Genomic DNA, 54,205 nt, shown 5'->3' on the forward strand with positions numbered 1-54,205 from the left:
GGGGTTGCAGAGCGGATGAATCACATGAATCACATGAATCACGTGAAAGGCGCGGAAGAAGTGATCTGGTCGGGGCAGTGGGTCGCGGACCGGCTGGGTGTGGCGCTGGAAGGCGACGCCCGGCTGCCGGAGTTGCTGGGGCTGGCCCTGCGGCGCAACCCCAAGCGGGCGCATCTGCTGGTCTCCAACGTGCTGGGCAAGCACGTCCCGGCGTCGCCGGCCGCGGTGTACGAGGCGGGGGCCGGCCTCGGCCGCCGGGTCCGGGCCCTGCTGGGCGACGCGGACGCCGCCCGGGCCGTCGTCCTCGGCTACGCCGAGACGGCCACGGGCCTGGGCCACGCTGTCGCGGACGGCCTCGGCCTCGCCCCGTACCTCCACTCGACCCGGCGCGCCGTGCCCGGGGTCGCCTCCGTGGGCGGCTTCGAGGAGGAGCACAGCCACGCCACGTCGCATCTGCTGCTGCCGGAGGACCCGGCGTTCTTCGCGGGCGACGGCCCGCTCGTCCTCGTCGACGACGAGTTCTCGACGGGCCGCACGGTGCTGAACACCGTGGCGGCTTTGCACGCGCGGTTTCCACGTGAGCGGTACGTGGTGGTGGCGCTGGTCGACATGCGGTCGGGCGACGACCGGGCGCGGCTGGACGCCTTCGCGGCGGAACTCGGCGCGCGGGTGGAGCTTGTCGCGCTGGCGTCGGGCACGGTGTCCCTCCCGGAGGGCGTGCTGGAGCGGGGGAGGGAGCTGGTGGCGCGGTACGAGGGGGAGGCCTGTACGGCACCGCCGGGCCCCTCGGCCGGGGCTGAGCTCCCCCGGCTACCGCTGGGAGGTACCCCCGATTTCCCGGGGGCGAGCCCCCGGAACCCCGCACCGGCCCGCGTCGAGCTCCGCTGGCCCGCCGGCCTGCCCGACGGCGGCCGGCACGGCTTCACGCCCGCGCACCGGGCGTGTCTGGACGCGGCGCTGCCCGGCATGGCGGCGCGCATCGGTGAAGCCATCCCGCGGGGAGCGCGGCGCGTGCTCGTCCTCGGCACCGAGGAGCTGATGTACGCACCCCTGCGCCTCGCACAGGCGCTGGAGAACGAGGGCGCCTTCGAAGAGGTCCGGTTCTCGACCACCACCCGCTCACCCGTCCTCCCCGTCGACGACCCCGGCTACGCGATCCGGTCGCGCATCGCCTTCCCGGCGCACGACGCGCCCACCGACGGTCCCGGCGGCCGCTACGCCTACAACGTCGCGGGCGGCGGCTTCGATGCCGTCGTCGCCGTCGTCGACTCCACCGCCGACACCCCCGCCCTCCACGCCCCCGGCGGTCTCCTGGACCGGCTCGCCGGTCACACCCCGCACGTGGTGCTGGCCGCCATCCCCTCGTACGTACCCGAACGACAGGCTCCCCCCATGCCCGACCCCCTCCGCGGCCCCGCGTTCTCCTCGTACGACCCCGAGGACGTCGGCTGGCTGCTCCAGGACCTCTCCTCCGTACGGCTGGAGGCGCCCACCGAGGAGCGGGAGGAGGCCATCCAGAGCGGCGGCGCGCACTACGCGGAGTCGCTGCCCGTGGAGTACCAGCCCGACGAGCGCTACCAGGCCCTCTACCGCTCCGCCCTCGACGCCTCCGCGCACCGGATCGCGCTCGCCGTCGGCACGGTCACCGAGACCGTGCTGGCCGAACGCTCGCCCCGGCCGGTCCTGGTGTCGCTGGCCCGCGCCGGTACGCCCGTGGGCGTGCTGATGCGCCGCTGGGCCCGGCACGCCCACGGCCTGGACCTGCCGCACTACGCCGTCTCCATCGTGCGCGGCAAGGGCATCGACCCCAACGCCCTGCGCTGGCTGGCCGAGCACCACGACCCGGCCGACGTCGTCTTCGTCGACGGCTGGACCGGCAAGGGCGCCATCACCCGCGAACTCGCCGAAGCCCTGGGCGCCCATGAAAGAGACCAAGGGGGCCCCGGCTTCGACCCGCGCCTCGCCGTGCTCGCCGACCCCGGCCACTGCGTGACCACCTACGGCACCCGCGACGACTTCCTCATCCCCTCCGCCTGCCTCAACTCCACCGTCTCCGGCCTGATATCCCGCACCGTGCTCCGCGACGACCTCGTCGGTCCGGGCGACTACCACGGCGCGAAGTTCTACCGCGAACTCGAAGGCGCCGACGTCTCCCGGGCCTTCGTCGACACCGTCGCCGCGCGCTTCGACGACCCCGGCCTCCTTGACGACGTGACCCGCGCCGCCAAGGAGCTCGCGGCCGCCGACCGCACCGCCACCTGGGCCGGCTGGGCGGCCGTCGAGCGGATCAGCGAGGAGTACGGCATCCACGACGTCAACCTCGTCAAGCCCGGCGTCGGCGAGACCACCCGAGTCCTGCTGCGCCGCGTGCCCTGGAAGGTCCTCGCCGCACGCGGCGCGGGCGCCGACCTGGACCACGTACGGCTCCTGGCCGGACAACGCGGCGTGCCAGTGGAGGAGGTGGACGGCCTGCCGTACCGCTGCGTCGGCCTGATCCACCCCCGCTACACCCGCTGCGCCACCGGCGCCGACGGCAAGTCGGTGGCCGTCTGATGACCGCCGCCACCGCCACCGCCCCCATGCTCGTCGCCAGCGACCTCGACCGCACCCTGATCTACTCCACCTCCGCGCTGAGCCTGTCCATGCCGGACGCCGAGGCCCCGCGCCTGCTGTGCGTGGAGACGTACGAGAGCAGGCCGCTGTCCTATATGACGGAGACGGCCGCCGGGCTCCTCGCCGAGCTGGCCCGTACGGTCACTTTCGTCCCCACCACCACCCGCACCCGCGAGCAGTACGAGCGGATCCGGCTGCCCGGCCCCGCGCCGGAGTTCGCGATCTGCGCCAACGGCGGCGAGCTGCTGGTGGCGGGCGAGCCCGACGCCGGCTGGCGGGCCCGAGTGGGCCGCGCGCTGGCCGCGGAGTGCGCCACGCTCGCCGAGGTCCACGCGCACCTGCTGCGCGTCGCCGACCCCGCGTGGCTGCTCAAGGCGCGTACGGCGGCGGACCTCTTCGCCTACCTCGTGGTCGACCGGCCGCTGCTGCCCGCCGGCTGGCTGGAGGAGCTGACGGACTGGGCCGGTGAGCGGGGCTGGACGGTCTCGCTCCAGGGCCGCAAGGTCTACGCCGTGCCGAAGCCGCTCACCAAGAGCGCGGCCGTCGCGGAGGTGGCCCGGCGCACCGGGGCGGCCGAGGTGCTCGCCGCCGGGGACTCGCTGCTGGACGCCGATCTGCTGCTGGCCGCCGACCGCGCCTGGCGGCCGGGCCACGGTGAGTTGTCCGACGTGGGCTGGACCGCGCCGCACGTCACCGCGCTGGAGACCCGGGGGGTCGCGGCGGGGGAGGAGATCGTCCGGGCGTTCCTGGGAGGGCGGCGGCGGGAGCGCTAGTCTCGGGGGCGCGTCACCAGGTGGTCCAACCACGTTCCACAGCCGAGGAGATCGCGTGCCCGAGACCAAGAGCCCTCCGCTCACCGACGAGCTCTACACGTACGTCCTGGCCCACAATCCGCCGCTCGACCCCGTCCAGCAGGCCCTGGTCGCCTCCACCCGCGCGCTCTTCCCCGACCACGCGATCAAACAGGTGGCCGAGGAGCAGGCGTCGCTGCTGGCGTTCCTCGTGCGGCTCACGGGCGCCCGGCACATCGTGGAAGTCGGCACGTTCACCGGACTGTCGGCCCTCGCCATGGCCCGGGCGCTGCCCGCCGACGGCAGGCTGATCGCCCTGGACATCTCGGAGGAGTGGACGGCCCACGCCCGTACGGCGTGGGCCGAGGCCGGGGTCGCCGACCGGATCGACCTGCGGATCGCCCCCGCGCTGGACTCGCTGCGGGCCCTGCCCGCCGAGCCGCACATCGACCTCGCCTTCCTCGACGCGAACAAGGACGGCTACATCGCCTACTGGGAGGAGCTGGTGCCCCGGCTCCGCCCGGGCGGGCTGATCGCCGTGGACAACGTCCTGTTCTTCGGCTCGGTCGTCGACCCGGCCGTCACCGACGGACCGGGGGCGGCCGTACGGGAGTTCAACGCGCACGCGCTCGCGGACAAGCGGATGGAGTCGGTGATGCTCACGGTCGCGGACGGTCTGACGCTGGCGCGCCGGGTGGGCTGACCGCTTCGTTCATCCGGGCGGTCAGCCGCAGCAGCCGCCCCCGCAGCACCCGCCGCCGCTCGGGCGCGGAGCGGCCGAGGGGGCGGCGGAACCGGTCATGGCGACGGTCGACAGCAGCTTGACGGTGTCCGTGTGCCCGCCGGGGCAGGTGGCCGGGGCGGCGGACTCGGCCATGGGGCGGGTCAGCTCGAAGGTGTCGCCGCAGGACTTGCAGCGGTATTCGTAACGAGGCATGCGGGCAGCATAGGTCAGCGGTTCTCGCCCCGGCCCCGCTCGTCGCGGATCTCCTGGACGACGCGGGCGGCGGTGTCCCGCACGGCCTCCGTCTCGGTCAGGAAGTGCCACCAGTCCGGATGCCGGCCCTCCAGCCCGTCGACCGCCCGCTCCAGCCGGGCCACCGCGTCGTCGAGGGGGCGGGCGTGCCGGGGGTCGGGGGTGCTGCGGCCGTCCATCGCCAGGCGCTGGGCGTCCCGGAGGGCGAAGCGGGTGCGCTCGACCTCCTTGCCGTGGTCGAAGGCCACCTCGTCCAGCCGCCGCAGCCGGTCGCCGGCCGCGGTGATCCCCCCGTCGGTGGTGTTGAGCAGCGCGCGCGTGGTGGCCAGGAGCGCGGTGGCGTCCGCCCAGCGCTGCTCGTCCCGGGCGGTACGGGCGTCCGCGAGCTTCGCCTCGGCCGCGGCGACGGCCTGCCGCGTCTCGTCGGGCACCCGCTGGAGGTCCTGCCAGCAGGCCGCGCTGTAGCGGCGGCGCAGCTCGCTGAGGACCGGGCCGACGGCCTCCGCCCGGGTGGTCAGGGCCTGGGCGCGGGTGCGCAGGGAGACGAGGCGCTTGTCGAGGTCGGCGGCCCGCTGCGGCAGCCGTTCGGCCTCGTCGCGGATGGCTTCGGCCTCCCGCCGTACGTCCTCGGCGCGCTGGACGGTCCCCTGGACACCGTGGCGTCCGGCGCCTTCGTTGAGCTTGGTGAGCTCGGGGCCGAGCGCGGCCAGCCGGGCGGCCAGGTCGTCGGCGCGCAGGCCCGTGGCCCGGGCGCCGTCCAGCGCCTCGCTCGCCGCGCGCAGCCCCTGCCGGGCCCGCTCCACGGCGGGGGCGACCTGCACGAGCTGGCTCTCGGCCCTGGTCAGGACGGGGGCGAGGCTCTGCCCGAACCGCTCCAGGTCGTCCTTGACCCGGACGAGCTCGTCCTTGGCGCGGGTCAGCTCGCCCCGGGCGCGGGAGGCGGCCGAGGACTCCAGGTCGTCGCGGTCGAGGTCGTGGGAGTCGACGGTGGCGATATAGGCGGCCGAGACCTCGTCGATGCGCCGGCCGAACTCCTCGAAGTCGGCGGCCGCCTTGCGGGCGGCGGGGGAGGAGTCGACGGCCGTGATCGTCTCGATGGTGATCCGCAGCTCGCGCTGGGCGGTGTCCAGCTCGTAGAAGGCGGCGGCCGCCGCGTCCTTCGCGGCCTGCGCCTCCTCGCGGCGGCCGTCGCCGCGCCCCCAGCCCCAGCGGCGGGTGCCACCGCCACCGCCACCGCCGGTGAACGCGGCGGGCGCGAACGCCACGGCCGCGGCGATCAGGGGGAGTGGCAGCAGCGCCAGCGCGAGGGCCTCACGGGTCGCAGCCGTCACCGTACGCGAGAACGTCGCCGTCACTTGCCCTCTCCCGATGGATCGCCCCAGGCCCGGGTGCCATTCTCCCACCCGGCCGGAGCGAGCACACGGGCCGGTCAGCCGACGGCGAGGATGTCCACGGCGCCATTGGAGCTGTGCGCGCGGACCGAGTGCCCGGAGGCGTCGTCGCGGGGGACGCCGACCTTGGCGCCACCGGAGTCGCTGCGGGCGTCGACCTTGTAACCGGTACGGGGGAGGGTGACGCGGATGCCGCCGTTGTCGGTCTCGGCGTCGACGCTCTCGGGGGCCTTCGTCGCGCTGATCGATATCCCCCCGTTGGAGGACCTGGCCTTGACCCTCGGCGCGCCGACGCCGTCGGCGTTGATCTCGCCGTTGGAAGTCTCCAGTTCCAGGGCGCCGTTGGAGTCGCGGACGTCGATGCGGCCGTTGCTGCTCGTGAGCGTCAGCGGGGTCTCGAAGCCGCTGGCCTTGATCTCACCGTTGGAGTCGTCGACCTTGACGGAGACGCCGCGCGGCACCTCGATCCGGTGCTTGGCCTCGCAGCCCACGCTGATGCCGCTGCACTTCAGCCGCAGCTTCAGCGTGTCCCCCCGCATCTCCCACGACACCCCGGCCGACCCGCCCAGCGTCCACCCGTCGAACCACCGGGTGACCTTGATGTCCTTGCCGTCCTTGGTGACCGGAACGAGCTCGATCGCGGAGTTGTCGGAGTCGACCGTGAGCTGCTTCCCGCTGATCGAGAACGTCCGGTCCTCGGGCGTGGCGTCGTCCGCGCTGGCCGTACCGCACCCGGTGAGGACCGTCGCGGCGACGAGGGCCCCACCGGCGAGGGCTGATACGCGGACGGCGCGTCGGGCGCGGGCATTCATGGGCTGTCTCCAAGGTCGGTCGGGAAGGCCGGTCGGGAAGGCCGGTGCGGGACGTTCTCGTCGTCGGCTCCTTGATCGTAAGTACGGAGCCCCTGCCCCCGGGATCCCGCTCCCTACCGGATCGGAGGTGGGGTTAACCCCCGTACGCCATGGGTTTGCGAGGACCGGGGTGGGGCAAGGTAGGCTGTCATTTCGTGCCAGGGCGCATAGCTCAGCGGTAGAGCGCCGCTCTTACAAAGCGGATGTCGGCGGTTCAAATCCGTCTGTGCCCACTCTTGACGGAGGCCCCCAGTCGATCATGACTGGGGGCCTTCGGCATCCACGGACGACAACGGCGGGACGGCGCCCGAGCCGCACCGCCCGGTCCGGGCCGAGGGGGAGCGGGCTGCTGCCGCGCTGGGGCTGAGCCCGTCAGGGGCGCATACTGGGGGCGATGACTAAGCCTGCTGCACCGAAGCGTCATTTGCCTACCAGCCCCTTCAAGGAACCGGTCACGCCGGCTCCCAAGCACTTCGCCGTGGGTGACCAGGTCACACACGACATGTACGGACTCGGCCGGGTGACCGGCATCGAGGACGGAATCGCCGCGCTCGTGGATTTCAGCTCGGCGGAGATCCGGATCCTGAGCCCGTACGCGAAGATGACCAAGCTGTAGGTCCGCTGTGCCCGGTCACGGCACGCCAGGCCCCTTCAAGGACCTGCGACGAATCAGAAAGGTCTGTGCCCACCCTCTTGACGAAGGCCTCCAGTCGATCATGACTGGGGGCCTTCGCTGTCGGAGCGGGCCGGGTTCGGAGCGGGGCGAGGACCATGAGGATCTCGTCGCGGGTGGCACGATGAGACCGGACGATCAAGGTCGTAGAGGTCGTACAGGTTGTACAGGGAGGGGTCCGGCATGGCGGACGGACAGGTCCAGAACCCCTGGGGCGACTGGGGAGGTGTCGATGCTCCCGTGCGGCGGAAGCCGGTCGCGTGGGTGCTGGGCGTCGCGGCGATTTTCGCCTGGTTCATCTACTTGACGTGGCTCCTCGCGCCGGTTCTCGCAGTCGCGAGCCTGGTGACCGCCGTCAAGGAGTTCCGCCGGGCCCGGCGCACGGGATACGGGCGGAAGGGCGCGGCCGTGGGACTCGGGGTGGCGTGTCTGGCCGTGGTGGCCAGTGGGTTCGGGTGCTACGGGCTGGCGACGCTGGGCGGCTGAGGCGTATCCGTCCCCCGGTGGCTGCCCGCTCCGTCGACACCGCCCGTCTGTGGAGCCCTGCAGCGCCGGGGACATGCCGGCGGCCATGGTGCCGGCGGCCATGGTGACGATCGATCACGAACGGCAGCCGGTCCCCGGCCCGGGTGCCGGGGGCCGGCTGTCATGCGCCTCGCCGCTACCCCCGGGCCGTCAGCTCCTCGATCCGCTCGGCGAAGCCCGCCGGGGGGAGGGGCAGGTCGAGTTCCTCGACGTATTCGACGGCGTTGGTCACATAGACCGCGACCGCCTCGGCCGTCGCGGGCGGCACCTGGCCCTCCGTCGCCGCCTCCAGGCGGACGCCCCAGACGACGGCCGCGTCGTACGGGTCCACGGCGGGGCGGGCGCCCGGGAGGGGGCGGCGGTCGTCGCCGGGGCCGGTCTGGGCGTGCCACCAGAGGGCTTCGCCGACCTCGGAGAGGGTCAGGTGGTGGAGGTAGAGGCAGTAGGCGGCGGTGGTGTCGCCCGCGCCCGCCGCGTACTGCCACCAGAAGCGGGCGGAGTCCTCGCGGTCGGCGAGTTCGAGTACGCAGGCCAGGACTCGTGCGCCGTCGGGTTCGGGGACGCGGCCGCCGATGAAGGTGGCCATTTGGTGCAGCGCGTCGGGCCGGCCCACCACGAGTCTGCACAGGCGCTGGAGATCCTCCGCGGCCTCGTGCGTCTCCGGCTGCTCCGTCTGGTCCGGCCGTAATCGCTCGGCGGGCTCCGCCCTGACGCCCGTGGCCGCGTGCCGTACCGCGTCGTCGAAGGACAGCGCGCCGTCGCGCATCCGGTCGGCGAGGCGGGCCGCCAGCCGGGTCTCGGCGGCGGCGAGTTCCCTCGCGGTGTACGGGGGCGTGTCCAGGCGGGCCCCGGTCAGCAGCGCGTCCACGGCGGACCGGCGGTGGACGCGCCCCGGGCGGTCCGGTCCCGGACGGTCCGGTCCCGGGTGGTCCGGCCCTGGACGGTCAGTTCGCGGGGTGGTCATCGCCCTCCCCTTCCTCCAGGCCGAAGGTCTGCCTGAGCCGCTTTCGCGCGTAGCGGACGGTCGAGCGGACCCCGGCCTCGGTTATGCCCAGGATGCGGGCGGTTTCCTTCGTGCTGTAGCAGAGGCCGAAACGCAGCACCATGACGTCGCGCTGCCGGTCGGGCAGTGCGTTGATCGCCTGGTAGAGGGCGAGGGATTCGACGAGCGCGTCGATGGGGTCGTCCGCCTGGCGCAGGGTCGTGGTCTCGAACGCGGCGTTGTCGACGAGGACCGGGCGCCGGCCGCGGGCGCGGGCCAGATCGGTGGTGCGATTCTTGACGACCTTCCAGGCGTAGGCCTCGGGCGCCGGCTGCCGCAGCACGTCCGGCCAGGCGACCGCGAGTTGTTCGAAGGCGAGGTCCACGGCCTCCTCGGCGTCCGCCCGGGACTTCAGGTGCAGCTGGGCCCAGCGCACGTACGGGCCGCGGTAGAGCTGGTGAAACGCCTGGAAGTCGGCCGGCATACCGGGCAGGGCGGCCACGCCGGGCGGGCGGGTTCGGTGGTCCTCGCTCAACTGTCGCCCTCCCCGCCCCGCTCGCGGTCGCGCGCGAGCTCGGAGATGCCCGCCCGCACCTGGGCCGCGGCGAGCCGCCGCAGCACTGTCCGTACATCGGCGCCGAATACGCGCCCGACGACCATGGCCATGGCCAGGTCGCGTACGAGTTCCACGTTCACGGACCTCTCTGGTCCTTCCGCTTGTCACCGCGGTGCCTCCCCGCGCAGCACCGGAGAGCTCGGAACGCCCTCTGACCGCAACAGCGTTCAGGAGGGCTCAATCGTGCATTCGAAACACCAGGATTCTTACGTAGTGCTACTCGCCGGTTACATACGGGCGGCCGTACTCCTCAGTGACTGCCCACCGACGGCAGCAACGGGCTGCCGTTGCGGTCCAGCCAGGCGCGGTAGATGGGATTGGCCCCGGCGACGGCCACGTAGGCGTCCATCAAGTCGCCGTAGAGCGCGTCCAGTTCCCGTAGGGGCAGGGAACCGTGGCGGGAGGCCAGGGCGAGCTGGGCGGTGAGCGGGTCGCCGGTCAGGGGGCGGATCACCGTGCCGGGGGCCGGGTCGGCGGTGGGCTGGCAGGGGCGTACGGCCTCGCCGGAGGCGACGAGGTCGGCGGCCGTGGTGTTGTCGCGGACGTGGACGAGGCGGGGGTCCAGGCCGGTGGCCGTGAAGACCCGGCGCAGGGCCGCGGCCTCCTCGTCCGCCGTCGGGTCGACGATCCAGGCGTCGTGGGCGAGCTCGGCGAGGCGGACCAGCGGCCGGGACGCCGCCGGGTGCGCGGCCGACAGGGAGACGAAGCGCGGCTCGCCGGCGATCAGGACGCGCCGCTCCACCCCCGCCGGTACGTGGAGGGGGAAGCCCGCGGCCTCGTGGACGAACGCGACGTCCAGCTGGTTGGTCGCGAGGAGCTGGAGCAGGGTGTTCGAGGACACCTCTATATGAATGGTCGTATCGGTGTCCGGCAGCCGCTGGTGGATCCGGCGCAGCCAGCCCGTCACCGCCCGGCTGCCGATGCTGCCGATGCGCAGCCGCAGCCCCCCGACGCCGACGGCGGCCTCTCGCGCCGCGGTGACGAGCGCCGACATCTCCGCGATGATCGGCCGGGCCCGGGACAGGACGGAGTGGCCGAGCGGCGTGGGGCGACTTCCGGTCTGCCCCCGGGTGAACAGCAGCCCGCCGATGGTGCCTTCGATGCGGCGGAGCTGGGTGGTGAGCGAGGGCTGGGTCATGCCCAGCTGCAACGCGGCCTTCCGTACGCTCCCGGTGTCCGCGATGGCGCAAAGTGCACGGAGGTGCCTGACCTCAAGCTCCACGAGAGGGAGCATATCCGCGCCCCGTACGTCACACCAGACACATCCCGGACGCATATGGGCAGTTGAACGGGTTGGTGTGGCGAGGGTGGCGGAGGATAGGCGATTGGATGGCGTTATGGCCAACTGGCATCATCCGCACCATTGATAACTCGTCAGAGACTCAAGGGGAACAAGAGTTCACCCGGTGAACCCCTGTCGTCACGTCCCACCTCGTGACGGCCGAAGCGGGTTCTCGGCATGAATGGAGTCCCCCACATGAAGCGCTCCACGATGGTGCTGTCGGCCGCGCTCGGCCTCGGCCTCGCCGCCACGATGACCGCCGGACCGGCGGTGGCGGTGGATCACAGCTCCTCGCAGGCCAGCACGGTCGCGTCGCGGTCCGCCTACGTCGGCTCGGCGGCCGAGGAGGCCAACAACAAAGCGTTCTTCGACGCCGTCATGAAGTCCGCGAAGGCCAAGCAGGCCGCCAACCCGGGCCTGAGCACGGTCACGGTCACCTACGACCCGGGCAGCGCGCCGAGCTTCGCGCAGGAGATAGCCAACAGCGCCCAGATCTGGAACAGCTCCGTCCGGAACGTCCAGCTGCGCGCCGGCTCCAACGCCGACTTCAGATACTACGAGGGCAACGACTCCCGCGGTTCGTACGCCAGCACCGACGGGCACGGTCGTGGCTACGTCTTCCTCGACTACCAGCAGAACGAGCAGTACGACTCCACCCGCGTCACCACGCACGAGACCGGCCACGTCCTCGGTCTGCCGGACCACTACTCCGGCCCGTGCAGCGAGCTGATGTCCGGTGGCGGCCCCGGCCCGTCCTGCACCAACCCCTACCCGAACACCACCGAGCGCAACCGGGTCAACCAGCTCTGGGCGAACGGCCTGAAGGCCGGCTCGCTCGACAAGGGTCTCACCAAGATCGTCCGCTGACCCGACGTCGCGTACCTCGCGTAGTCGCGTAGTCGAACGCGCACGGCCCGGCTCCGCCACGGAGCCGGGCCGTCGTGCGTGGCCGTCGCGTATCCGGGCCGTCGTGCGTGGCCGTCGCGCATGTCGCGCACAGCCGTCGCGCATACTGGCGCCGTGACGACCGCGACCACCCCGTTCACCTACGCCGAGGTCGGTGCCACGGCCCGTACCCCGCTGCCCGCCGGCTACCACCACCTGCGCGTCACCACGCGCCTCGGCCGGGGCCACGCCGTCTTCCGGGCCGCCGCCGAGGCCGTGCTCGACTGGCGGATGCACCGCGCGATGACCGGGGTCCACATCCCCGCGGGCACCCCGGCCGTCGCGCCCGGCGTCCGGGTCCGGCCCGCGATCGGCTTCGGGCCGCTGCGACTGTCGGGGGAGTGCGCCGTGGTCCGCGTCGTACGGGAGGAGACGGCGGCCGGATTCGCCTACGGGACGCTGCCCGGGCACCCGGAGTGCGGGGAGGAGTCGTTCGTCGTGGCGATCGACGAGGACGGGAGGGTAACGCTGACCGTCCTCGCCTTCAGCAGGCCCGCGCGCTGGTTCACCCGTGCCGCCGGACCGCTCGTGCGGATCGTCCAGCGGGCGTACGGGCGAGAGTGCGGGCGGGCGCTGAGACGCCTCGTTACGAGGCCTGCGCCTCCGGCTCCTCCGGCCGGCGCATGAGGTAGACCGCCCCGGAGCCCGCCAGGAAGAGCGCGAACACCGACACCGCCGTGCTGAGCCAGCTCGCGCCCAGCCACTGGCCGCCGAAGTAGCCCAGGCTGACGCTGTACGCCGCCCAGGTCAGGCCCGCCAGCGCGGACCAGGGGAGGAATTCGGCCACCCGGCGGTGCATCACGCCCGCGCCGAGGCTGACCACCGAGCGGCCGGCGGGTGCGAAGCGGGCGAGCACCACGAGCGGGCCGCCGCCGCGCAGCAGGGCCGTGCCCAGCTTGGCCTGGGCGGCGGTGAGGCGACGGGAGCGGGCGATCGCGCGGTCGAAGCGGTCGCCGCCGCGCCAGGCGAGGCGGTAGGCGACCATGTCGCCCATCACCGAGGCCGTGGCGGCGCACAGCACCAGCGGGAACATGTCGGCGAAGCCCGCGTGGGCCTGGGCGGCGTCACCCACCGCGCCCGCGGCCGAACCCGCCGCGGCGGTCGCGGCGGCGATCACCAGCACCCCGCTGGGCAGCACGGGGAGGAAGACGTCCAAGAGAACGGACAAGCCGACGATTACGTATATCCAAGGGGTTCCGGCCAAGGCCCCCAACTGCTCCAGCACGTCCTGATCTCCCGGTACGGTCCCCCGCCGCGACGTCGCAGGGGAGCGGCAGGGGCGGCCTTGACAACCGTACAGCGTACGCCTGAAAGCGGCGGGAAATGAGCGCGGGGTGCGTGATGTTGTTCGCATCACGCACCCCACGGACATGTCGGGATGTGTCCGGGACTACCCGGGCCCGGTCAGTTCCGCTTGCCGCGGCCGAGGAACCGGTCCACCGACAGGGCGCCCGGGCCGGTGAAGACCAGCAGCAGGAAGGCCCAGGCGAACATCGCGGAGGCCTCGCCACCGTTCTGGATCGGCCACAGGGCCATGCTCTGGTGGACGTCGAAGTACGCGTACGCCATCGAGCCCGAGGCGATGAAGGCGGCGCTGCGGGTGCCGGCGCCCAGCAGTACGAGCACGCCCGCCACCAGCTGGATCACCGCGGCGTACCAGCCCGGCCAGGTGCCGGCCGGGATCGTGCCGCCGTTGCTGCCCGCTGCTCCGCCGAGGATGCCGAAGAGCGACGCGGCGCCGTGGCAGGCGAAGAGCAGGCCGACGACGACGCGGAAGAGCGACAGGGCGTACGGGCGGGCGGCGTCGAGGCGCGCGGAGAGCGTGCTCCCGGCCGTGGCCGAGGTGCTTGCGCCGGCCGTCGGGGATGCGGCGGTGGGCGTGGGGGACATGGGTGGGGCTCCTCGTATCGGGGACGGGGAAACGACGAGAACCTCAGGTTAGGTGGGCCTAATCAGTACTTGCAAGTTCAATAATTAAGTTTTGGATGATGTCACATTTCCTTCATCGGGGAATAGGAAGTGGGAGGGGCGGGCGCGGTGACCCAGGTCACCGCGCCCGCCCCCCGTGAGCAGTCGTGAGCAGATCGGTCAGCAGCCGCCGAGGATGCCCGTAAGGGCGTTCTTCTCCGCGGAGTCGACGGTCAGCTTGTACGTGTACTTCACGTCGACCCACATCCGCGCGTATGTGCAGGCGTAGGACTTCAGCGGCGGCATCCACTTCGCCGGGTCCTTGTCGCCCTTCTCGCGGTTGACGCTGTTGGTCACCGCGACCAGCTGGGGGTGGGTGAGGTCGTTGGCGAACGCCTTGCGCTGCTCGGTGGTCCACTGGCTCGCCCCCGAGCGCCACGCCTCCGCGAGCGGCACGAGGTGGTCGATGTCGATGTCGGAGGCGTCGTCCCAGGTCGCGCCGTCGTACGGCGAGACCCAGGTGCCCGAGACGGCGGCGCAGCGCTCGTCCTGCTCCACGTCCTTGCCGTCCCGCTGGAGGACGACCTCACGGGTGTTGCACTCGCCGTGCTGGGTGATCCAGTGCGGGAACTTGGCGCGGCTGTAGCCGGTCATCGGCCCCTCGCCGGCGACCGTCAGCTTGCCCAGGTAGGCGCGGGCGGTGGCGGCGTCGACCGGGGCGGGCGGGGCGGCCTGGGCCGCCGGTCCGTTCAGGACGAGCGTGCCGACCAGGGCGGCGAGCCCCGCCGCGATGGCGGAGCGACGCGCGTAGATGCTGGGCATGGGAACTCCCTTGAGGGTGGAGGGGGTATACGGGCCGCTGGAGCGCGGCCAGCTTGCTGGCGGCGGACGTACGGGGGGTGGTCGCCAGATGTCAGGATGGCGACGCGCGCATGTCAAAGCAAGGCTTTGTGGAAGGGACTTGACGAGGAATCTTCCATTCCATGGGGCGCGCGGGTCTTGCGTGACGAAATGGCTGACACGCCGCCAGCTATCGGCTGCGGTGCGGGCGTTGCCGGACCGTAGGGTGGCCGCGTGCTCGCCGCCGCCGTTCTGCTGCCCGTCAACGCCACTCTCGGGGCGGTGCTGGCCGTCCTCCTCGCGGTCGCCGTCACCGTCGCGGCGCTCGCCCGCCTCGCCGACGGCCGCGAGCGCGGCTACGCGCGCGCCATCGCCCTCGCCGGGCTGCGCGCGGCCCTCCAGCTGGCCGCCGTCTCGTTGCTCATCGGCTGGGTGGTCCGGGCCCTCCCACTGCTCCTGGGCTTCCTGCTGCTGATGTTCACCGTCGCCGTCCGCACCGCCGGGCGCCGGATCACCGACAACGACACCTGGTGGTGGGCGGCCGTGCCGATCGCCGCGGGCGTGCTGCCGGTCGTCGTGGCCCTGCTGCTGACCGGGCTCGTACCGGCCAAGGGCGTCGCCCTCATCCCCGTCACCGGCATCCTCATCGGCGGCGCCCTCACCGCCACCGTCCTGGCCGGCCGACGCGCCCTGGACGAGCTGCGCACCCGGCACGGCGAGGTCGAGGCGGCCATGGCCCTGGGCTTCCTCCCCCGCGACGCCCGCCTGGAGATCGCCCGCCCGGCCGCCTCCGACGCCCTCCTCCCGGGCCTGGACCAGACCCGCACCGTGGGTTTGGTCACCCTGCCCGGCGCCTTCGTGGGAATGCTGCTGGGCGGGGCGTCGCCGCTGCTCGCGGGGGTGGTGCAGCTGTTCGTCCTGGTCGCGCTGATGGCGGTGCAGGCGGTCGCGGTGGCGGTCGTCCTCGAGCTCGTGGCGCGCGGGCTGCTCGACCGGTCACCTGCGCGATCACGTACGCGATCACGTACGCTGGGGGGAGCAGAAGGGGAGTAGCTCTTCGCCGGACCGTCGACATACTGCTGGGCCTCGTGCCCGGCCGGCGCCCGGAGGCCGTCTCTTTACGGGACGCGCCAGCGAGACCTTCGGCCGCAGTGTCCATGACGCTGCCGTGCCGAAGCGAACCCTGATTCCCCGACACAGGTGCTGCTCTCGGTGCGGACGCGTCACCGCCCACCGATGACAGAGGAAACCTTTCCCTGTGTTCAGCTTCACCATCGCCGCCCTGGTCTTCGGCGTGATCTTCCTCGCCGAGCTCCCCGACAAGACGGCCCTGGCCTCCCTGATGCTCGGCACCCGCTACCGCGCCTCGTACGTCTTCGCGGGCGTCGCGGCGGCCTTCCTGGTCCACGTCGCCCTGGCCATCGCGGCCGGCAGCCTCCTCACCCTCCTCCCGCACCGCCTCCTCCAGGCCATCGTCGGCGTCCTCTTCCTCGCGGGCGCGGCGATGCTGCTGCTGAAGAAGGACGACGGCGATGAGGAGATCAAGAAGCCCGCCGACCAGTCCTTCTGGAAGGTCTCCGGCGCGGGCTTCATGCTCATCCTCGTCGCGGAGTTCGGCGACCTCACCCAGATCATGACCGCCAACCTCGCCGCCCGCTACGACGACCCGGTCTCGGTCGGCATCGGCGCGGTCCTCGGCCTGTGGGCCGTGGCGGGCCTGGGCATCGTGGGCGGCAAGACCCTGATGCGGTACGTCCCGCTGTCGCTGATCACGAAGGTGGCGGCGCTGGTGATGCTGGCGCTGGCGGGGTTCAGCCTGTACGAGGCGGCGATGGGCTGACGGGGCCCGCCGGGCTGACGCCTCAGCCGTCGCTCAGCAGATTGGTGATCAGCTTCCGTAGCCGCCCCGCGCGCACGGTCGCCACGCCGTGGACGAGCTGGGCGCCGTAGACCACGGCGGTCCCGGTGGGCGGCGCGCTGGTCCAGCGGGTGCGCGGGACGCGGGCGAGCGCGGCGGTGGCCTCAGGCCCCGCGTGGTGCGATATCTCCCGCGCGAAGCGCGTTCCGGGCAGGAAAGCGCTGCCGGGGCCGGCGGTCCGGTCGGTCCACAGCGCTTCGGAGGAGGCGGTCTCGACGTAGAACTCCCCGCCCTCGTCGGCCTCCCACAGGTGGAAGGCCGCCCGCGCGACCCGCTGCGGCCGTCCGCCGGCCGCGTCCATGCCTTCTTCCACGCCGTGGAGATGCGGCTCGATGCGGTCGCCGGGACCGAGGTCGTGGTAGTCCCACGGGGTGGCGGTCGTCACGGACGGGAAGACGCGCCGGACGGCGGGCAGCGCCCGCTCGACGCCGGCCGCCAGGATCTCCTGGACCCCGCCGGGCGCCACCAGTCCGTCACTGGGCCGGGCGGGCCGCCAGCCGGTGGCGGCGAGGTGCTCGTCGAGGAACTTGGTGAGCCGCTCGGTCTCGTCGGGGGTCAGGAAGCCCTCGACGGTCTGGACGGCCAGGGTCTCGGTCATGTGGATCACGATCGGGCTCCTCTCGCGGAACGCGGCACTTCCGTCGGCTCGGCTCCGCATTCCAGTGCGGGGCGCGCGGATTGGCAACAGCGCCGGAGCGCGCCCCGGAAGCACGGGGGCGCGCGTAGGGCGCGGACGAGGGCGCTCCGCTGGGGTTCACGGCCTGCCCGCGCTGCTCCGGCGGTTGGCCTCGTGCAGTCGGCGGAGGAGTTCACGGCGGCGGTACGGCACGGCTTCGTGGGCACGCCCACGGCCCGACGTGGGCGGCGCGCACAAGGCCATCCGCTCGGGCAGCTCCAACGCCTGCCCGAGCGGCCGGAAGTCGAGCATCCGGCGGGTGCCGCAACTGCCGCAGGTGGCGAGGCCGCCTGCGGCCGTCCAACTGCCCGCGGGGTGCGGGCAGTGGCGGGCGGTGACGCCGGGGGCGGTGGCGTGGGTGGCGGTCATCAGTGCGCCGCCCGCTGGTGGCGTCCCATGGCGGTGGCCATCGCCTCGGCGCGGGGCCGGTCGCCCTGCCGGACGGCTTCATAGCGCTTCTGCTTGATTTCCGCGCATTGGGCGCAACACGTCGCCCCGGCGGCCACGCCGTCTGAGCCGCTAGCCTGGATGGGCATCGAACCTCCTGCTGTCTCAGGGGTGAGATGTCGGCCTCGGCAGGGGCTCGATCGGTGATACCAGCACCGTCGAGCCGAAACTGCCGGGGCCTTTTCGTATGCGTGATGCCTTTCGGGCCCCGCGAGTAAGCCCGATGACCGTGCGGCCCGGGGGCCGATCGCAGCGTGACGGGGACGCTACTCGCAGTATTTCTGCGAGTCAAGAAATTCTGCGACTATCCCACCAGTTCGGGTTCTGGGAGTCTTGGTGCGACTTGAGGGGAGTGCAGACATGGCCGCTGGCTTTGGTCTGGTCGTACGTTTCACGCTGCATGACGCGGAATCGGCGGAGGCCTTCGACGAGTTGGTGTCGCGGACTCTGGAGGGAATCCGGCGGTTCGAGCCGGGGACGGTCGTCTACGTGAACCATCGCGTACCGGATGAACCGTACGTGCGGGTGTTCTACGAGCTGTACGAGAGCCGCGCCGCCTTCGAGGCCCATGAGCGACAGCCGCACACGCGGCACTTCCTCGCCGAGCGCGAGAAGTTCGTGTCCGCGACTGATGTGACCTTCTTGGAGCACATCGACGGAAAGGTGTAGACAGTCCGGTGAGTCCCGAAGGTCGGCATGCGTTCGGCGCGCGCGTCGCGGAGTTGCGTGCCCAGCGCGGTCTGACGCAGAAGGAACTGGCCGCAGAGATCGGCCGAACCATGAGCTGGCTCTCCCAAGTCGAGCGCGGTGTCCAGCCCGTCAACAGGCTGGACGTCCTGCGGCTGTTGGCTCGCAGCCTCGGCGTCGAACCGCACGAGTTGCGTCCTGATGCGCCCAGGGCAGAGGAGCCCGGCTTCGTAGCGCGGTCGAACGACCTCGATCGAGTGCGGCTTCTCCTCTCCGGCCACCCGGCTCCCGGCGCGCTTCTCGCTTCCGGTCCCAAGAAAGTCGAGGTGCCGTTTCCCGAACTCCGGGCTGGGCTGGAACACGTCTGGTCCCTGGCGCACGGCGGCATGATGGCGGAGCTGAGCGACTCCCTCTCGAAGCTCGTCCCACGCCTGGAATCCCTGGCCCGGACGGCACGTGGACATGAACGCCCGCAGGTGTACGGCATGCTTGCTCGCGCTTATCAAGCGATGGCCGCCGCGTTCGTGCGTCAGAACGAGGCGGACGCCGCCTGGGTTGCGGCGGACCGGGCCATCGCAGCCGCCGAGATGTCGGGCCGTGTTCTGGACATATTCGCGGGCTCATTCCGGCTCGCTCACGCCTGCCTTCGCCTCAAGCGCTATGACCAGGCCGAGCATGTCGCGCAATCTGCGGTGAACGCTCTTGCTCGGCACCTCGAGACCGGTGATACCGAGGAGACACCGGGGGTGTTGTCGTTGCTGGGTTCCCTGCATCTCGTGCTCGCCCAGGTGCACGCACGCTGCGGGAACCGCTCGGCTGCGCGAGGAGAGGTCGGGTCGGCTCGCCGGGCCGCCGAGCGACTCGGCGAGGACCGCAACGACTTCAATCTCGAATTCGGTCCGACGAACGTCGAGATCCAGGCGGTGTCCGTGGCCGTGGACCTCGGCGACGCGGGTGAGGCCCTGGACATAGGGGCGCGGCTGGACGCCTCTGGCCTGTCCGTCGAACGTCAGGCCAGGCTGGCCCTGGACATCGGGCGGGCCCATGCTCAGCTCCGTCACCTGGAAGAGGCACTCCAGTCGTTCCTGGACGCCGAGCAACTGGCTCCGGAGACGATTCAGTCGCATGTCGCCGCCCGTTCGGCGATCCGGGACCTGATGCGGATCGAAGGCCGCGCCGCGTCACCCGAGCTGCGCGCCCTCGCCCAGCGGGCGGACGCCCTGTCGTGAGCAGGCGCCGAGTGAGTCCGTGAGTAGGGCTTGAAAGGTGGGGCGTAACGGTCTCGACCGGCTGCATCGGGTGTGGAAGAACAGGGCTCCGACGTGAGGAGGGGCACGTGAGCCGTGGAGACTCCGGTACCGACCCTGTCCGGCCGCTCCGGCGGCGTGGGATTCAGCGGCTGGCCGCGGAAACCTGGGGATCCGGCCGTTCGGTCTGGTCGACGGACATCGGGGATCGTGCCCTGGTCGTCGACCGGGTGGAGGTCGGTGAGCGACCGGCGCCCGATGATGTGGCCGAAGTTCTGGGGCTGGAGCGGGACGCGGCCGTCTGCGTCAGGAGCCGGCGCTTCGTGCTCGACGGCAAGCCGGTCCAGCTCTCCGTCTCGTACCTGCCCGCCGCGCTCGTCGCCGGGTCCGCGATCACCCGCGAGGACAGCGGCCCGGGTGGCACGTACGCGCGCCTCGCGGAGCTCGGCCACAAGCCCGTCCGCTTCCGCGAGGAGATCCGCACCCGGATGCCCACCGCCGGGGAGGCCGAACTGCTCGGCCTCTCGTCGGGCACGCCCGTCGTGCACATCTGCCGCACGGCATTCGCCGACGGCGGCAGGGCCGTCGAGGTCAGCGACATGACGCTGGACTCGGCGTCGTACGTGCTGGAGTACGAGTTCGACGCGTAGTGGCAGCGAAACCCCTCCTTCGTAGGCCGGAGTCTGAGAGATTCCATAGAGACAGAGGAGGGGGGTGCGCTCATGACTCCGGGCTTTGGACTGGTCGTTCGTTTCACGCTTCGCGATGCGGCCGCCGCAGCCGGCTTCGACGAGCTGGTGTCGCAGACGCTGGAGGAGATCAGGCGACACGAGGTCGGTACGGTCGTTTACATCAGCCACCGCGTGCCGGACGAGCCGTGCCTGCGGATCTTCTACGAGCTGTACGAGAACCGTGCCGCCTTCGACGCCCACGAACGGCAGCCGCACGTTCGGCACTTCCTCGCCGAGCGCGAGAAGTACGTCTCCGATGTCGAGGTGACGTTCCTGGAACTCGCCGACGGGAAGCGGTGAACAGGCGGTTCATGTGGTCGGCGGTCGGTTGCTGCGGCGCCTTATGGTGGCTGATATGGCAGATGTGCGCGGCCCATCGCCCGTTGACCCATCACGGGCGGCCTACGTCTATATGCAGGTGGCGGACCACATCGCCGCCCGGATATCGGCGGGTGAACTACGCCTGGGCGCCCGGCTACCGGGGGAGCGCGACCTGGCCGGGGAGTACGGCGTGGCCATCGGCACGGCCCGCCGCGCGGTTCAGGAGCTGCGGGATCGTGGGCTGTTGGTCACCCTGCCCGCGAAGGGAACGTTCGTCACCGAGCAGCGACCAAAGGGCGACACATAGCGGCAGCGCGAACCTCATCTCCCGTCGGCCACCGCGTGCGATTCCCGCTGTCGTCAGAGGGGGAGCGAGTTCCAGGGGCCCTACGGCAACTCCTCCCGCACCAGCGCCCGCGCGAACGGTTCGCCCGTGCGGCGGGCGTACGTCATGCGCTCGCGGACCTCGCTGGGGGGTGCGGGGAAGAGCCCGGGCCTCCCGGTCGTACGGGCCGGGGGCCCGGTGAGGGTGTCCGATCAGGCGGCGCGAACGTTCACTTTCCGTACCTGGGGAACTCGCCGGAGTCGACGGTCCATTCACCGATCGTGATGATCTCGCCGAAGTCGTAATCCCTGCTCTTGTCGTAACGGGCCTGGTCGCCGTGGCCCACAGGGCGGGTGTGATGGTGGCAGACGCCGGTGCGCGGGTCGATGATGAGGTAGTGGGGGATCCCCATAGCAGGGTAATCCCGCATTTTTCCTACATAATCGTTCTCGGGGTTTGTGCGGGATACGATCTCGGCGACGAGGAGCACCTCGGACGCATCCACGCTCTCCCCCTCCTCGTCGAGCGATGCTTCCGGGAGGACGACGAGATCGGGACGCCGCATGACCCCGAGCGTCACGGACTCCACTTGAGGCCCTGTCTCGGCGATGTATCCCGGATGGGTTTCACCCACTTGGGGTTCGAGCTGGCGGCGCAGACGGCGAGCGGCGAGTTCCTGCCTCTTGACCGGGGACATCATCATGACGATCTGGCCATGGCTGATTTCCGGGTGATCAATCCCCGCGGCCGGTGTGAGCTCGACAGCGTACCTGCGGAGCTGTTCGTACACGGTGCGCTCGGTCATGTGTCAAGAGTACTGTCGAGCCCCTCCTGGGCACGGCGGGTTTTCTTGCCTGACGCCTGGGCGGAGGGCCTCAGTCGAAGCGGATGTGCTTCACGCCCGTCCACGCCCGGCGCAGGCGGCCCTTCAGCGCGCCGTCCGTGTTCGGCGCGAGCCGCAGGCCCGCCGAGGCCGCGATCGTGTCGGCGACCTGCGCGATCGTGATGTCGTCGGTCCGGATGTGCTCGCCGAATTCCTCCGCGCCCAGCCGCTCCAGGCACACGTCCAGCTTCGACACCGCGAAGGTCTCGCGCCGCAGGGACGCTCCGAGGCCGCGCTCGCGCAGTCGGCGCAGGACCGTCTCCCGGCGCGCGAGGAGCGCGAAGTGGCGGACGTCATGGCCACCCTCCCGTAGGCGGCCGACCGTCTCGGCGAAGTACGTACGGTCCACGATCGTCATCGGGACGATCACCGGGCCGGTGACGTGCCGCGAGAGGGTCAGGTCCAGGACCTCGTGGACGCCCTCGCGCCAGGCCTTGAGGTCCTGGAAGTCGCCGCGCAGCGCCGGCGGCAGCATCCGGTGGAGGCCGAAGCCCGCGTGCTCGGGGTCACAGATGACGCTGCCGGGGAGGCGGCGGTGGAGTTCGTGGGCGGTCTGGGTCTTGCCGCCCCCGAAGGGGCCGTTGATCCACAGGAGCATCCGGCGACCCTAGGGGGCCCGGCGTCCGGTCCGCGTAAGGCGGTAAGCCCGCGTAAGGCGGTAAGGCGGTAAGGCGGTAAGGCGGTGAGCCGCTCGCCCGGCCCCAGGTGGTCGCCCGGCCTCAGCCCGTCGTCGTGATCCGCAGGACGATCCCGCCGTCCGCGCCCGCCTCGACCCGCACCGACGTGAGGTCCGGCACCGCCACGTCCGGGCCGTGGGCGGCCGCGCGCGGGCCGACGCCCACGACGCGCATGCCGGCCGCGCGTCCCGCCGCGATCCCCGCCTCCGAGTCCTCGAAGACGACGCAGTCCGCCGGGGCGAAGCCGAGCTCGGCCGCGCCCTTGAGGAAGCCCTCCGGGTCCGGCTTGCTGGCGCTGACGGACTCGGCCGTCACCCGCACCGCCGGCATGGGCAGGCCCGCGGCGCCCATGCGGGCGGTGGCGAGGCCGCGGTCGGCGGAGGTGACCAGGGCGTGGGGAAGCCGCTCCAGGGCGGCCATGAAGGCGGGGGCTCCGGGGACCGGGACGACGCCGTCCATGTCGGCCGTCTCGGCGGCCAGCATGCGGCGGTTCTCCTCGTGGTTCCGCTCCATGGGGCGGTCCGGGAGGAGGGCGGCCATGGTCGCGTAGCCCTGGCGGCCGTGGACGACCTTCATGACCTCGTCGCCGTCCAGGCCCTGCTCGTCCGCCCAGCCGCGCCAGCAGCGCTCGACGACCGCGTCGGAGTTGACGATCGTGCCGTCCATGTCCAGGAGGAGGGCTCGGGCCGTGAGGGTCGTCATGGGGAGCTCCAAGCAGGCGCGCGGAAGAAGACAAGTGGCTCCACCCACCGGTCAGGGAGTGCGGGTGGAGCCACTTTGTTTCTCAAAGATACAAAACGGACCGGGGGAAACGCCAACGGCCCTGGTCGGCGTAGCCCGACGGGCCGGAATCGCCCATCCGGACGACCATGGGAGGAGCGACCCGAACCCGAGGAGCTGCCCATGGCCCAGGACACCCCGGGCCCCGGAACCACGGCCTCCGACGCCTCCGGCGCGCCCGCCACCCCCGCCATACCCGGCGAAGGCCTGCCGAAGGGCGGTGTGCGCGTCGCGATCGGCGCGCTGCTGCTCGGCATGCTGCTGGCGGCCCTCGACCAGACCATCGTCTCCACCGCCCTGCCGACGATCGTCAGCGACCTCGGCGGCCTGGAGCACCTCTCCTGGGTCGTCACCGCCTACATGCTCGCGTCCACCGCCGCCACGCCCCTGTGGGGCAAGCTCGGCGACCAGTACGGGCGCAAGAAGCTCTTCCAGACGGCCATCGTCATCTTCCTCGTCGGCTCCGCGCTCTGCGGCCTCGCCCGGAACATGCCCGAGCTGATCGGCTTCCGCGCCCTCCAGGGGCTGGGCGGCGGCGGGCTGATGGTGCTGTCGATGGCGATCGTCGGCGACATCGTGCCGCCCCGGGACCGGGGCCGCTACCAGGGCCTCTTCGGTGCGGTCTTCGGCGGTACGAGCGTGCTGGGCCCCCTGCTCGGCGGGCTCTTCGTGGACCACCTCAGCTGGCGCTGGGTGTTCTACATCAACCTCCCCATCGGTATCGTCGCCCTCGCCGTCATCGCCGCCGTCCTGCACATCCCGGCCAGCCGCGTCCCGCACCGCATCGACTACCTCGGCACCTTCCTCATCGCCGTCGTCGCCGTCTGCCTGGTGCTGATGACCTCGCTCGGCGGCACGACCTACCCCTGGTCGTCCTGGCGGATCATCGGGCTGGGCGTGCTGGGCGTGCTGCTGCTCCTGCCCTTCGTGCTCGTCGAGCGCCGCGCCGCCGAGCCCGTCCTGCCGCTCGGGCTGTTCCGGAGCCGCACCTTCACGCTCTGCTCGGTGATCGGCTTCGTCGTCGGCTTCGCGATGTTCGGCTCCATGACCTACCTGCCGACGTTCCTCCAGGTCGTCCACGGCGTCACGCCGACCCTGTCCGGCGTGCACATGCTGCCCATGGTGGCCGGCCTGCTGATCGCCTCGACCGGCTCCGGCCAGATCGTCAGCCGCACCGGGCGCTACAAGGTCTTCCCCATCGCCGGGACCGCCGTGATGAGCGTCGGCCTGCTCCTGCTCCACCAGCTGGACCCGACCGTCAGCACCGCGATGATGAGCGTCTACTTCTTCGTCTTCGGCTTCGGGCTGGGCCTGGTCATGCAGGTCCTCGTGCTGATCGTGCAGAACTCCGTCGGCTACGAGGACCTCGGCGTCGCCACCTCCGGCGCGACCTTCTTCCGCTCCATCGGCGCGTCCTTCGGCGTCTCGATCTTCGGCACGATCTTCACCAGCAAGCTGGGCCCACGGATCGCCGACGCCCTCGCCGGCGTCCCCCTGCCGCCCGGCGTCACCCCCGACGCCCTCAAGTCCGACCCCCGGATCCTCCACCGGCTGCCGCCCGCCCAGCGCACCGGCGTCCTCGACGCCTACTCCCAGTCGATCACCGACGTCTTCCTCTACGCCGTGCCGCCCGCCCTCCTCGCCTTCGCCCTCGCCTGGCTGCTCAAGGAGGAGCCGCTGCGCGGCAGCGTCACCGCGCCCGACACCAGCGAGGTCGTCGCCAGCAACCCCGTCGAACGCTCCTCGCGCGACGAGGTCGCCCGCGCCCTCTCCCTGCTCGGCAGCCGCGAGGGCCGCCGCAAGGTCTACGAGAAGATCGGCCAACGGGCCGGGGTGGACCTCATCCCCGCCGCCAACTGGATGCTGCTGCGCATCAAACGCGACGGCCACGCCGAACCCGCGATCCTCGCCGAACGCGTGGACCTCCCGCTGCGCGTCGTCACCGAGGGCGCCCGCCAGCTGGAGATCCGGGCACTGGTGCGGCGCGAGGGGCTGCGGCTCCTCCTCACCGACGAGGGACGGCAGGTGGCGGACAAACTCTTCCGGGCCCGTGAGGAGATGCTCGCGGAACTCCTGGGCGACTGGTGGACGGCCGCCGACCGCCCCCATGACCTGCAATGCCTCGTCGAGCAGCTCAACGGCGAACTGTGCGGCTCCGACGCCGAACAGCCGCGCGACGGCGAGGCGGCGGGCGACAGACCCGACCACCGCCGCTGAGTCCTCATAAGGCCTATGCCGTCAGCTCCTTGCCGAGCCACACCTCCGAGTACGGCGTCGCGGCCTTGTACGGGGGGACGTCCCCGAAGCCGTGCCGCGCGTACAGCGCCCGCGCCTCCACCAGATCCCGCCGGGTCTCCAGCACGATCCGCGCCGCACCCCACGCGCGCGCCGCCTCCTCGGCCGCGCCCAGCAGCGCGCCCGAGCCACCCAGCCCACGCCGGTCCGCCCGTACGAACATCCGGCACAACTCGGTCGTACGCGCGTCCACCCGCCGCAGGCCCACGCACCCCGCCGGCTCCCCGCCGTACCGGGCCACCAGCAGCAGCCCGGGGTCGTCGTCACGCATCTCGGCCAGATGCCGCTCGATCTCCTCGGGCGTGCACCGGCGCCCGTCGTACAGCAGGTACCAGCGGTCGGCGACGTCGACGAGGTACTCCCGCAGCAGCCCGGCCGACTCGGGGGAGCCGACCGGCTGCGGGGACACGGTCCAGGTGGTCATGGAGGTGGTCATGCGGCGGATGGTCGCACGGGGGCGGCCATCCGCTCAGTTCCTTTTCCGGGAGCCGGTCGGCTTGCCGGGGCTGTTCAGCCCTGCTTCGGCGCGGCCTGCTGGACGACCTCGAACGACCACACCGTCGAACCCGTCGCGGCGGGCTTGTGCTTGGGGGCGCCCTCGCCACCGCCCTGGTGGGCGGCCTTCATCGGGCCCTCCATCCACGCCTGGAAGTCCTCCTCGCTGCGCCAGCGGGTGTAGACGAGGTAGCTGTCCGTGCCTTCCAGCGGGCGCAGCAGTTCGAACCACTCGAAACCGTCGGCACTTTCCACCGTCCCCGCGCGGGACGCGAAGCGCTGCTCCAGGACCTCGCGCTGCTCGGCCGGGACGGTGAGGGAATTGATCTTCACGATGCTCATGGCGTCCATCCTGCCGTAGGCACTCTCAGCGGTTCCCGCCGACGCCCCCGCCCACGTCCGCGAGGACGCCGTCGAGTTGTTCCGCCGTCAGCGGCGGCGCGGGCAGGGCGGAGGCGCCCTCGGCGCGCAGGCCGTCGAAGAGCAGGGCGAGATGGCGGCGCCAGGAGCCGGGGGCCACGGCCGCGGCGGAGGGGACGCAGCGGCCCAGCGCGGCCAGGGCGAACAGCAGGTCCTCGGCGACCACGTCCGGGCGCATCGTGCCCTGCTCCTGCGCGCGGCGGACGAGCGTGCCCACCGTGGCGTGGTTGTGCTCGCGCAGCGCGGCCAGGGTGGGGCCCGCCGGGATGGTCGTCGTCATCAGTTCGATCGCGCCGCGGTCGGCGGCCAGGCCCTCGAAGATCCGCTCCATATAGGCGGTCAGCGACGCGAAGGCGTCCTCGCCCGCGCGTGCCCGCTCGCCGTCGCTCATGCTCGCGCCCAGGGACTCCCCGAAGACCGCCTCGATCAGCGCCTCACGGGTGGGAAACCGCCGGTACAGGGTGGCGTTGCCCACGCCGGCGCGGCGGGCGATCTCGTCCAGGGGGACCTCCAGGCCCTGCTCGGCGAAGAGCTCCCGGGCCGCCGCGACGAGGGCCTCGCGATTGCGCCGGGCGTCCGCCCGCAGGACCGGGGGCCGCCGTTCACTGCTGCCACTGGTGCTCATGACCGCACCCTAATGGCCCCCGAGGCGTTGGACTCAGGCCACTACCAGGAGGCCGCGGGATGTCCTGGGGGTGAGCCGCGTGTGTTCGGGGCGGCTGAGCAAGGTCTCAGAAGGCCCGACGAGCGCGACCGAGCCGGACGACTGGAGGAGCGGCGGAGCGTGGCGGATGCGGAGCGGGGCGGACCGGTGGGTCCGCCGAGGGCGGGCTCGCGGTCCGGCGCGGCCCTGGCGGCGCTGTGGCTGCTCGCCGGGCTGCTGGCCGTGCGTCAGGCGGCGGCCGTGCTGCGGCTCCCCGCGGAACGCCGCTTCACCGACTTCGCCGCCTGGACGTGCGGGAATGGCTTCCCGCACGTGCGCGGCTCCCTCTACGGCTCCCTCCACGACTCCGGCTACGGCCCCGGCGGATTCACCGGCACCCCCGTCGCCGGGCTCGTCCTCAAGCCCCTCGCCGAAGCCGCGGGACACGGCCTCGGCGTCGTCTGGACGCTGGGCACCCTGCTGCTCGTCGTCGCCGTCGCCCTCGTCGCCGCCCGCGCCCTCCCCGGCGGACGTACGAGCGGACGTATGAGCGCCGCCGCACCCGTCGCGGTCACCCTGACGGTGCTCTCCCTGCCCGTCCGCAACACCTTCACCCTCGGCCTCGGCCCGACCGGCGTCGTCCCGGTGCTGCTCGTCCTCCTCGGCTGCTGCCTGCCCCGGACTGCCCGGGGACCCGGGCGCACGACGGGCCTCGTCCCAGGCGTCCTCGTCGGCGTCGCGGCGGCCCTCCAGCCCGCCGTACTCCTCTTCGCCCCCCTGCTGTGGCTCACCGGCCGCCGCCGCGCCGCGATCGCCACCGGCGCCACCTTCGCCGTCTGCACGGCCCTGGCCTGGGCGGCCCTCCCCGACGACTCCTGGACGTACTGGGTCCACCACACTGCCGGAGCCGGCCTCGGCGAGCGGCCCGACGGCCCGGCCAATCAGTCGCTCCACGGACTGCTGCTGCGCACCGGCCTGCGCGGGCCGGTGGAGATCCTGCTCTACGGGCTGTCGGCCGCTCTCGTCGTCCGGACCGGCCTGCGCCGGGCCGCCCGTTACGCGCGCGACGGACAGCCGTTGCTCGCCACGGCCATCACCGGCTGCGTCGCGGTCGCCGTCTCTCCCACCGCCTGGCAGCACCAGCAGCTGTGGATCCTGCTCGCCGTCGCCGGCCGCGTCGGCCGCCGCCGCGCCGACCGGCTCGTCTGGCCCGTGCTCGTCGTGCTCGTCATGACGCTGACCAGCACCGTGCTCGTCCCCCCGAACCCCGTCCTCGGCCCCGTCGGCCGGAACGCGCCGCTGCTCACCGCCCTCGTGGCCGCCTGCGCGGTGCCGTTCCTCACCCGCTCCTCCGCGCTGTGGGACCGGCCCGTGCCCACCCCGGTCGCCCAGCCGCAGCGCGACCGCTTCCGCCGGCTGCCGCTGCTGCGCTTCAAGCGCGCGCTGAACCGCCCGAACGTGCTCCTGGAGCTGATGCTGATACGGGTCGGCTACTGGGCCTACTCCTACGTCCGCGCCCAGGCCCCCGACTCACGCGCCCTCGCCGAGTCCCACGGCCGGCAGATCCTCGCCATCGAGGAGTTCCTGCGCCTGGACGTCGAACACGGCGTCAACCACTTCGTGGCGAGCGTGGACTGGCTCGCGGACGGCATGGACTACTACTACGGCACCTTCCACTTCCTGGTGCCGATGTCCCTGCTGGGATATCTGTACTGGCGCCGCCCGGCCACCTACCGCTGGGCGCGCACGTCCCTGGCCCTCGCCACGCTCGTGGCGCTCGCCGGCTTCTGGCTCTACCCGCTGGCTCCGCCGCGTCTGATGCCCGGCCTCGCCTTCATCGACACCGCCAACGGCCCGCAGGACCTGTCCCACCCCGACTTCGGCGCGCTGACCGAACTGGCCAACCAGTACGCGGCGATGCCGTCGTTGCACATCGGCTGGTCGCTGTGGTGCGGGGTCGTGATCGCGGTCGCGGTCGTGGGGCCGAAGGTGTGGACGAGGTGGCTGGGCATGCTGTACCCGCTGATGACGTTCTCGGTCATCGTCGGGACGGCCAACCACTATGTGCTGGACGCGGTGGGCGGTGCGGTGGTGGTCGCCGCCGGGTTCGGGATCCAGTACGTGCTGACCGGGCCGGGGCGGGTCGCGCTCGCGGCGATTCCGGGGGCGCGGAAGGGGAGCGAGGACGGGGTGGCCACGGAGCGGGAGCCCGTGCGGGCGATGGGGTGAGACCCGGGGGCCGCGCCCCCGGGTGCCTGCGGTGCTGCGGGCCGGTGGTCACGTTGTGCCCACCCTCCCCCGGCTACCGCTGGGAGGTGCCCCCGGCCCTGCGGAGCGATTGCCCGCAACGCAGCGTCAGCCGCCCACCGTGATCTGCGACGACGGGTCGGTGACGTCCGTGACGTCGTAGGTCGCGTTGAGGACCGCCGTCGTCGCCGTCGTCGGGCAGCCGAAGCCGCCCTCGACCTTCACCGGTATCGCCACGTCCGTCACCACGAGCTGGGACGGCGCGCCGTTGACGAACCTGGTGGGGATGGTCGTCGGCCCGTCCGGCGCGGCCGTCACCGTGCAGTTGGCCAGGCCGCTGGACTTGAGGATCATGCCCTGGGTGGGCGCGTTGAGCGTGGCCGTGATGGGGGAGCCGTTCTGTATCGAGACGCTCCAGGCACCGGACGTGGTGATGCTGATCTCCACGCCCGGCAGGCTGCCCGTGCAGTCGCCGTAGACGGGTGAGGTGATGGCGGTGGACACCGGGCCGGAGGCGTTGGCGTTGCCGGGAGCGGCCGGTACGCGGTTGTTGTCGCCGGAGGGCGCGGAGCTCGACGACGTACACGTGATGGTGATCGAGCCGGCCTTGAAGGTGGCCGAGCCGTTGAGCGTGGCCGCGAAGGCGTGGCCGGCGGGCTGGACGGTCGTCGAACCGGCGTCGTTGGCGTGGGCGGCCGCCGGGCCGCCGCCGGTGAGGGTGAGGCCCGCGGTGAGGGCGAGGCCGGCGGTGACGGCGAGAAGGGGACGAGTGCGGCGGGAGATCACGGTGGCTCCTTCGGGGGGAGGAGGGGGAGGAGTGGTGGGGTGTGGCGGCCGCCCTGGGCCAGGGCAGGCAGGCCGGAGCGGGCATGAGCAGATGTCCGCCGCCGGTCATGTGCCGAGGCCGGGTCGGGCCTGGTGCCGGCGGCGGCTACGGGCCCGGGGGCGGTCCGGGCCACTCGCGCGGCGGCAGCACCGTGGTGGGGCTCTCCAGGGCGCCTGGGTTGTCCGGGGGTCCGGAGCGGTCCGGGACGCCATCCGGTTGCGGCGGCCGCTCGGCCGCCACCGGTTGCCAGGCGAAGATCATCGCGCCGCCCACGATGCCGAAGAGGGTGCCGAAGAGGAATCCGCCGAGGTTGGACATCACCAGCGCGGCCGTCGCGATCAGGACGGTGAGGATCCCGGCGAGACTCCGGTACTGCGGGGCGAACCACGCGGTCAGACCCATGACGATCATGACGATGCCCATCAGGACCGACGGGATGCCCGCGATGCCCTGCTCCAGCATGATCTTCAGCGGGGCGAGCGGGAGGGCGCAGATCTCGGCGCCCGCGGCGACGGCCGCCAGGCCGCCCCAGAAGGGGCGCCCCTTGCGCCATCGCCGCCAGGAGGCCCGCATGTCTACGGGCGACCCGGTGCCGTCCCGGCGCCCCGGCACGTCAGAAGCACTCATCCTTGCCGAGCTTGATCTTCAGGTCGAGGCCGGCGAGCTTGAACTTCCCGGCGTTGGTCGCCCAGGCCGTCTGCCGTAGACCGGTCATCTTGATGGACTTGGCCTGCTGGCCGAAGGCGTCCTGGAGGCCCTGTGCCGAGGCGGGACCCTTGTTGAGGGTCGAGGCGTCCCGGCCGATCTCGATGTTCTCGAACTCGGCGTCGCCGGACATCTGGGTGGCGTCGAGGAAGAGGTCGGTGGCCTCGACGGTCTTCGCGCCCTGGCCGGCGTGGAGCTTGAGGGTGATGTCGCCGATCACCGGCAGGGTGGTGACCACGGACTGGCACAGGTCCTTGATCTTGGCGTCCTTGATGGCGGTGACGGCCACCGGCAGCAGCTTGCCGCGGACGTTCCTGTCGATCCCGCCGTACTGGGCGAAGCCCGTGCCCGTCAGGCTGCCCGCCCCGACCTTGAACTCCTGGCCGGAGACGGCGAACGAGGCGGCCAGCGCCCCGTCGGCGAGCGCGACGGCCAGCGCGGCCGTGGCGGCGAAGCCGGGCACGGCCAGGACGGCGAACCTCCGCCACCTGACGCGTCCCGTCACCTGTCTTCCCTGATCGTCCTTCATACGGCTGCCCCCTGGAAGCCCTTGGAGAGTGAAGCCCTTGGACAGTGAAGCCCTTGGAGAGTGCGGTGCTTTGGGGGAGGGCGCACAGCGGTGCGCGACCGAAGCGCTCATGCGCCGTCCCTGAAGGTGTACCCGAGAGTAAGTCGGACCGCTGTACCTGACAAGGGGTCAGGTATAGACCGATTGCCGTGTGGCAAAGGGGAGTTGATCGATCAGCCGTAGCTGACGCGGAGCTCCTTGATGCCGTTCAGCCATGCCGAGCGCAGCCGCCGCGGCGCCCCGGCGAGCCGGATGCCGGGCAGGGTGTCGGCGACGGCGGCGAAGATCAGGTCGATCTCCAGCGCGGCCAGGGAGCGGCCCAGGCAGAAGTGCGGGCCGCCGCCGCCGAAGCCCAGGTGGGGGTTGGGGTCACGAGTGATGTCGAAGGCCTCGGGAGCGTCGAAGACCTCGGGGTCGTGATTGGCGGAGGCGTAGAACAGGCCCACCCGCCCGCCCTCGCGGATCGTCGTGCCGGCCAGCTCGGTGTCGCGCGTAGCCGTGCGCTGGAAGGAGATCACCGGGGTCGCCCAGCGGACGATCTCCTCGGCGGTGGTGCCGGGCCGCTCCTGTTTGTAGAGCTCCCACTGTTCGGGGTGGGTGAGGAAGGCGTGCATGCCGTGGCTGATGGCGTTGCGCGTGGTCTCGTTGCCGGCGACGGCCAGCATCAGCACGAAGAAGCCGAACTCGTCGGAGCCCAGGCTGCCCTCGTCCTCGGCGGCCACCAGCCGGCTGACGATGTCCCGCGCGGGGCGGTCCGTACGGGCGGCGGCGAGGTCCATCGCGTAGGCGATCAGCTCCATCGCGGAGCGACTGCCGGTCTCCTCGGTGACCGCGAGCTCGGGGTCGTCGTAGGCGATCATGCGGTTGGACCAGTCGAAGATCTTCGCCCGGTCGTGCTGGGGGACGCCGATGAGTTCGGCGATGGCCTGGAGGGGGAGTTCACAGGCGATGTCGGTGACGAAGTCGCCGCTGCCCTGCTCCCGGGCGGCCGTGACGATCCGTCCGGCCCGCTCCCGCAGGGCCGACTCCAGGGCCCGGACCGCCCGGGGGGTGAAGCCGCGCTGGACGATCCGGCGGACGCGGGTGTGCTCGGGCGGGTCCATGTTGAGCATCATCAGCCGCTGGGCGTCGATCCGCTCGCGCCGCATGCCGGGGTGGAAGCGGATGACCGAGGTGTTGCGGCCGGAGGAGAAGTCCTCCGGCCGGGTGGACGCCTCCTTGACGTCCGCGTGCCGGGTGACGGCCCAGTAGCCGTCGTCGTCGAAGCCCGCGAGCCCGTGCGGCTGGGGGATCCAGGCCACCGGGGCCGACCGCCGCAGCAGGGCGAACTCCGGCAGGGGCACTCCACGGGCGTTGACGTCCGGATCGGTGAAGTCGAAGCCCTCGGGCAGCGCGGGACAGGACGGCATGGCCACCACTCCAGTTCGGGGAGCCGCCGGGACGGCGAGCTGTGCTGATGGGCCATCAGAAACCTGTCGTCCGACGGTAGTGACGGGGTCGTGGACCGGCAAGCCACGCGACGCCATCTGTCGCACGCGCGGGGCGTGCGCGACCCTTGTGCGGCGGGGGCGGCGCTCGAAAGACTGCCGACGGAAGCGGAAGACGGAAGCGGAACTGGAACGCGTACTCGTTTTGCCGGGGGCGCCGGGACGCCCAGCGGAAGCGCGAGGAGAGGACAGCCGGACATGGCCGCGGAACCCGTGATCGTCGAAGCCGTACGGACGCCCATCGGCAGGCGCGGCGGCGCGCTCGCCAATCTCCACCCGGCCTATCTGCTGGGGGAGACCTATCGCGAGGTCCTCGCCCGCACCGGCATCCAGCCCGACTGCGTCGAGCAGATCGTCGGCGGCACGGTCACCCACGCCGGGGAGCAGTCGATGAACCCGGCCCGGACCGCCTGGCTGGCCATGGGCCTGCCCTACGAGACCGCCGCCACCACCGTGGACGCCCAGTGCGGCTCGTCCCAGCAGGCCAACCACCTCGTCGCCAACATGATCGCGAGCGGGGTGATCGACATCGGGATCGGCTGCGGCGTCGAGGCCATGTCCCGGGTGCCGCTCGGCAGCGGCTCCAAGCACGGGCCGGGCCGGCCCTTCCCCGACGAGTGGAACGTCGACCTGCCCAACCAGTTCGAGGCCGCCGAACGGATAGCCCGCAGGCGCGGCCTCACCCGCGAACAGGTCGACGCCCTCGGCCTGCTCTCCCAGGAACGGGCGGCCCGCGCCTGGGCGGAGGAGCGCTTCAAGCGCGAGACCTTCGCCGTGCAGGTGCCCACCACGGAGGAGGAGCAGTACGCCGGGCAGGGCATGTGGCGCCTGGTCGACCGCGACGAGGGCCTGCGCGACACCAGCATGGAGGCGCTGGCCGGGCTCAAGGCCGTGATGCCCACGGCCGTCCACACAGCCGGCAACTCCTCGCAGATATCCGACGGCGCGGCGGCGCTGCTCTGGGCCTCCAAACGGATGGCCCGGGCGCTGCGGCTGCGCCCCCGGGCCCGGATCGTCGCCCAGGCGCTCGTCGGCGCCGACCCCCACTTCCACCTGGACGGTCCCGTCGACGCGACCCGGGCGGTGCTGGGCCGGGCGGGGATGTCGTTACGGGACATCGACCTGGTGGAGATCAACGAGGCCTTCGCCTCGGTGGTGCTCTCCTGGGCGCGGGTCTTCGAGCAGGACCTGGAGAAGGTCAACGTCAACGGCGGCGCGATAGCGCTCGGGCACCCGGTCGGGGCGACGGGCGCCCGGCTGATCACTACGGCGCTGCACGAGCTGGAGCGCCGGGACGGCGAGTTCGCGCTGATCACGATGTGCGCGGGCGGGGCGCTGGCGGCGGGGACGATCATCCAGCGGCTGTGACGGCCGATGCTTATGCGTCCTCGAACGTCGTCGGTGCGTCGAAGGCCGCGCGGCGGGTGGCCCGGCGCAGGGCCTTGAGCACGGTCGGGCCGAGCGTGAGCGAGGCGACCACGGTCACCAGGGCCCGGGGCAGGTCCCAGCCCAGGGACGTCGCCAGACAGTAGGCGAGGAAACGGGAGAGGTTATCCGCCGGCGGGTCGCCCGGGACGAAGGAGACGCCCGAGACGAGGGAGCCGATGAACGGCCAGCCCTGAAGGTTCATCACCGTCCCGTAGCCGACGGACGCCACCGCCCCGTACGCCGCCAGCATCACCAGCTCGCGCCGCCCCCGCAGCCGGTCCGGCCCCGGCAGCAGCCCCGCGCCCATGGTCACCCACCCCATGGCCAGCATCTGGAACGGCATCCACGGCCCGACCCCGCCGGTCAGCAGGGCGGAGGCGAACATCGACAGGGAGCCCAGGACGAACCCGAAGCCGGGCCCCAGCACCCGCCCGGACAGCACCATCAGGAAGAACATCGGCTCGATGCCGGCCGTCCCCGCGCCCAGCGGCCGCAGCGCGGCCCCGGCCGCCGCGAGGACGCCGAGCATCGCGACGGCCTTGGCGTCCAGCCCGGTGTCGGCGATCGTCGCCATGACCACGGCGAGCAGCAGCGGCAGCAGGGCGGCGAACAGCCAGGGGGCGTCCTGCGAGTGGGCCAGGCCGGAGGCCGAGCCGGCGAGCAGGGGCCAGCCGAAGGCGGCCACGCCGATGGCGCTGATCAGCGCCAGGGCGGTGACGGAGCGCCATCCGAGGCGGATGGCCCGCGCCTGGCGGGTGGCTCGCGCCTCGTGGCCGCTCACGCCGCCCCCAGGGCGTCACGGACCTGCGGCACCGTCAGCCACGGCTGCGGTGCCAGGACCTTCGCGACCTGCGGGGCGAAGGCCGGGGAGGAGACCACGACCTCCGCCGTCGGGCCGTCCGCGACGATCTCGCCCTCCGCGAGGATCACCACCCGGTGCGCCAGCTCCGCCGCGAGCTCCACGTCGTGGGTGGCCAGCACGATGGCGTGGCCCTGGGCGGCCGGCCCGCGCAGGATCTCCACCAGCCGGGCCTTGGCCGCGTAGTCCAGGCCGCGCGTCGGCTCGTCCAGGAGCAGCAGCGGCGGCCGTGCCGTGAGCACCACGGCGAGCGCGAGCGCCAGCCGCTGGCCCTCGGACAGATCGCGGGGGTGGGTGCCGTCCGCCACGTCCGGGAGCAGCCCGGACACCAGCGCCCGGCAGGTGCCGGGGTCGGCCTGCGCGTCGTGGTCGGCGGCCGCGCACTCCGCGGCGACCGTGTCCGCGTACAGCAGGTCGCGCGGCTCCTGCGGGACGAGGCCCACGTGCCGCAGCAGTTCGCGGGGGCTCGTGCGCCGCGGCTCGACGCCGCCCACGCGTACGGCGCCCCGGTCGGGTACGTGCATGCCGACGAGCGTGCGCAGGAGCGTGGACTTGCCCGCGCCGTTGCGGCCCATCAGGGCGACGGTCTCGCCGGCGCGGACGGACAGTTCGACGTCGCGCAGGGCGGTGACGTGGTCGTGGCGGACGGACAGGCCGGTGATGGACGCGGCGTCCGTTGCCGCCGTCGCCTTGGGGGCCTGAGGGACCGGCGGGGTGAGCGGGGCGAGCCGTTCCCGCAGGGACGCGGCCTTGCGCCGGGCGTCGCGCACGGACAGCGGCGGCGGGGACCAGCCGGCGATCCGGCTCAGGGCGACGACGGGCGGGTGGACGGGGGAGACGGCCATGATCTCGGCGGGGTCGCCGACGACGGGGGCCGCGCCGGGGCCGGGCAGCAGGATCACCTGGTCCGCGTACTGCACCACCCGCTCCAGCCGGTGCTCGGCCAGCAGCACGGTGGTGCCCAGGTCGTGCACCAGGCGCTGGAGGACGGCCAGCACCTCCTCGGCGGCGGCCGGGTCCAGCGCGGACGTCGGCTCGTCCAGGACCAGCACCTTCGGGTGGGCGGTCAGCACCGAACCGATCGCGACGCGCTGCCGCTGGCCGCCGGAGAGGGTGGCGATGGGCCGGTCGCGCAGGCCGGCCAGGCCCAGCAGGTCCAGGGTCTCCTCGACGCGGCGGCGCATGGTGGCGGGCGGGACGCCGAGGGACTCCATGCCGTAGGCGAGCTCGTCCTCGACGGTGTCGGTCACGAAGTGCGCCAGCGGGTCCTGGCCCACGGTGCCGACGACGTCGGCGAGTTCACGGGGCCGGTGGGTACGGGTGTCCCGCCCGGCGACGGTGACCCTGCCGCGCAGGGTCCCGCCGGTGAAGTGCGGGACGAGCCCGCTCACGGTGCCGAGCAGCGTCGACTTGCCGACGCCGGAGGGGCCGACGAGAAGGCACAACTCGCCTTCCGGGACGGTGAGGTCGATGCCGGAGAGGGTGGGGTGGTCGGTGCCGTCGTAGGAGACCGAGACGTTCTCGAAACGGATCACTTGGGGGTCTCCTCGGGGGTGGGGGTCCGGGGGCTCGCCCCCGGTTCCGGGAAGGTGGGGGCACCTCCCAGCGGTAGCTGGGGGAGGGGCTGGGGCTCCCCCTCCGCCGCGGCGGCGAGCAACCCTTCTCCGCCGGTCCGGCGGCGCCCATCCGTCGTCGCCCCCTCGCGGGAGGCGACACCCGGCGCGGGGGCCACAAACGCCGGCAGCAATCCCACCAGCACCGACACCGCCGGCCACACCGGCAACTCCGGCGCAGCCAGCGGCACCGCCGGCGGGTGGAGGGCGGCCGGCGCGTAGTCGCCCGCCCAGATCATCAGGGCCGCCACCGCCGTACCCGAAGCGGAGACCAGCCAGGCGCGGGCGCCCCAGCGGTCGGGGCGGTAGCGGGTGCGGACCGAGCGGCGGCCGCCGAGCCACAGGCCCGCGAGGGCCGCGGCCAGGCCCGCGACCAGCACGGGCGCCCCGTAGCCCGCACCGGTGTCGGCCAGCAGCCCGTACGTACCGGCGCACACGCCGAGCAGCCCGCCCAGGGTGAGCGCGCTCGTCGTGCGGCGCACGGCGGGCGGGACCTGGGCGGTACGGCCGTACCCCCGGGCGTCCATCGCGGCGGCCAGCGCCACCGACCGCTCCAGCGCGCCCTCCAGCACCGGCAGCCCCACCTGGAGCAGGGCCTTGAGCCCCCGGTCCGGGCGGCCGCGCAACCGGCGCGCGGCGCGCAGCCGCTGGACGTCCGCGACGAGGTTGGGCGCGAAGGTCATGGCGACGACCACCGCCACCCCGGCCTCGTAGAGCGCGCCCGGCAGGGACTTCAGCAGCCGCGCCGGGTTGGCGAGGGCGTTCGCGGCGCCCACGCAGATCAGCAGGGTGGCCAGCTTCATGCCGTCGGTGAGCGCGAAGAGCAGCCCCTCGGCGGTCACCCGGCCACCGATCCGCACCCCGCGCGCCCACTCCGGGAGCGGAATCTCCGGAAGGGTGAGGACCGTGTGCGTTCCGGGGATGGGCGAGCCCAGGATCACCGCGAAGACCAGCCGGATGACGATCACGGCCAGCCCGAGCTTGAAGAACGCCCCGTACGAACGGGCCCACGGCGCGTCCGTACGGCGGGCGGCGACGACGTACCCGGCGACGCCGGTCAGCAGGGCGAGCAGCAGCGGGTTGGTGGTGCGCGAGGCGGCCGTGGCCAGGCCCAGCGCCCACAGCCACCACGCACCGGCGTGCAGCGCGGAGGAACGGTTCGCCACGGTCGTCGTCCGGGTCATTCGCGCCATCCGCGCCCGCGTCATCCGCGTCATCCGCGACGACGCCGCCGGGTCTGCCACACGGCCGCCGCGCCGAGCACGGCAACGGCCGCGATGCCGCCGATCAGACCGGCGGAGGGCCCACTGTCGCCAGTGTCGCCCTTGTCGTCGGCGGCCTTCGGCTCCGTCGCCTTCGTCGGCTTCCCCGCGTCCACCTTCTCGCCGCACCCCGACTTCGGGTATCCGGCGATCGCGCACAGCAGGGCGCCGGAGTCGTACCGCAGCGGCTTGGCGACCGCCGCCAGCGCGTCGGCCGCGCTGCCGTCGGCGCCGACCTTCGCGCACGCCGAACGGGCGGCGGGCGGCGTCTCGCCGGCGGGGCCGTCGGCGGGCGTGCCGAAGTCGAGGACGACGGCGACGCGCTTGCCGCCGTCCTCGGCGGGCGTGCCGGCGCAGACCGCCGCGAAGTCGGCGGCGCCGCGCGGCTTGGCCGCGTCGGCGGAGTCCTTGCTGACGGCGAAGCGGAAGCCGACCACGGAGCCGTCGGCCGGGCGCAGCGTGGCCGGGCCCTGGGTCGCGTACGTCCAGCTCCCACCGGCTGTCGGTGACTGCCAGAAGGACCAGTACCGGTAGCCGTCCGCGTGCGCGGGGGCCGCGCCGAGCACGGCGGCCGCGCCGACGAGCAGGGAGACGAACAGGCCCCTGGCCCGGCCCGCCGTCACGGCTGGTTCTTCTTCTTGCGGCCGCTGATCAGGAAGCCGATGCCGACGCTGGCGACGAAGAACACGGCGACGTACCACCAGGCGCCGAAGCCGCCGCCGTCGTCCTTCTTCTCGTCCTTCTTCTCCGCGGAGGCGGAGGACGCGGGCTCCGGCTTGGGGCCGGTCTCGTTCAGCGCCGCCACCAGGTCGGTGCCGCCGAAGGAGCGCGGGTCGCTGCCCGCCGCGTGCGCGGCCAGGACGAGCTTGGCGAGGCGGCCGGGGTTGCCCTTGGCCCACTCGGCGGTCTTGCTGTCGGCGGACTCCAGCCACTTCAGCGGCTTGCGGGCGGCCTCCAGGTGCCCGCCCGCCGCGAGGGCGAGGGCGGCGTCGGCGGTCGCGCCGGTGTCCGGGCCCTCGGGGGCGCCGGGCATGGACGACTTGAGGTGGTCGCCGCCCGCGTCGAGCTTCTTCACCAGGTAGCCGGCGACGGCCTCGGCCGCGTTCCACTGGGCCGCGTCGGCGCCGTCACCGCAGGCGGCGGGCTTGACGGGCCGGTCGGCGCCCTTGGCGGCGGGCACGAGGAAGCCCTTGCCGAGGGCGGCCGTGGCGGCGGCGGCCGAGGCGAGGTCGTTGGCGGGCAGCTCGCCGTTCTGCGGCATGTAGCCGAAGGCGCCCGCCTGGTCCTCCTTCTTCTCCTGGCAGCGGATCTGGAAGGAGAGCAGCGCGTCGTAGGGGGTCTTGCCGCCCTTGGCGGCGGCCTTCGCCGGGTCCTGGCCGACGGCGGCGAAGGCACCGATGGCGATGGCGGTGGAGTTGGCGTCGCTGGGGTTGCCGGGGCCCATGCCCCAGCCGCCGTCGGCGTTCTGGTGGGCCTTGAGCCAGTCCAGGCCCTTGGTGACGACCTGGGCCCGGCCGCCGACGGCCGCCAGGCCCTGGACGGCGGCCGCGGTCGCGTCGGTGAACTCGCCCGCCTTGGCGTCGCACGGCGCGCCCGTGTCGGCCCGGAAGCCGGCGAAGCCGCCGTCGGCGCACTGCTGGCCGGCCAGCCAGTTCACGGCCCGCTCGGCCGGGGCGACCCCCGCCGCGTTCTGGGCGAGGAATGCCAGCGACTGCCGGAAGACACCGTCGAACTTCGGATCGCCCGTGCCGTAGAGCCCGGGGGCGGCAGGGGAGGGCGAGGTGCCGTCGGCGAAGGCGGCGGGAGCCGCGGCCGTGCCCAGGACGGCCGCGGTGGCCAGGGCCACGGCGCCGCGGCGCGCGAGGACGGCGAAGGAGGTGGCCATGAAAGCGGTGCCTCTCGGTGGATGACGGTGTCGGGCGGCCCCGCCGGGACGGCCCCTGCCGGGGCAGGACGTCGCCGACGTGTCGCTTTGGTGGGGGGCTGAACACTTTATCCGGCCCTCACCGGGCCCTTGCTACCGCCATGGGCGGCCGCCCCCGGCCGCCGCCAGGGTCGCGTATGCGTTCGGAATCCCGTGGCGACTTCCCTTGCCCTCCCCAAGCGGAACTGCTATCTGAGCTGATGCAGCGTCAGATGCGATCGTGTCCTTCGATTGTGTCCTTCGATCGCGTCCTGTGTTCGGTCCGGTCCGGGAGGCCCCGCCATGAGCGACATCGTCGAGTACGGACAGCTCTACATCGGTGGCCGCTGGGCCGAGCCAGCCGCCGGGCCCGGCGGGGCGGCCATCGAGGTCGTGTCGCCCCACACCGAGGCCGTCATCGGGCGCGTCCCCCACGCCGGGCGCATCGATGTGGACCGGGCCGTCGCGGCAGCGCGGAGCTCCTTCGACTCCGGCGTGTGGTCAGGGCTGCCGCTGGCGGAACGGATCGCCGTCGTCACCCGGATCAAGGACGGCATAGCCGCCCGCCACGAGGAGCTCGCCCGGCTGATCTCCGCGCAGAACGGCTCCCCCTACTCCTGGAGCGTCCTCGCGCAGGCGCTCGGCGCGGTGCTGGTCTGGGACAGCGCCATCGCCATCGCCCGGGACTTCCCCCACGAGGAGCGGCGCGCCGGCGCACTGGGCCCGCTGCTGGTGCGGCGGGAGCCGGTGGGCGTCGTGGCGGCCGTGGTGCCCTGGAACGTGCCGCAGTTCGTGGCGGCGGCCAAGCTCGCCCCCGCCCTGCTGGCCGGCTGCTCGGTGGTGCTCAAGCCCGCGCCGGAGACGCCCCTGGACGCGTACGTCCTCGCCGGGATCGCCGACGAGGCGGGGCTGCCGGAAGGCGTGCTGTCCATCCTCCCCGGGGGCCGGGAGACCGGTGAGTACCTCGTCGGCCACCCCGGCGTCGACAAGGTCTCCTTCACCGGCTCCGTCGCGGCCGGCAAGCGCGTCATGGAGGTCGCCTCCCGCAACCTCACCCGGGTCACCCTGGAGCTGGGCGGCAAGTCCGCCGCGATCGTCCTGCCGGACGCCGACCTGGACACCGCCGTCGCCGGGATCGTGCCCAGCGCCTGGATGAACAACGGCCAGGCCTGCGTCGCCCAGACCCGCGTCCTCGCTCCCCGCTCCCACTACGCCGAGCTCGCCGAACGCCTCGCGGCGGCGGCCACCGCGCTGGTCGTCGGCGACCCGCTCGACCCCGCCACCCAGATCGGCCCGCTGGTCGCGCGCCGCCAGCGCGAGCGGTCGCTCGACTACATCGAGAGCGGACGGCGCGACGGCGCGACCGTCCTGGCCGGCGGCGGCCGCCCCGCCGGGCTCCCGACGGGCTGGTACGTCGAGCCGACCCTCTTCGGCGACGTCACCAACGGCATGCGCGTCGCCCGCGAGGAGATCTTCGGTCCCGTCGTCTGCCTGCTGCCCTACGACGACACGGAGGAGGCGATCGCCATCGCCGACGACTCCGACTACGGGCTCTCCGGCAGCGTCTGGACCGGCGACCTCGAACGCGGCCTGGACGTCGCCCGCCGGGTGCGCACGGGCACGTACTCCGTGAACACCTTCAGCCTCGACCTGTTCGGCCCGTTCGGCGGCTACAAGGACTCCGGGCTGGGGAGGGAAGGCGGGCCCGAAGGCTACGCCGAGTACCTGGAGCAGAAGACGATCCATCTGCCGAAGGGAGCGGGCGGTGGGTGACCTTCCCTGGCGGGTGACCGTCGACCGGACGCGGTGCGTCGGCTCGGGTCTGTGCGCGGGCGTCGCGCCGGGTGCCTTCCGGCTGGACGAGCGCCGTCGCTCCCATCCGGTGGAGGGGGCGACGGCGCCGTCCGAGGCGGTGCTGGAGGCGGCGGAAGGGTGCCCGGTGGAGGCGATCACGATCCGCGGGCGGACGGGGGAGACGCTGTTCCCGCCGGAGGAATAGCGAACTGCCGCCCAGGGCCTGGCCGGGCGGTGTTCTTGGGGTTCAGGTCTTCTCGACCGCGGTCGCGCGTCCGCCGTCCTTGACTGCGTATTTGACCTTGTCCCCTTCGTGCAAAGTCATTCTGTCGCCGGGGTTCGTCAGGTCATTCGAGGAAAAGTTCAGCTTGCTGCCTCCGCTGTCCCGGATGAACCCCTGGCCCGGCCCCGGGTACCAGTCCTCAACTTCGCCTGTAGCCATGGTTCCGTCTCCTTCGTTCGATCGAGGATGTCTGGAAGCCCCGGTTACGAGCCGTGGGCTCGCTGCCATCGAACCCGAACTCATGTGCGTCGGCGATCGCTGTGGGCCGAATGGGTGTCACCTGTTCGGCCCACAGTAATCGCCGCGGTGCGTGAGTTCGGGTTCGATTGCGGCAGGGCCCCGACTCGTGACCGGGGCCTTACGGCATCGTCGAGCGAAGGAGACGCAGCCATGTCCACAGGCAAGGTCCAGGAGTGGAGTTCGAAGTCGGGCGTAGGCAGCATCCAGGACGATACGGGTGGCAAGCCCATGACATTTTCCCATGATGACCTCCGTAATCCCGCTGACCGTGCGAAGTTGCATCAAGGGGACAAGGTCGGATTCAGGACCCTCGGAGACGGATACGCGGTCGACGTTCACAAGACCTGAAGCCTTTGACCTGTCCGGCGGGTCTTGTCCCGCCGGACGCCCCCGGCAACGGCCACCGGCAGCCCGGTGGCCGTTGCCGGCCGCAGCGCTTAGAGGGTGTCGTTGATGACGCCCGCGCGGAAGGCGTTCCATTCATCGGCGGTGTAGCGCAGGTCGGGGCGGTCGGGGTTCTTCGAGTCGCGGACGGCGACGCCTCCGCCGGGGAGGTCGGTTATCTCGACGCAGTGTTCGTTCGTGTTGCTGGCAGGGGACTTGCGCCAGCTCGCACCGGTGAGGTCTATCGCGTAGAGGTCTTCTTTGTGGTTCACAGGTAGTCCTTTTCCAGGGTGGTCTTGATGAGCTCCCGGGAGTCCTCCACGGGAAGCGCGGTCGCGACGGACCGCTCGAATGCGCCCTCGAAGATCGCGACGTCCTCGGTCCCCTCCACAAAGTAGCCGCCCATCAAGTTCTCGGTGAGGACGACGGTCGGCCATGGGGAGGGGAAGCGGATGACTTCGAAGATGCCCATCGTTCCGGGGTTCGGCGGAATATGCAGCGGCATGACCTGGATGGTGACGTTCGAAAGGTCGCTCATGTCTAGCAGGTGCCGGAGCTGCTCACGCATCACGAGTGGATTGCCGATGAACCGCTGGTGCAGAACGGATTCGTGAATGACCGCCCAGAACGTCAGAGGCGGTCGCCCACCGGCCCGGTTCGCCGTCAGGACGGACTGGCGGCCTTTACGGATCTCGGCGAGGGCGTTCACCCCGTCCTGGTCCCGCCAGAACGAACACGCTCCGATGAGCTGCCGGGCGTATGCCCCGGTCTGTAGCAGGCCGGGGATGACGGTAGGGGTGCACAGGCGAACGGACTCCGCGTCGGACTCCTGCGAGAGGTAGTCCTTGTAGCCCTCGATAGCGATGTCGCCGTAAGTCGCCCACCAGCCTTTCTTGCCCGCGTCTCTTGCCAGTCCCTCGATCGCCGCGAGGATGTCCGGCGCGTCCACCCCGTAGACGCCGAGCAGCTGCGACGCCTCGGCCGGGCGGATGTGGGCCTTGGCGTTCTCGATTCTCGAGAGCTTGCTGTTGTCCCACCTCATGGCGGTCGATGCCTGGTCGAGGCTCATACCGGCTTCGCGGCGGTAGCGCCGGAGGGCCTCGCCGAGACGGCGCCTGCGGAGCGTGGGGACCAGCTGCACTGTCGGCATTCTGCTGTTTCACCTTTCGTTCGGCCGCTGAGGTCGCTTGTGGGTGCGAGCACCCCGCCATGGGGTGCTTGGCCGGTCAATGAGGTGCGGGTAAGGGGAAGTTGGGGTGCTCGCATTGCGTCCACGGGTGCAGTGTTCCGCGACCCGGGTATGCAAGTCGATAGAACACATGTTTTTTCCTTGGGAGTTGGACTTCCAATGTTGCGACCTGCCTATTTGGGCGGGCATGCTGCATGAGTCGAGGTGATGCGCGTCACGCAAGCGCTCACCCGGTCATTTCCGCGCGCGGTGATCCGCCGCGCTCACCCGCATCCGCTCATATGGAGCTGCCCCATGCCCCACTTCCCCGGCACCGCCATGTGCCCGCCCCTTCCGCCCCTGGAGCGGCCGACGCTTCAGCAGCGGCTCAAGGCCCGGCACCCGCTCCTCGTGGAACCGCCGGAGGCCGACGCGTCGCCGGACGAGGGCGATGACGAGAAGCCGCACGCCGGAGGCGATTCATGAAGGGGCTCGTCGGACTGGTCCGCCGCCTTCTGCGCCTGGCGGGTCGCGGAGGGCGCGCAGGGGAAGCGATCCGCCATGAGCGAGCCTTGCCGGAGCCGGACCTGGCGGTCCGCCCCCGGCTCTTTCCCGGCCTGCCCGCCGCACCCCCCGTACCCCACACCAGCGGCCCGCTCGCCTGGCCGACCCGGGAGGAGTGCGGTGTCTGCGCCCGTTACCGGAGCGCCGTCGGGCAGGCGGAGGTGCACGGCCACTCCGGGCACGCGGCCTCGTACCGCAGCGCGTGGGCGCGGCACTGCGTGGAGATCCCTCACAAGGGCCCGGCTGCCGCCTCGGCGTAAGACAGCGCGATCCTCCGCGAGAAGGGCCCCAAAAGCCCCACCGGGGGGAGGGTTTCGCTGCCACGCGCAGTCCTGAGGGCGGTGGGGCGGGAGAGGTGTACCCAAAGCCCGCCTCCACCGGGCCCCGAGCCGCGCAGCGGTGAGACGCGCTTCGCGCGGCCTTCCGGCCGCCCGGCCGGAAGGGCCCTCGCCCCGCCCCGCCCCGCCCCGGGCCGGGCCATGGCAGCCGGTCGACGCGGCCTCGGCGTACACCCCACGCGCCCGGCGGATTCCGGACAGCCGCGGAGCGGCGGCGCACGGCGCGCGCCCCCGGAGCGGGCCGCGCCGGAGCGGGCCCCGCCACCCGGGCTGACCTGTGTTCGCCCTGGTCCGTACATATGTTTACGCATGCGTTCCGCACAGCACGTTCATGACAGATGCGACTGTCCCGGCCCCCCGTGGCGTGGAAATCTCTTCCCGTCGCAGCTGAGGGGGGCCGATGGAAAAGCGGTACGAGGTCTACTGCCTGGCCGACAGGCACTTCTACGAGATCCCGGACCGGCTGTCCCGCCCGGCGGGAGGCCGGGCCGAGGACGCTCTGTTCGAAACCTCCCGGCGTCCCGTGCCCGAGGGCTGGACGAGCGGCCGCAACGGCGACTGGCTCCACCTCGCGCCCCTCGGCGCGGGCGGCGATCCGCTCCCCGGGCAGCCCGCGCAGGGCTGGAAGATCCATGTGTCGGCCACGGCCGACGGCGCCGACAAGACCGCCGCCGACGTCTGGGACTACTGCGTCCCCCGCGGCATCCCGTTCAAGTTCGTCCCCGCGCCCCATCTGCTGCATCTCCGCAACAACAAGTACGCGCCCCGGGACGCCAGCGGAAAGTTCGTCACGATCTACCCCGCCGACGAGGAGAGCCTGCGCACCGTCCTCACCGGGCTGGAGGAGATCCTCGGCGGCCGCCCGGGCCCGTACATCCTCACCGATCTGCGCTGGCACGACGGGCCGCTGTACGTGCGCTACGGCGCGTTCGCCCGCCGCTACTGCGTCGACGCGCGCGGCAGCCTCGTCCCCGCGATCGAGGACGCGGACGGCACGCTCGTCCCCGACCCGCGCGACCCCGCCTTCCAGGTGCCCGCCTGGGTGACCCTGCCCGCGTTCCTGGAGCCCCACCTGGCCGCCCGCAACGCGACCACCGTCGCCGACCTGCCCTACCGCATCGAGAAGGCCCTGCACTTCTCCAACGGCGGCGGCGTCTACCGGGGCACCGACACCCGCGACGGCTCGCAGGTCGTCCTCAAGGAGGCCCGCCCGCACGCCGGGCTCGCCGCCGACGGCGCCGACGCCATCACCCGGCTGGAGCGCGAGAAGGACGCCCTCGACCGGCTCGCCGGCCTCGGCGTCGCCCCCGGCGTCCGCGACTGGCTCACCATCGGCGAACACCGCTTCCTCGTCATGGATTTCATCGAGGGCCGCCCCCTCAACTCCTTCTTCGGCGAACGCCACCCACTGCTCGCCGCCGACCCCGACCCGGTGGCCGTCGCCGGCTACACCGACTGGGCACTGCGGATCCACCGGGCCGTGGAACGGGCCGTCGCGGCCGTCCACGACCGGGGCGTGGTCTTCAACGACCTCCACATGTTCAACATCATGGTCGGGCCCGACGAGGAGTCCGTCACCCTGATCGACTTCGAGGCCGCCGCGCCCGCCGCCGAGGGCGGCCGGCAGATCGTCGCCCACCCCGGCTTCTTCGCCCCGCCGGACCGCACCGGCACCGACGTCGACCGCTACGCCCTCGCCTGCCTGCGGATCGCGCTGTTCCTGCCCGTCACCACGCTCTTCGTCATCGACCGGGCCAAGGCCGCGCACCTCGCCGACATCATCGCCGAGCACTTCCCCGCCGTACCGAGGGAGTTCCTCGACGAGGCCGTCGCCGAGATCACGAGGGAAGCGCTGGATGCCGCTCCGTCCGGTCCCGCCTTCGCCGGGCCCGTGTCCGCCGGGTCCGTACCGGCCGCGCCCGCCGTCCTCCCCGCCACGGACGACTGGCCCGCCGCCCGTGACTCCATGGTCCGCGCCATCCTCGCCTCCGCCACCCCCGAGCGCGACGACCGGCTCTTCCCCGGGGACATCGCCCAGTTCTCCGAGGGCGGCGGCCTCGGCCTCGCCCACGGCGCCGCCGGCGTCCTGTACGCCCTCGCCGAGACCGGCGCCGACCGCTACGAGCAGGGCGAACGCTGGCTGCTCGCGCACACCGACCCCGGTGCGACGCCGCCCGGCACCCCGCTCGGCCTCTACGACGGACTCGCGGGCGTCGCCCACGCCCTCGACCGCCTCGGCCACACCCAGCGCGCCCTCGACCTCACCGCCACCCTCCTCGGCGAGAAGTGGCAGAAGCTCACCTCCGCCCTGCGCGGCGGGCTCGCCGGCATCGGCCTCCACCTCGACCACCTCGCCCGCACCACCGGCGAGCGGCACTTCCACGAACGGGCGGTGGAGGCGGCGCAATTGCTCGCCGACCGGCTCGCCGAGAGGCTCTCCGCCGACGACGGGAAGCAGCGCGCCGGACTGATGCGCGGCGCCACGGGCTCCGCCCTGCTCTTCCTCCGGCTCTACGAACGCACCGGCGCCCCCGCCCTCCTCGACCTCGCCGGCACGGCCCTGCGCGCCGACCTCGCGCGCTGCGTCCGCACGGCCAACGGTGCCCTCGACGTGAACGAGGGCTGGCGGACCATGCCCTACCTCGGCGACGGCAGCGTCGGCATCGGCGCCGTCCTGGACGACTACCTCGCCCACGTCCCCGACCCGGACGAGGACCTCGCCGAGGCCCGCGCCGCCATCCTCACCGCCGCCCGGTCCCGCTTCTACGCCCACCCCGGCCTCTTCCAGGGCCGCGCCGGAATGATCTGGCACCTCGGCCGCACCACCGCGCCGGGCGCCGCTCCGGCGGACCTCGCGGCGCAGGTGGCCGCCCTGGGCTGGTACGGCATCCCCTACCAGGGCGAACTGGCCTTCCCCGGCAGCCAGATGATGCGGCTGTCGATGGACCTCGCGACGGGTACTGCGGGCTGTCTGCTCGCGCTCGGGTCCGTCCGGGGCGTGGCCCGTCTGCCCTTCCTCCCGCCCCCGAAGGGGCCCAAGAGCCGGCTCCGCCTCGTCGTGGAGTCGTGACCAACCGCTCCACCGGTTCCATCTGTTCCAACCGTTCAGTTCCGTCCCCATGAAAGGAATCAGAACCATGGCGCTTCTCGACCTTCAGAGCATGGAGTCCGACAGCCACGGCGGCGGCCACGGCGATGGCGGGAACAGCACGGTGAGCCTGCTCTCGTGCATCAGCACGGCCAGCGTGCTGCTGTGCCTGTGACCCACGCTCGCGGGTGACCGCTCAGGGTGGGCCCTCCCCGCCAGGGGAGGGCCCACCCGGCCTGTTGGCCGGACCACGGATGCGAGGACCGCATGACCCTGACGTCCGTCCCACGCGATGGCGGCGACCGCCTCCTCCTCGCCGCGATCCGCGCCGCCGCGCCCCGTACGGCCGCCCTCGTCCTGATCGCCGTCGCGAGCACGGGCGCGGCCCTGCTGCTGCCCGCCGTGCTCGGGCACACCCTCGACCTGCTGCTGGCGAAACGAGAAGGCACCCGCTGGGTCCTCCTCTGCGCCGCCCTCGTCTGCGTCCCCGCCGCCCTCGACGCGCTCGGCGAGTACCTCACCGCCACCACCACCGCCCGCACCACCGCCCGGCTGCGCCGCACCGCGCTGGGCCACGCCCTCGCGGCGGGCCCCCGGGCCACGGCCCGGATGACGCCGGGCGACCTCGTCGCCCGTCTCGTCGGCAACGCCGCCCAGGCCGGCACGGCGCCCGCGACCGTTGCCGGTACCGTCACCGCCGTCGTCGGCCCGATCGGCGGCATCGCCGCGCTCGCCCTCCTCGACCCGTGGCTCGCCCTGGTGTTCCTCGCGGGCGCGCCGCTGCTCGCGCTGCTGCTACGGGCGTTCACCCGCGCCTCCACCGACAGCCTCGCCGGCTACCAGCGGCTGCAGGGCGAGCTCGCCGGGCGGCTGATGGAGGCCGTCGGCGGCGCCCGGACCATCGCCGCCGCCGGTACGGCCGCCCGCGAACGGGACCGCGTCCTCGAACCCCTCCCCGGCCTGTCCCGCCACGGCCACCGCATGTGGCGGGTGCAGGGCCGCTCCTCCGCCCAGGCGACGGCCCTGGTGCCGCTGCTCCAGATCGCCGTCCTCGCCGTCGCCGGACTGGAGCTGTCGCGGGGCGGGCTGAGCGTCGGCGACCTGCTGGCGGCCTCCCGCTACGCGGTCCTCGCGACGGGCGTCGGCATGCTCGTCGGGCACCTGGGGGCGCTGGTCCACGGCCGTACCGCCGCGCGCCGCCTGGCCGAGGTCCACGCCCTGCCGCCGACCGTCCACGGAACCCGGCGGCTGCCCGCCGACGGCGACGGCACGCTCCGGCTGCGCGGCGTGGGCGCCGAGCGCGGCGGGCGGGCGGTACTGCGCGGGGTGGACCTCGTCGTACCGGGCGGCTCGACGACGGCCGTCGTCGGCCTCTCCGGCACGGGCAAGTCCGTCCTCGCCGAACTGGCCGGGCGCCTCGCCGACCCCGACGCGGGCGAGATCACCCTCGACGGCGTCCCGTTGCGCGAGCTCGCCCACGACGAACTGCGCCGCCAGGTCGGCTACGCCTTCGCCCGGCCCGCGCTGCTCGGCGGCACGATCGGCGGGACGCTCGCCTTCGGCTCTTTCGCGCCCCCGCCCGAGGCCGTCGTCCACGCCGCCCGCGCGGCGTGCGCGGACGACTTCGTACGGCGGCTGCCCGACGGCTACGACACGGCGTGCGCGGCCGCCCCCCTCTCCGGGGGCGAGGCCCAACGCCTCGGCCTCGCCCGCGCCTTCGCCCACGCGGGCCGGCTGCTGATCCTGGACGACGCCACGTCGAGCCTCGACTCGGTCACGGAGTCGAGGGTGAGCGACGCGCTGCTCCACGCCGTCGCCGCCCGTACACGACTGATCGTCGCCCACCGGGTCGCGACGGCGGAACGAGCCGACTGCGTCGCCTGGCTGGACGGGGGGCGGGTGCGGGCGGTCGGGACGCACGCGGAGCTGTGGCGGCTGCCGGGGTACCGGGTGGTGTTCGGTGCGCGGTAGCCGGCCACCCGTGGTGGGGCCCCAACCCCGCCCTTTCACCGTTTCCTGGTGGGCAAGCCCCCAGCCCCCCGAGGCGGGCGAGGGGCTTCGCCCCCGCCCGGGCAGGGCCCCGGGCAGGGCGCAGCCCCTGCCCCTGCCCGGGCGAGCAGGGCTCGGCCCGGGGCGGAGCCCTCGGGCCCCCGGGGGCTGGGGCCTCACCCCAGGAAACGGTGAAAGGGCGGGACCGGGGCCCAATCCCGCCGCCACGGCGCGCAACCGAATCGGAGGTACCCGGCGGTGCCGAACCATCCCCTCCTGACCCACCTGTCACAGCAGCGCAGCGTCCTCGTCACCCTCGCCGCCTGGTCCGCCGTAGAGGCCGCCCACACCCTCACCACCGGCTACGCCCTCGCCCGCGCCCTCGACACCGGCTTCCTGGCCGGCCGTCCGGCCACCGGCCTGGCCTGGCTCGCGGCCGCCGCGGTCGCCGTCGTCGTCGGCGCCTACGGCACCGGGCGCACCTTCCGGGGCGTGGCCGCGCTCGTGGAGCCCTTCCGGGACGCGCTCGTCCGCCGCGTCGTGACCCGCGCCCTGGGCGACGGCGACGCCGCCGCCGTCTCGCGGCTCACCCACCAAGTGGAGATCGCCCGCGACACGTTCGCCGGACTCGTGATGGTGACGCGTTCGTTCGTCTTCACGGCCGCCGGAGCCCTGGCGGGCCTGTTCCTGCTGGCGCCCGTCCTCCTCGCCGTCGTCGTACCGCCGCTCCTCCTCGGCCTCGGGCTGTTCCTCGTGACGCTGCGGCCGCTGGCCCGCCGCCAGGAGGCGTTCCTGGTCGCGGACGAGGCGCTGGCGCAGTCGTACGGCGAGGCATCCGCCGCCCTGCGCGACATCGCCGCGGGGGGCGGCGAGGCGCGCGTACGGACGGATACGGGCGCGCTCGTCGACGCCGAGCTGCGCGCCTCGACGGACCTCGCCCGCTGGTCCGTGGCGAGGGCGGCGGCCCTGGCCCTCGCGGGCCGCTTCCCCGTCGTGCCGCTGCTCGTCGCGACGCCCTGGCTGCTGGACCGGGGGGTGACGCCGGGCGCGCTCGTCGGCGCGCTGGCGTATCTGACGCAGTCGCTGCTGCCCGCGCTCCAGAGCCTCATCCACGGGCTGGGCGCGAGCGGTTCACGGCTGGCCGTGGTCGTCCGCAGGCTGACGGCGGGCCCGGTCCCGGCTCCAACCCCGGTCCCGGCCCCGGTCCCCGCGCCCTCCACGGACGACGGCCCCGCCGTCGAGCTGCGCCGCGTCACCTTCGGCTACGGCGCCCACGCCGAGCCCGTCGTCCGCGACCTCGACCTCACCCTCCCGCCCGGCGCGCGGCTGGTCGTCGTCGGGCCGAGCGGCGTGGGCAAGTCCACGCTGGCGGGCCTGATCGCGGGGCTGCTGGAGCCGTCGTCCGGCGAGGTACGGGTGGGCGGCGCCGCGGCGCGCGCCGAGGGGGCGGCGGCGCGGCGCGTGCTCATCCCGCAGGAGGCGTACGTCTTCTCCGGCACCGTCGGCGACAACCTGCGCTATCTGCGCGACGACCCCGTGAGCGAGCGCGAGGTGCTGGCCGCCGTCGAGGCCGTCGGCGCGGACGCGCTCGTGCGGAGGCTGGGCGGGCTGGACGCCCCGGTGACGCCGGACGAGCTCTCGGCGGGGGAGCGGCAACTGATCGCGCTGGTCCGCGCGTACCTCTCGCCGGCCCCCGTGGCGCTGCTGGACGAGGCGGCCTGCCATCTGGACCCCGCCGCCGAGGCGCGCGCCGAGGGCGCCTTCGCGGCGCGCCCCGGCGGCACCCTCGTGGTCGTCGCCCACCGCGCGGGCTCGGCCCGGCGTGCGGATCGCGTGCTGGTCATGGACGGCCCCGGCACGGTCGCCGGTACGCACCGGGAGCTCATGGCGCGTTCGGCGCTGTACCGGGATCTGATGGGCGGTGGACAGCGTTCCTCACACCCAGCCGGCGCCGCGCGAGATGCGGATCGCGTCCACCCGGTTGCGGGCCCCGGTCTTGCGGGTGATGGCGGCCATGTAGTTGCGCACGGTTCCGTTCGACAGGTGGAGGCTGCGCGCGATCTCACCGACGGAGGCGCCCTCGGCGGCGAGTGAGAGCACGCTCAGCTCCCGCCGGGTCAGGGGGATCTCGGCCGCCTGGAGGAAGCCGAAGCCGAGGGTCTCGTCGATGTAGCGCTCGCCCTTCGCGACATGCCGTATGCCCTCGACGAGCCGGTCAGGAGAAGCGTTTTTGCTGAGGTAGCCCAGGGCGCCCGCCTCATAGGCGCGACGCAGTGGGCCGGGCCGCCCGGCGGTCGTCAGCGCCAGCAGCGCGGGCCGGCCGTCGCCGGGCCGGCCGTCGCCGGGCCGGGCGCCCGCGACCCCGTTCGTCCGCCCGGCGGCCCGTTCGGCGCCGCCTTCCGGACATCGTCCCTCCCCCGGCTGGACGCCCCCCGCCCGGACGTCCGTCGGCCGGGCACCTCCAGGCCGGACGTCCGTCGGCCGGAGGCTCACGCACTCGCCCGCGTCCGGGCTGTCCATGTCGGCCACGCACACATCGGGCCGCGTCGTCCGGGCCGCTGTGGCGGCGCCCCGCCAGGAGGTCGAGGACACCTCGAGGTCCGGCTCTCTGCCGAGGAGTGCCGCCAGCGCCATGCGCAGCAGATAGGTGTCGTGTATCAGAAGGACCCGTATCACGGTCTGCCTCTCCCGCTCCGTGTAGCGAAACGCCTCGGACACGTCGGTAAATTCATACCGGCGCGAGCCACCGCTCCGGGTGCAGTTACCCGCTACCCGGGGGGCGTAAGGGCGTAGGAAGCCGACCGGACCCGCCTCAACTGCGAGCGGCATACGCCTGGCGCGACGCTCACCGGCGTTGGCGTCGGGGGTGGCACCGGCGTCGGCTATCGGGCGATGAGCCGGCAGACCGTCTCGATGTCGATCTTCACCTGCGCGATGGACGCCCGCCCCGACAGCCAGGTGATCAGCGCCGAGTGCCAGGTGTGCTCGATGACGCGGACGGCCGACAGCTGGGCCGGGGTGGGTGGGGCCGCCGGGCCCATGGCGTCCAGGATGATCGTGGTGGTCAGCCGGGAGACCGTGTCCACCTCGGCGCTCACCGACCGGTCGGCGAAGGTCAGGGCGCGCACCATGGCGTCGGCCAGATGCGGTTCGCGCTGCATCGCGCGGAACGCCCGCATCAGGGTCTGGGCGACGCGCGCGGCCGGGTCCTCCTCCGTCGGGGGGCGCTCGCGCAGCGTGGTGTGGAGCTGCTCCAGCTGGTCGCGCATGGTGGCGACCAGCAGATGGACCTTGGAGGGGAAGTAGCGGTAGAGCGTGCCGAGGGCGACGCCCGAGGACTCGGCGACCTCCCGCATCTGGACGGCGTCGAAGCCGCCGCGGCTCGCCAGGTGGGTGGTGGCCTGGAGGATCCGGCGGCGCCGGGCGGCCTGACGGGCCGTCAAGGCGGGGGCCCCGGAGCCGTCGGGGGTGGCGGGGGCCGTCGTGGACACGAGGGGCGGCACGGCCGACATGGATTCCGTCGTCCTGGATTCCGTAGTCATATGTCCCGTTTCATCGTGTCGTGCAACACTCCGTCCGGCGGCACCCGGGGGGCCTTGGACGGCACAGCATGACAGGGGTCGGGTCGTGGCGCGAATCACCCGGCGGCGCTCTTTCGGACCCCTGACATCCCGGTAGATTCAAGCTTCTGACGACCCAGTCTGAAACTTGTTCTAGATTAGCGCGACCCGTTACGCTCCGGCGGAACAGCCAGCGAGAAGGAGGCCGGAGTGACCGCTGAGGCCACGGAGGCATCGGTCACGCGAGCCCGCAGCAGCCTCCCGGCCGGGGACGACCCCGCGCGCGGCGAATCGCCGTTGCGCATCGCGATGCTCACCTACAAGGGCAACCCCTTCTGCGGCGGCCAGGGCGTCTACGTCCGTCACCTCTCCCGCGAGCTCGCCCGTCTCGGCCACTCCGTCGAGGTCATCGGCGCCCAGCCCTACCCCGTCCTCGACGAGGGCGTGCCGCTCACCGAGCTCCCCAGCCTCGACCTCTACCGGCAGCCGGACCCCTTCCGCACCCCGCGCCGCGAGGAGTACCGCGACTGGATCGACCTCCTGGAGGTCGGCACCATGTGGGCCGGGCGCTTCCCCGAGCCGCTGACCTTCTCGCTGCGCGCCCGCCGCCATCTCGCGGCCCGCCGAGGCGACTTCGACGTGGTCCACGACAACCAGACCCTCGGCTACGGGCTCCTGGGCGGCCCCGGCGCGCTGGGCGCCCCGCTCGTCACCACCGTCCACCACCCCATCACCGTCGACCGGCAGCTGGAGCTGGACGCCGCGAAGGACTGGAAGCGCCGGGCGTCCGTACGCCGCTGGTACGCGTTCACCCGCATGCAGAAACGTGTCGCCAGGCGGCTGCCGTCCGTGCTCACCGTCTCCGGCTCCTCCCGCCAGGAGATCGTCGACCACCTCGGAGTGCGTCCGGGCCGGGTCCACGTCGTCCACATCGGCGCCGACACCGACCTCTTCTCGCCGG

Annotated in this window: 58 protein-coding genes, 1 tRNA gene and 2 pseudogenes (2 of these 61 cut by a window edge); 28 read left to right on the forward strand and 33 right to left on the reverse strand. The window is 72.8% G+C overall.

The genetic code is table 11. From position 1 onward, the window contains the following. The 4 genes in view from AB0E98_RS00690 to AB0E98_RS00705 are tightly spaced (at most 55 nt apart) and all read left to right on the forward strand, a layout consistent with a single transcriptional unit that may run on beyond the window. On the forward strand, positions 1-19 hold the 3' end of the coding sequence (locus tag AB0E98_RS00690) for an HpcH/HpaI aldolase/citrate lyase family protein (protein ID WP_361697071.1). 1,154 nt of this gene lie to the left of the window's left edge; only the last 19 of its 1,173 coding nucleotides appear in the window; its start codon lies beyond the left edge, outside the window; it ends in the stop codon at positions 17-19. A gap of 14 nt (positions 20-33) precedes the next feature. Beyond that, positions 34-2,553, forward strand: a complete 2,520-nt coding sequence (locus AB0E98_RS00695; protein WP_361697073.1) for a phosphoribosyltransferase — start codon at positions 34-36, stop codon at positions 2,551-2,553. Continuing rightward, positions 2,553-3,386, forward strand: a complete 834-nt coding sequence (locus tag AB0E98_RS00700) for an HAD family hydrolase (RefSeq protein WP_361697075.1) — start codon at positions 2,553-2,555, stop codon at positions 3,384-3,386. Before AB0E98_RS00695 ends, AB0E98_RS00700 begins: the two co-directional genes overlap by 1 nt. Positions 3,387-3,441: 55 nt before the next feature. Next, positions 3,442-4,107 carry an O-methyltransferase gene (locus tag AB0E98_RS00705; protein WP_361697077.1) on the forward strand — a complete coding sequence of 222 codons (666 nt, stop codon included), beginning with the start codon at positions 3,442-3,444 and terminating at the stop codon, positions 4,105-4,107. 21 nt (positions 4,108-4,128) lie between these two features. Here the strand turns inward: AB0E98_RS00705 and AB0E98_RS00710 are convergent, their stop codons facing one another. The 3 genes from AB0E98_RS00710 to AB0E98_RS00720 form a co-directional block, all read right to left on the reverse strand. Continuing rightward, positions 4,129-4,341, reverse strand: coding sequence for a zinc ribbon domain-containing protein (locus AB0E98_RS00710; protein ID WP_361697079.1), 213 nt, complete (start codon positions 4,339-4,341; stop codon positions 4,129-4,131). Between the two features lie 14 nt (positions 4,342-4,355). Beyond that, positions 4,356-5,735, reverse strand: coding sequence for a hypothetical protein (locus AB0E98_RS00715; RefSeq protein WP_361697081.1), 1,380 nt, complete (start codon positions 5,733-5,735; stop codon positions 4,356-4,358). A 74-nt stretch (positions 5,736-5,809) separates the two neighbouring features. Next, entirely contained in the window at positions 5,810-6,583 is a 774-nt protein-coding gene (locus AB0E98_RS00720; RefSeq protein ID WP_361697083.1) for a DUF4097 family beta strand repeat-containing protein, read from the reverse strand. A 200-nt stretch (positions 6,584-6,783) separates the two neighbouring features. Between AB0E98_RS00720 and AB0E98_RS00725 the strand changes: the two genes are divergently transcribed. The 3 genes from AB0E98_RS00725 to AB0E98_RS00735 all read left to right on the forward strand — a co-directional run bounded on the left by AB0E98_RS00725 (position 6,784) and on the right by AB0E98_RS00735 (position 7,781). Next, positions 6,784-6,855: transfer RNA gene (locus AB0E98_RS00725), tRNA-Val, on the forward strand. Between the two features lie 161 nt (positions 6,856-7,016). Continuing rightward, positions 7,017-7,238, forward strand: coding sequence for a hypothetical protein (locus AB0E98_RS00730; protein ID WP_311613174.1), 222 nt, complete (start codon positions 7,017-7,019; stop codon positions 7,236-7,238). Positions 7,239-7,478: 240 nt separating this feature from the next. Further along, positions 7,479-7,781 carry a hypothetical protein gene (locus AB0E98_RS00735; RefSeq protein WP_361697085.1) on the forward strand — a complete coding sequence of 101 codons (303 nt, stop codon included), beginning with the start codon at positions 7,479-7,481 and terminating at the stop codon, positions 7,779-7,781. A 175-nt stretch (positions 7,782-7,956) separates the two neighbouring features. Here AB0E98_RS00735 and AB0E98_RS00740 read toward each other — a convergent pair whose 3' ends face one another. The 4 genes from AB0E98_RS00740 to AB0E98_RS00755 all read right to left on the reverse strand — a co-directional run bounded on the left by AB0E98_RS00740 (position 7,957) and on the right by AB0E98_RS00755 (position 10,652). Continuing rightward, positions 7,957-8,784: a hypothetical protein gene (locus tag AB0E98_RS00740; protein WP_361697087.1), complete on the reverse strand. Its 828-nt coding sequence runs from the start codon at positions 8,782-8,784 to the stop codon at positions 7,957-7,959. Next, positions 8,765-9,337, reverse strand: coding sequence for a sigma-70 family RNA polymerase sigma factor (locus tag AB0E98_RS00745; protein ID WP_361697089.1), 573 nt, complete (start codon positions 9,335-9,337; stop codon positions 8,765-8,767). Before AB0E98_RS00745 ends, AB0E98_RS00740 begins: the two co-directional genes overlap by 20 nt. Next, entirely contained in the window at positions 9,334-9,498 is a 165-nt protein-coding gene (locus AB0E98_RS00750; RefSeq protein WP_361697091.1) for a hypothetical protein, read from the reverse strand. The genes AB0E98_RS00745 and AB0E98_RS00750 overlap by 4 nt, the downstream gene beginning before the upstream one ends. Positions 9,499-9,668: 170 nt before the next feature. Beyond that, entirely contained in the window at positions 9,669-10,652 is a 984-nt protein-coding gene (locus AB0E98_RS00755) for a LysR family transcriptional regulator (RefSeq protein ID WP_361697093.1), read from the reverse strand. Positions 10,653-10,895: 243 nt separating this feature from the next. On the opposite strand from AB0E98_RS00755, the gene snpA reads away from it, so the two are divergent. Together snpA and AB0E98_RS00765 are read left to right on the forward strand one after the other, a co-directional pair. Further along, entirely contained in the window at positions 10,896-11,567 is a 672-nt protein-coding gene (gene snpA, locus AB0E98_RS00760; RefSeq protein WP_361697095.1) for a snapalysin, read from the forward strand. A gap of 153 nt (positions 11,568-11,720) precedes the next feature. Next, positions 11,721-12,272 carry a DUF1990 domain-containing protein gene (locus AB0E98_RS00765; RefSeq protein WP_361697097.1) on the forward strand — a complete coding sequence of 184 codons (552 nt, stop codon included), beginning with the start codon at positions 11,721-11,723 and terminating at the stop codon, positions 12,270-12,272. Here the strand turns inward: AB0E98_RS00765 and AB0E98_RS00770 are convergent. From AB0E98_RS00770 to AB0E98_RS00780, 3 genes are all read right to left on the reverse strand, one after another. Then, positions 12,232-12,870, reverse strand: a complete 639-nt coding sequence (locus tag AB0E98_RS00770; protein WP_361697099.1) for a VTT domain-containing protein — start codon at positions 12,868-12,870, stop codon at positions 12,232-12,234. The genes AB0E98_RS00765 and AB0E98_RS00770 overlap by 41 nt on opposite strands. A gap of 179 nt (positions 12,871-13,049) precedes the next feature. After that, on the reverse strand, positions 13,050-13,535 hold the full coding sequence (locus AB0E98_RS00775; RefSeq protein ID WP_361697101.1) for a DoxX family protein: 486 nt from the start codon (positions 13,533-13,535) through the stop codon (positions 13,050-13,052). Between the two features lie 198 nt (positions 13,536-13,733). Then, positions 13,734-14,375: an HNH endonuclease family protein gene (locus AB0E98_RS00780; RefSeq protein WP_361697103.1), complete on the reverse strand. Its 642-nt coding sequence runs from the start codon at positions 14,373-14,375 to the stop codon at positions 13,734-13,736. 252 nt (positions 14,376-14,627) lie between these two features. On the opposite strand from AB0E98_RS00780, the gene AB0E98_RS00785 reads away from it, so the two are divergent. Together AB0E98_RS00785 and AB0E98_RS00790 are read left to right on the forward strand one after the other, a co-directional pair. After that, positions 14,628-15,446 carry an ABC transporter permease gene (locus AB0E98_RS00785; RefSeq protein WP_361697105.1) on the forward strand — a complete coding sequence of 273 codons (819 nt, stop codon included), beginning with the start codon at positions 14,628-14,630 and terminating at the stop codon, positions 15,444-15,446. A 205-nt stretch (positions 15,447-15,651) separates the two neighbouring features. After that, a complete protein-coding gene (locus tag AB0E98_RS00790) occupies positions 15,652-16,233 on the forward strand; it encodes a TMEM165/GDT1 family protein (protein ID WP_361697107.1) in 582 nt (193 codons plus the stop codon). Between the two features lie 22 nt (positions 16,234-16,255). Here AB0E98_RS00790 and AB0E98_RS00795 read toward each other — a convergent pair whose 3' ends face one another. From AB0E98_RS00795 to AB0E98_RS00805, 3 genes are all read right to left on the reverse strand, one after another. After that, complete coding sequence (locus tag AB0E98_RS00795; RefSeq protein WP_361697109.1) at positions 16,256-16,909, reverse strand: hypothetical protein; 654 nt, start codon at positions 16,907-16,909, stop codon at positions 16,256-16,258. 156 nt (positions 16,910-17,065) lie between these two features. Further along, positions 17,066-17,356 (reverse strand): DUF6255 family natural product biosynthesis protein, encoded by a 291-nt coding sequence (locus AB0E98_RS00800; protein ID WP_361697111.1) that lies wholly within the window; start codon positions 17,354-17,356, stop codon positions 17,066-17,068. Next, positions 17,356-17,523: a hypothetical protein gene (locus AB0E98_RS00805; protein ID WP_361697113.1), complete on the reverse strand. Its 168-nt coding sequence runs from the start codon at positions 17,521-17,523 to the stop codon at positions 17,356-17,358. Before AB0E98_RS00805 ends, AB0E98_RS00800 begins: the two co-directional genes overlap by 1 nt. Positions 17,524-17,794: 271 nt before the next feature. Here AB0E98_RS00805 and AB0E98_RS00810 point away from each other — a divergent pair, with 271 nt between their 5' ends. The 5 genes and pseudogenes from AB0E98_RS00810 to AB0E98_RS00830 all read left to right on the forward strand — a co-directional run bounded on the left by AB0E98_RS00810 (position 17,795) and on the right by AB0E98_RS00830 (position 20,727). Continuing rightward, positions 17,795-18,103, forward strand: a complete 309-nt coding sequence (locus AB0E98_RS00810) for an antibiotic biosynthesis monooxygenase (protein WP_361697115.1) — start codon at positions 17,795-17,797, stop codon at positions 18,101-18,103. Between the two features lie 8 nt (positions 18,104-18,111). After that, positions 18,112-19,350 (forward strand): helix-turn-helix transcriptional regulator, encoded by a 1,239-nt coding sequence (locus AB0E98_RS00815; protein WP_361697117.1) that lies wholly within the window; start codon positions 18,112-18,114, stop codon positions 19,348-19,350. Between the two features lie 140 nt (positions 19,351-19,490). After that, positions 19,491-20,018: pseudogene (locus AB0E98_RS00820) on the forward strand (UTRA domain-containing protein); the annotation flags it as partial. 72 nt (positions 20,019-20,090) lie between these two features. Beyond that, positions 20,091-20,399: an antibiotic biosynthesis monooxygenase gene (locus AB0E98_RS00825; RefSeq protein WP_361697119.1), complete on the forward strand. Its 309-nt coding sequence runs from the start codon at positions 20,091-20,093 to the stop codon at positions 20,397-20,399. Positions 20,400-20,454: 55 nt separating this feature from the next. Further along, entirely contained in the window at positions 20,455-20,727 is a 273-nt protein-coding gene (locus AB0E98_RS00830) for a winged helix-turn-helix domain-containing protein (RefSeq protein WP_361697121.1), read from the forward strand. A 247-nt stretch (positions 20,728-20,974) separates the two neighbouring features. Here AB0E98_RS00830 and AB0E98_RS00835 read toward each other — a convergent pair whose 3' ends face one another. From AB0E98_RS00835 to AB0E98_RS00845, 3 genes are all read right to left on the reverse strand, one after another. Next, positions 20,975-21,550: a Uma2 family endonuclease gene (locus tag AB0E98_RS00835; RefSeq protein ID WP_361697123.1), complete on the reverse strand. Its 576-nt coding sequence runs from the start codon at positions 21,548-21,550 to the stop codon at positions 20,975-20,977. A 70-nt stretch (positions 21,551-21,620) separates the two neighbouring features. Next, complete coding sequence (locus AB0E98_RS00840; protein WP_361697125.1) at positions 21,621-22,226, reverse strand: AAA family ATPase; 606 nt, start codon at positions 22,224-22,226, stop codon at positions 21,621-21,623. Positions 22,227-22,347: 121 nt separating this feature from the next. Next, the gene (locus tag AB0E98_RS00845) at positions 22,348-23,007 is read right to left on the reverse strand and encodes an HAD-IA family hydrolase (protein ID WP_361697127.1); all 660 of its coding nucleotides are present in this window, start codon (positions 23,005-23,007) and stop codon (positions 22,348-22,350) included. A gap of 201 nt (positions 23,008-23,208) precedes the next feature. Here AB0E98_RS00845 and AB0E98_RS00850 point away from each other — a divergent pair, with 201 nt between their 5' ends. Next, entirely contained in the window at positions 23,209-25,302 is a 2,094-nt protein-coding gene (locus AB0E98_RS00850; RefSeq protein ID WP_361697129.1) for an MDR family MFS transporter, read from the forward strand. A gap of 13 nt (positions 25,303-25,315) precedes the next feature. On the opposite strand, the gene AB0E98_RS00855 is transcribed toward AB0E98_RS00850, so the two are convergent. The 3 genes from AB0E98_RS00855 to AB0E98_RS00865 form a co-directional block, all read right to left on the reverse strand. Further along, positions 25,316-25,816 (reverse strand): GNAT family N-acetyltransferase, encoded by a 501-nt coding sequence (locus AB0E98_RS00855; protein ID WP_361697131.1) that lies wholly within the window; start codon positions 25,814-25,816, stop codon positions 25,316-25,318. 74 nt (positions 25,817-25,890) lie between these two features. Beyond that, on the reverse strand, positions 25,891-26,217 hold the full coding sequence (locus AB0E98_RS00860; RefSeq protein ID WP_311616489.1) for an antibiotic biosynthesis monooxygenase: 327 nt from the start codon (positions 26,215-26,217) through the stop codon (positions 25,891-25,893). Between the two features lie 25 nt (positions 26,218-26,242). Beyond that, the gene (locus AB0E98_RS00865) at positions 26,243-26,920 is read right to left on the reverse strand and encodes a helix-turn-helix domain-containing protein (RefSeq protein WP_361697134.1); all 678 of its coding nucleotides are present in this window, start codon (positions 26,918-26,920) and stop codon (positions 26,243-26,245) included. Between the two features lie 159 nt (positions 26,921-27,079). Between AB0E98_RS00865 and AB0E98_RS00870 the strand changes: the two genes are divergently transcribed. Further along, entirely contained in the window at positions 27,080-29,167 is a 2,088-nt protein-coding gene (locus tag AB0E98_RS00870; RefSeq protein WP_361697136.1) for a bifunctional glycosyltransferase 87/phosphatase PAP2 family protein, read from the forward strand. A gap of 126 nt (positions 29,168-29,293) precedes the next feature. Here the strand turns inward: AB0E98_RS00870 and AB0E98_RS00875 are convergent, their stop codons facing one another. The 4 genes from AB0E98_RS00875 to AB0E98_RS00890 all read right to left on the reverse strand — a co-directional run bounded on the left by AB0E98_RS00875 (position 29,294) and on the right by AB0E98_RS00890 (position 32,693). Then, on the reverse strand, positions 29,294-29,971 hold the full coding sequence (locus AB0E98_RS00875; RefSeq protein WP_361697138.1) for a hypothetical protein: 678 nt from the start codon (positions 29,969-29,971) through the stop codon (positions 29,294-29,296). A gap of 145 nt (positions 29,972-30,116) precedes the next feature. Beyond that, positions 30,117-30,638, reverse strand: coding sequence for a DUF6114 domain-containing protein (locus AB0E98_RS00880; RefSeq protein WP_361697140.1), 522 nt, complete (start codon positions 30,636-30,638; stop codon positions 30,117-30,119). After that, entirely contained in the window at positions 30,625-31,245 is a 621-nt protein-coding gene (locus AB0E98_RS00885; RefSeq protein WP_361697142.1) for a DUF6230 family protein, read from the reverse strand. Before AB0E98_RS00885 ends, AB0E98_RS00880 begins: the two co-directional genes overlap by 14 nt. Positions 31,246-31,457: 212 nt before the next feature. Continuing rightward, positions 31,458-32,693 (reverse strand): cytochrome P450, encoded by a 1,236-nt coding sequence (locus tag AB0E98_RS00890; protein ID WP_361697144.1) that lies wholly within the window; start codon positions 32,691-32,693, stop codon positions 31,458-31,460. 276 nt (positions 32,694-32,969) lie between these two features. Here AB0E98_RS00890 and AB0E98_RS00895 point away from each other — a divergent pair, with 276 nt between their 5' ends. Continuing rightward, positions 32,970-34,139: a steroid 3-ketoacyl-CoA thiolase gene (locus AB0E98_RS00895; protein WP_361697146.1), complete on the forward strand. Its 1,170-nt coding sequence runs from the start codon at positions 32,970-32,972 to the stop codon at positions 34,137-34,139. Positions 34,140-34,149: 10 nt separating this feature from the next. Here the strand turns inward: AB0E98_RS00895 and AB0E98_RS00900 are convergent, their stop codons facing one another. Genes AB0E98_RS00900 through AB0E98_RS00920 form a run of 5 tightly spaced genes read right to left on the reverse strand, consistent with a single transcriptional unit; the run spans position 34,150 to position 39,818 of the window. Then, a complete protein-coding gene (locus AB0E98_RS00900; protein WP_361697148.1) occupies positions 34,150-34,980 on the reverse strand; it encodes an ECF transporter S component in 831 nt (276 codons plus the stop codon). Beyond that, complete coding sequence (locus AB0E98_RS00905) at positions 34,977-36,593, reverse strand: ATP-binding cassette domain-containing protein (RefSeq protein ID WP_361697150.1); 1,617 nt, start codon at positions 36,591-36,593, stop codon at positions 34,977-34,979. Before AB0E98_RS00905 ends, AB0E98_RS00900 begins: the two co-directional genes overlap by 4 nt. Continuing rightward, positions 36,590-37,855: an energy-coupling factor transporter transmembrane component T gene (locus AB0E98_RS00910; RefSeq protein ID WP_361697152.1), complete on the reverse strand. Its 1,266-nt coding sequence runs from the start codon at positions 37,853-37,855 to the stop codon at positions 36,590-36,592. The genes AB0E98_RS00905 and AB0E98_RS00910 overlap by 4 nt, the downstream gene beginning before the upstream one ends. Before the next feature lie 29 nt (positions 37,856-37,884). Then, positions 37,885-38,556: an SCO2322 family protein gene (locus AB0E98_RS00915; RefSeq protein WP_361697154.1), complete on the reverse strand. Its 672-nt coding sequence runs from the start codon at positions 38,554-38,556 to the stop codon at positions 37,885-37,887. Beyond that, positions 38,553-39,818, reverse strand: coding sequence for a prenyltransferase/squalene oxidase repeat-containing protein (locus tag AB0E98_RS00920; RefSeq protein WP_361697156.1), 1,266 nt, complete (start codon positions 39,816-39,818; stop codon positions 38,553-38,555). Before AB0E98_RS00920 ends, AB0E98_RS00915 begins: the two co-directional genes overlap by 4 nt. 321 nt (positions 39,819-40,139) lie before the next feature. Here AB0E98_RS00920 and AB0E98_RS00925 point away from each other — a divergent pair, with 321 nt between their 5' ends. Next, the gene (locus AB0E98_RS00925; RefSeq protein ID WP_361697158.1) at positions 40,140-41,609 is read left to right on the forward strand and encodes an aldehyde dehydrogenase; all 1,470 of its coding nucleotides are present in this window, start codon (positions 40,140-40,142) and stop codon (positions 41,607-41,609) included. Then, entirely contained in the window at positions 41,602-41,835 is a 234-nt protein-coding gene (locus AB0E98_RS00930) for a ferredoxin (RefSeq protein WP_361697160.1), read from the forward strand. Before AB0E98_RS00925 ends, AB0E98_RS00930 begins: the two co-directional genes overlap by 8 nt. Before the next feature lie 42 nt (positions 41,836-41,877). Here AB0E98_RS00930 and AB0E98_RS00935 read toward each other — a convergent pair whose 3' ends face one another. The 3 genes from AB0E98_RS00935 to AB0E98_RS00945 all read right to left on the reverse strand — a co-directional run bounded on the left by AB0E98_RS00935 (position 41,878) and on the right by AB0E98_RS00945 (position 43,687). Then, entirely contained in the window at positions 41,878-42,072 is a 195-nt protein-coding gene (locus tag AB0E98_RS00935; protein WP_361697162.1) for a hypothetical protein, read from the reverse strand. 518 nt (positions 42,073-42,590) lie between these two features. Beyond that, complete coding sequence (locus tag AB0E98_RS00940; protein WP_361697164.1) at positions 42,591-42,809, reverse strand: DUF397 domain-containing protein; 219 nt, start codon at positions 42,807-42,809, stop codon at positions 42,591-42,593. Continuing rightward, a complete protein-coding gene (locus tag AB0E98_RS00945) occupies positions 42,806-43,687 on the reverse strand; it encodes a helix-turn-helix transcriptional regulator (protein ID WP_361697166.1) in 882 nt (293 codons plus the stop codon). Before AB0E98_RS00945 ends, AB0E98_RS00940 begins: the two co-directional genes overlap by 4 nt. A 333-nt stretch (positions 43,688-44,020) precedes the next feature. Here AB0E98_RS00945 and AB0E98_RS00950 point away from each other — a divergent pair, with 333 nt between their 5' ends. From AB0E98_RS00950 to AB0E98_RS00975, 6 genes and pseudogenes are all read left to right on the forward strand, one after another. Continuing rightward, entirely contained in the window at positions 44,021-44,191 is a 171-nt protein-coding gene (locus tag AB0E98_RS00950) for a hypothetical protein (protein WP_361697168.1), read from the forward strand. 86 nt (positions 44,192-44,277) lie between these two features. Further along, entirely contained in the window at positions 44,278-44,529 is a 252-nt protein-coding gene (locus AB0E98_RS00955) for a hypothetical protein (protein WP_361697170.1), read from the forward strand. Between the two features lie 478 nt (positions 44,530-45,007). Continuing rightward, positions 45,008-47,677, forward strand: a complete 2,670-nt coding sequence (lanKC, locus tag AB0E98_RS00960) for a class III lanthionine synthetase LanKC (protein WP_361697172.1) — start codon at positions 45,008-45,010, stop codon at positions 47,675-47,677. Between the two features lie 67 nt (positions 47,678-47,744). Continuing rightward, positions 47,745-47,870 carry a SapB/AmfS family lanthipeptide gene (locus AB0E98_RS00965; RefSeq protein ID WP_361697174.1) on the forward strand — a complete coding sequence of 42 codons (126 nt, stop codon included), beginning with the start codon at positions 47,745-47,747 and terminating at the stop codon, positions 47,868-47,870. Between the two features lie 92 nt (positions 47,871-47,962). Further along, positions 47,963-49,666 carry an ABC transporter ATP-binding protein gene (locus tag AB0E98_RS00970; protein ID WP_361697176.1) on the forward strand — a complete coding sequence of 568 codons (1,704 nt, stop codon included), beginning with the start codon at positions 47,963-47,965 and terminating at the stop codon, positions 49,664-49,666. 651 nt (positions 49,667-50,317) lie between these two features. After that, a pseudogene (locus AB0E98_RS00975) lies at positions 50,318-51,388 on the forward strand (ABC transporter ATP-binding protein); the annotation flags it as partial. 231 nt (positions 51,389-51,619) lie between these two features. Here AB0E98_RS00975 and AB0E98_RS00980 read toward each other — a convergent pair. Together AB0E98_RS00980 and AB0E98_RS00985 are read right to left on the reverse strand one after the other, a co-directional pair. After that, complete coding sequence (locus AB0E98_RS00980; RefSeq protein WP_361697178.1) at positions 51,620-52,402, reverse strand: DNA-binding response regulator; 783 nt, start codon at positions 52,400-52,402, stop codon at positions 51,620-51,622. 164 nt (positions 52,403-52,566) lie between these two features. Continuing rightward, complete coding sequence (locus tag AB0E98_RS00985; protein ID WP_361698100.1) at positions 52,567-53,196, reverse strand: TetR family transcriptional regulator; 630 nt, start codon at positions 53,194-53,196, stop codon at positions 52,567-52,569. A gap of 357 nt (positions 53,197-53,553) precedes the next feature. Between AB0E98_RS00985 and AB0E98_RS00990 the strand changes: the two genes are divergently transcribed. Next, on the forward strand, positions 53,554-54,205 hold the 5' portion of the coding sequence (locus AB0E98_RS00990; RefSeq protein ID WP_361698102.1) for a glycosyltransferase family 4 protein. It continues 608 nt past the right edge of the window; only the first 652 of its 1,260 coding nucleotides appear in the window; it begins with the start codon at positions 53,554-53,556; its stop codon lies beyond the right edge, outside the window.

Origin of the sequence: Streptomyces sp. NPDC037389 (genome assembly GCF_040636475.1) — a bacterium.
In the GTDB taxonomy this organism is placed as follows: domain Bacteria; phylum Actinomycetota; class Actinomycetes; order Streptomycetales; family Streptomycetaceae; genus Streptomyces; species Streptomyces hesseae.

Coding starts and splice junctions, on each gene's coding strand:
- AB0E98_RS00695 (WP_361697073.1), top strand. CDS start 34: ATGAATCACGTGAAAGGCGCGGAAGAAGTGATCTGGTCGGGGCAGTGG.
- AB0E98_RS00700 (WP_361697075.1), top strand. CDS start 2,553: ATGACCGCCGCCACCGCCACCGCCCCCATGCTCGTCGCCAGCGACCTC.
- AB0E98_RS00710 (WP_361697079.1), bottom strand. CDS start 4,341: ATGCCTCGTTACGAATACCGCTGCAAGTCCTGCGGCGACACCTTCGAG.
- AB0E98_RS00720 (WP_361697083.1), bottom strand. CDS start 6,583: ATGAATGCCCGCGCCCGACGCGCCGTCCGCGTATCAGCCCTCGCCGGT.
- AB0E98_RS00730 (WP_311613174.1), top strand. CDS start 7,017: ATGACTAAGCCTGCTGCACCGAAGCGTCATTTGCCTACCAGCCCCTTC.
- AB0E98_RS00735 (WP_361697085.1), top strand. CDS start 7,479: ATGGCGGACGGACAGGTCCAGAACCCCTGGGGCGACTGGGGAGGTGTC.
- AB0E98_RS00740 (WP_361697087.1), bottom strand. CDS start 8,784: ATGACCACCCCGCGAACTGACCGTCCAGGGCCGGACCACCCGGGACCG.
- AB0E98_RS00755 (WP_361697093.1), bottom strand. CDS start 10,652: ATGCTCCCTCTCGTGGAGCTTGAGGTCAGGCACCTCCGTGCACTTTGC.
- snpA (WP_361697095.1), top strand. CDS start 10,896: ATGAAGCGCTCCACGATGGTGCTGTCGGCCGCGCTCGGCCTCGGCCTC.
- AB0E98_RS00775 (WP_361697101.1), bottom strand. CDS start 13,535: ATGTCCCCCACGCCCACCGCCGCATCCCCGACGGCCGGCGCAAGCACC.
- AB0E98_RS00780 (WP_361697103.1), bottom strand. CDS start 14,375: ATGCCCAGCATCTACGCGCGTCGCTCCGCCATCGCGGCGGGGCTCGCC.
- AB0E98_RS00795 (WP_361697109.1), bottom strand. CDS start 16,909: ATGACCGAGACCCTGGCCGTCCAGACCGTCGAGGGCTTCCTGACCCCC.
- AB0E98_RS00800 (WP_361697111.1), bottom strand. CDS start 17,356: ATGACCGCCACCCACGCCACCGCCCCCGGCGTCACCGCCCGCCACTGC.
- AB0E98_RS00805 (WP_361697113.1), bottom strand. CDS start 17,523: ATGCCCATCCAGGCTAGCGGCTCAGACGGCGTGGCCGCCGGGGCGACG.
- AB0E98_RS00810 (WP_361697115.1), top strand. CDS start 17,795: ATGGCCGCTGGCTTTGGTCTGGTCGTACGTTTCACGCTGCATGACGCG.
- AB0E98_RS00825 (WP_361697119.1), top strand. CDS start 20,091: ATGACTCCGGGCTTTGGACTGGTCGTTCGTTTCACGCTTCGCGATGCG.
- AB0E98_RS00830 (WP_361697121.1), top strand. CDS start 20,455: ATGGCAGATGTGCGCGGCCCATCGCCCGTTGACCCATCACGGGCGGCC.
- AB0E98_RS00835 (WP_361697123.1), bottom strand. CDS start 21,550: ATGACCGAGCGCACCGTGTACGAACAGCTCCGCAGGTACGCTGTCGAG.
- AB0E98_RS00840 (WP_361697125.1), bottom strand. CDS start 22,226: ATGCTCCTGTGGATCAACGGCCCCTTCGGGGGCGGCAAGACCCAGACC.
- AB0E98_RS00845 (WP_361697127.1), bottom strand. CDS start 23,007: ATGACGACCCTCACGGCCCGAGCCCTCCTCCTGGACATGGACGGCACG.
- AB0E98_RS00850 (WP_361697129.1), top strand. CDS start 23,209: ATGGCCCAGGACACCCCGGGCCCCGGAACCACGGCCTCCGACGCCTCC.
- AB0E98_RS00855 (WP_361697131.1), bottom strand. CDS start 25,816: ATGACCACCTCCATGACCACCTGGACCGTGTCCCCGCAGCCGGTCGGC.
- AB0E98_RS00860 (WP_311616489.1), bottom strand. CDS start 26,217: ATGAGCATCGTGAAGATCAATTCCCTCACCGTCCCGGCCGAGCAGCGC.
- AB0E98_RS00865 (WP_361697134.1), bottom strand. CDS start 26,920: ATGAGCACCAGTGGCAGCAGTGAACGGCGGCCCCCGGTCCTGCGGGCG.
- AB0E98_RS00880 (WP_361697140.1), bottom strand. CDS start 30,638: ATGAGTGCTTCTGACGTGCCGGGGCGCCGGGACGGCACCGGGTCGCCC.
- AB0E98_RS00885 (WP_361697142.1), bottom strand. CDS start 31,245: ATGAAGGACGATCAGGGAAGACAGGTGACGGGACGCGTCAGGTGGCGG.
- AB0E98_RS00890 (WP_361697144.1), bottom strand. CDS start 32,693: ATGCCGTCCTGTCCCGCGCTGCCCGAGGGCTTCGACTTCACCGATCCG.
- AB0E98_RS00895 (WP_361697146.1), top strand. CDS start 32,970: ATGGCCGCGGAACCCGTGATCGTCGAAGCCGTACGGACGCCCATCGGC.
- AB0E98_RS00910 (WP_361697152.1), bottom strand. CDS start 37,855: ATGACCCGGACGACGACCGTGGCGAACCGTTCCTCCGCGCTGCACGCC.
- AB0E98_RS00920 (WP_361697156.1), bottom strand. CDS start 39,818: ATGGCCACCTCCTTCGCCGTCCTCGCGCGCCGCGGCGCCGTGGCCCTG.
- AB0E98_RS00925 (WP_361697158.1), top strand. CDS start 40,140: ATGAGCGACATCGTCGAGTACGGACAGCTCTACATCGGTGGCCGCTGG.
- AB0E98_RS00935 (WP_361697162.1), bottom strand. CDS start 42,072: ATGGCTACAGGCGAAGTTGAGGACTGGTACCCGGGGCCGGGCCAGGGG.
- AB0E98_RS00945 (WP_361697166.1), bottom strand. CDS start 43,687: ATGCCGACAGTGCAGCTGGTCCCCACGCTCCGCAGGCGCCGTCTCGGC.
- AB0E98_RS00950 (WP_361697168.1), top strand. CDS start 44,021: ATGCCCCACTTCCCCGGCACCGCCATGTGCCCGCCCCTTCCGCCCCTG.
- lanKC (WP_361697172.1), top strand. CDS start 45,008: ATGGAAAAGCGGTACGAGGTCTACTGCCTGGCCGACAGGCACTTCTAC.
- AB0E98_RS00965 (WP_361697174.1), top strand. CDS start 47,745: ATGGCGCTTCTCGACCTTCAGAGCATGGAGTCCGACAGCCACGGCGGC.
- AB0E98_RS00970 (WP_361697176.1), top strand. CDS start 47,963: ATGACCCTGACGTCCGTCCCACGCGATGGCGGCGACCGCCTCCTCCTC.
- AB0E98_RS00985 (WP_361698100.1), bottom strand. CDS start 53,196: ATGTCGGCCGTGCCGCCCCTCGTGTCCACGACGGCCCCCGCCACCCCC.